The organism is Simplicispira sp. GW247-4R2A (assembly GCF_059424465.1).
Genome location: NZ_JBWKZM010000014.1, coordinates 56,706 through 106,556, shown reverse-complemented (window position 1 = coordinate 106,556; position 49,851 = coordinate 56,706). Strand labels below are relative to the sequence as shown.

Sequence of the window (49,851 nt, the reverse complement as noted above, 5' to 3'; positions counted from 1 at the left end):
AAAGTAGGTCATCGTCAGGCTCTTACAGCCCTGCCAAACCCCCTTGAATCCTCTAGGTTCAAGGGGGTTTCGCTTTTGCAGAAGCGGAAAGTACGTTCGCCCCTTGTGTGTAGGCGATACCTCGGCCCCAGCATTTATCCTTTGGCGGATATACGCTCGATGAGCTATTGACAAAATGACACCCACCAGGAATACCTAAATGAACCTACAGGATGTTCTCTATTCGCAGGGTTTCGGAACCCGCCGCGTTTGTGCTGGATTGATTCAGCAGGGGTATGTGGAACTGGTCGCCGGCCTTGAGTGCAACGCCTGGGTGGTATGTACCGATCCCTTGGTTGAGTGCAAGCTTGAAGAAGGCTTGCGCTTTCGCGTCCAAGGCGTCGAATGGCCATATTGTGAAAAGGCCTACATCGCTTTGCACAAACCCGACAGCACGGAGTGCTCGCAAAAACCGTCGCGCTACCCTTCCGTGTACACGCTGCTGCCGGCTTGTCTGCGTCAGCGACCGGCTCGCGGCGTGATCCAGGGTGTGCAGGCTGTTGGGCGACTGGACCAGGACACTACGGGATTGCTGCTATTGAGCGACGATGGGCAATTCATTCACCGCATGAGTTCCCCGAAGAAGCATGTCCCCAAGGTTTATCGGGTCACTGCCAAGCATGAAGTTACTGAGCAGCAAATTGAGCGTTTGCTTGAAGGTGTGGTGCTCGATGATGACCCCAAGCCCGTGCGCGCTGCTGCCTGCGTTCTGATCGATAGTTTCTGCATCGATCTGACCTTAACGGAAGGCAAGTACCACCAAGTCAAGCGCATGCTGGCAGCCGTTGGCAACCGCGTCGAAGGCCTGCATCGCCACTCGATTGGACGCTACATGCTTCCTCCAGATCTCGCCCCTGGCCAGTGGCGATGGCTGAGCGAGACAGATCTTGAGTCTTTGCAGTGCACTGCGTGATGGCCGGGCCCAGCTTTACGTCGTGCGGAATCGATAAACGCCGTCCGGCTCGCGAACACGATGGACGACGCCTTCGTGCCAGAGCAGGTGCAGGTGTGCCAAGGCTTCCCCCAGAGCGAAGGACAGCTGCTGCGTATCCAGCTCCCGCCGAAAGAGTTTCGGAAGTAGCTCGCCTGCGGATCGCGCCTTTTCTGTGCACGCGGTGCGTGCGACCGCCAGATGGTCTTGGTGGTGTGCGTGCAACTGCTGGAGCCGCTCGGCCAGTCCGACGAATGGCTTGCCGTGCGAAGGCAGCACCAGCGTTGAATCTGAAAGAGAGTCAAAGCGTTTGAGTGAGGTCAGGAAGAGCTTGAGCGGATCGGCTTCCGGCTCCCCCGCAAACACGCTGATGTTGGTGGAGATGCGCGGCAACACCATGTCGCCGCTGATCAGGATGCCGCGTGCTGCGCAGTGCAGTGCAATATGTTCCGGCGCGTGCCCATAGCCGACAATGCATTCGTAGTGGTGTTCACCGATGCGAATCCGATCGCCGTCCATCAGCCGGTGAAAATGCATGGGCAGTTTCGGGACCAGCGCCGGGTAGTAGCTGCCCCGATCTTTCAGGCGTGCATGGAACTCTGCGTCAGACAAACCGTGCGAACGGTAGAAATCGCTCAGAGACTCGGTGCTCGGGAACAAGGTTCCGGTGCTCGCTGCCAGCGCCGTGTAATAGTCGGTGGCGCTGATCCAGAGCGGTGTGTTCCAGCGCTCGCAGAGCCAGTGCGCCAAGCCCAGGTGATCGGGATGCATGTGCGTCGCGATCACGCGCACGATGGGCAGGCCTTCAAGCGCCGACTCAAAAACAGCTTCCCATTGGGCGCGTGCGGCAGGGATGTCGACACAGCAATCCACCACTGTCCAGCCTTCGATCGGCCCTTGTGGCCCATCGACTGTATCGCGCAGCAACCACAGGTTGATATGGTCCAGCGCAAACGGCAGGCCCATGCGAATCCATTTGATACCGGGCGCCACGTCGATCGCACAACCGGAAGCCGGCAGAGATTCACCGAGGGGGTAGCGCAAGCGCGATTCAGCGTGATTCATGGGGCCTCTTGCGGTAGCATTGACGTTAACGTAACGTAAATGACAGTAAACGGACGATTCTACGGGCCGGTGCACGCGCGTACTGACAAGCGCGCGACCCGGAACGATGCTTGCGAACCATGGCAACCACTTACACCATCAGCGACCTGGCACGCGAATTTGATCTGACGACGCGGGCCATGCGCTTCTACGAAGACATGGGCTTGCTGCAGCCCGAGCGCACCGGGCCTGCGGGCCGCAATCGCATCTACAGTGCCAGGGATCGAACCCGCCTCAAGCTGACCTTGCGCGCCAAGCGGCTTGGACTGTCGCTGACCGAAGCACGCGAGATCATTGACCTCTACGACAGTCCGCGGGACACCGGGGTGCAGCTCGAGAAATTCCTCGCTGTGCTCGCCCAGCATCGCCAGCAACTGGAAGCCCAAATGACCGATCTTCAGGCCAACCTCGACGAGGTCCGAGCGCACGAGAAGGAAGCGCGTAACCTGCTCAAGAAGGTGCAGGCAAAATCCGTGGATAATTGACGTTACGTAACGTCAATTAAAAAATTTGATGCCACACCCTGTTCTCCAGCCCAAGGATCCCTGTTTCTCCGAGCGGGTGCACCAGAGCTTTGCCCTTCAAGGCGCCATGCAGACCTTGGGAGCGCGCCTGCAGCAGGTCACGCCGGGTGCCGTCGATATCGTCTTCGATTGGGCCGCCGCCTTGACGCAGCAGCATGGTTTCGTGCACGCTGGCATGCTCTCGACGGCACTCGATTCGGCCTGCGGCTATGCGGCCTTCAGCCTGATGCCTCCAGATGCGTCGGTCCTGACCATTGAGTTCAAGACCAATCTGTTGGCCCCAGCGCGCGGTGACCGCTTTCGCGTCGAAGGGCGGGTCCTCAAGCCTGGGCGAACCATTACCGTGTGCGAGGGCCGCGCCTTCGCAATCTCTGGGGCAGAGGAAAAACTTGTCGCCACCATGGGCTGCACGCTGATGTGCGTGCAGGGGCGCGCAGGCGTCTCGGGCTGAATCTGCCACTTCCCCCCGCTTTCATTTCAGACATTCATTTCAGACAGGAGATAGCCATGAGTCTTCCCGCGAACCTGCCCGGCCTCAACTTTCAGCTCGGCGACGAAGTCGATTCGCTGCGCGATGCGGTCCGTGACTTTGCCCAGGCCGAGATTGCGCCGCGCGCCACCGAAATCGACCACAGCGACCAGTTCCCCATGGATCTGTGGCGCAAGATGGGCGATCTGGGTGTCCTCGGCATTACCGTGCCGGAAGAGCTTGGCGGCGCTGGCATCGGCTATCTGGCCCATATGGTGGCGATGGAAGAAATCTCGCGTGCCAGCGCTTCCGTGGGGCTGTCCTACGGCGCGCACAGCAACCTGTGCGTCAACCAGATCAACCGCAATGGCAGCGCCGCGCAAAAGGCCAAGTACCTGCCCAAGCTGATCAGTGGCGAGCATGTCGGTGCCCTGGCCATGAGCGAGCCCGGCGCAGGTTCCGACGTGATCAGCATGAAGCTCAAGGCCGAGGACAAGGGCGGCTACTACCTGCTCAACGGCAACAAGATGTGGATCACCAACGGCCCCGACGCCGACACGCTGGTGGTCTATGCCAAGACCGAACCCGAGCTTGGCGCACGTGGCGTCACCGCTTTCCTGATCGAGAAGGGCATGAAAGGCTTTTCGATTGCACAAAAGCTCGACAAGCTCGGCATGCGCGGCAGCCATACGGGGGAACTGGTGTTCCAGAACGTCGAAGTGCCGGCCGACCATGTGCTCGGCGGCGTCAACATGGGCGCCAAGGTGCTGATGAGCGGGCTCGACTACGAACGTGCGGTGCTCACCGGCGGGCCGCTGGGCATCATGCAGTCCGTCATGGACAACGTGATTCCCTACACCCACGACCGCAAGCAGTTTGGCCAGAGCATCGGTGAGTTCCAGCTTATCCAGGGCAAGGTGGCCGACATGTACACCGTGCTCCAGGCCGGTCGCTCGTTTGCCTACACCGTGGCGAAAAATCTGGACATGCTGGGCACCGAACACGTGCGCCAGGTGCGCAAGGACTGCGCCAGTGTCATTCTGTGGTGTGCCGAGAAAGCCACCTGGATGGCAGGCGAGGGGATTCAGATTTTTGGCGGCAACGGCTACATCAACGAGTACCCGCTGGGCCGCCTGTGGCGCGACGCCAAGCTGTATGAGATTGGCGCTGGCACCAGCGAAATCCGCCGTATGCTGATTGGCCGGGAGCTGTTCGCAGAGACCTGCTGATCCAACCTTCGTCCGCCAAGGCACCCTATGACCACCGACACGATTCAAGAACTCTTTGTTCACAACCGCGCCTGGGCGGCCCAAATGGAGCGTGAGCGCCCCGGATTTTTCACGCACCTCATGGCGCAGCAGAAGCCGCGCTACATGTGGATCGGTTGCTCCGACAGCCGCGTACCGGCCAACCAGATCACTGGCCTGGAACCAGGCGAAGTCTTTGTGCATCGCAACATTGCCAATGTGGTGGTGCCCACCGACCTCAACTGCCTCTCGACCATCCAGTTTGCTGTCGATCAGTTGCATGTCGAGCATCTGATGGTGGTCGGCCATTACGGCTGCGGTGGTGTGGGTGCCGCGCTCGAAGACCTCCGCATCGGGCTTTCTGACAACTGGATTCGCCACGTCAAGGATGTGCGCGACCGCCACCGCGATCTGCTGGCCGGCATGGCGCCGCAGTGGCGGCATGACGCGCTCTGCGAGCTCAACGTCATCGAGCAGGTGCTCAACGTGGCACAAACCACGGTGATCCAGGATGCCTGGGCCCGCGGCCAGCAGCTCACCCTCAACGGCTGGTGTTATGGACTCAAGGATGGCCTGATTCATGACCTGCACATCACGGTGAGCGGCAATTCCGGCCTCGACGAGCTTTACCGGGCTGCGGTGGCGGGTGTGATTGCCGACCGGCGCGAGGTGCCGGCGCCGGGTGCGATGGCGCCTGAGGCTTGACGCGTTTGGCAAGGCGCCCTGCGCCTCCGCGCAGAATTGCGCCCGATGCCACCTCTTGCTGCTTGTCCCATGTTCCCACAGCGCCTTGAATCCCCGATTGCCTACAACATCGCGAAGGCGATGCGCGATGGCTTTGACCGCCACTACCGGCTGTTTCGCACCGAGTCGGCCCGTGCCAAGCACCGTTTCGAGACGGCGGACTGGCACGACCAGCAACGCGCCCAGCGCGAGCGCATCGAGTTCTACGATTTGCGGGTGAAGGAATGCGTACGCCGCCTGGAGAAGGAATTTGCTGCTGGCAAACAGCCGATGGAGCTGTGGCATGAAGTCAAGCTGCACTACATCGGGCTCTTGGTGGAGCACCACCAGCCCGAGTTGGCCGAGACGTTCTTCAACTCGGTCACCACCAAGATCCTGCACCGCACGCACTTTCACAACAACTTCATCTTTGTGCGCCCGGCGATGAGCACGGAGTACCTCGAAAACGACGAATTCGAGGGCCGGCCCACCTATTACGCCTACTACCCAACGAAAGACAGCCTGCGCCAGACGCTGGTGACGATTCTCGAAAATTACGGTCTGCAGCGCGAGTTTGCCGACGTGACCACCGACGTGAGCCATGTGGTGCACGCCCTTGAATTGCGCCTGCACAAGGTCAAGCTGCGCGCCAACTTTCAGATTCAGGTGCTCTCCAGCCTGTTTTACCGCAACAAGGGCGCCTACCTGGTGGGCAAGATCATCAACGGCTACAACGAAGTGCCGTTTGCGCTGCCCATTCTGCACAACGAACAAGGCAAGCTCTATATCGACGCCGCGCTGTTTGGCGAAGACGACCTGCAAATGCTTTTTTCGTTCGCGCGGGCCTACTTCATGGTGGATATGGAGATCCCCAGCGCCTACGTGCAGTTTCTGCGCAGCCTCATGCCCAGAAAGCCCCGCGCCGAGCTCTACAACGCGCTTGGGCTGGCCAAGCAGGGCAAGACGCTGTTTTACCGCGACTTTCTTTATCACCTCAAGCATTCCACCGACAAGCTGCGCATTGCGCCCGGCATCAAGGGCATGGTGATGCTGGTGTTCGACCTGCCCTCGTTCCCCTTCGTTTTCAAGCTCATCAAGGACTACTACCCGCCGCAAAAAGACACCACGCGCGAGCAGATTCAAGGCAAGTACCTGCTGGTGAAACAGCACGACCGCGTGGGCCGCATGGCCGATACGCTCGAATACAGCCTGGTGGCGTTTCCGCGCGATCGCTTTGAGGACGAACTGATCGCCGAAATCCAAAAATTTGCCCCCAGCCAGTTGGAAATCAGCGACCGTGACGGCGACGGCAAGCAGGAAGTCATCATCAAGCACCTCTACATCGAGCGGCGCATGATTCCGCTCAACATGTACCTGCAGGAGGCGTTCGACACCGGCATGCAGGACGAGCGCGCCCAGCAGCAGATGGAGCGCAGCGTCATCGACTACGGCAACGCCATCAAAGACCTGGTGGCGGCCAACATCTTCCCCGGCGACATGCTGTGGAAGAACTTTGGCGTCACGCGCAACGGCAAGGTCGTGTTCTACGACTACGACGAAATCGAATACATCACCGACTGCAACTTCCGCCGCGTGCCCGAGCCGCGCAACGAAGAAGAAGAAATGAGCGGCGAGGTCTGGTACACGGTGCGTCCGCACGACGTTTTCCCCGAAACCTTCGGCCCCTTCCTGCTTGGCAACGACGCCGTGCGTGAAGTCTTCATGCGCCACCACGCCGACCTGCTCGGCGTCGAGTTCTGGCAGTCGCACAAGGAGCGCATTCTGGCCGGCCATGTCTACGACGTGTTCCCGTACGACACCAAACGGCGCTTTGGCCAGGCCTACGCCGATTGAATCTGCCCACCCCCGTTTCCATTCAAAGGAGGTTTCCCATGCGTTCATCCATCCAAGACCCCATCGTCATCGTCGGCGCCGCGCGCACCCCCATGGGCGCTTTCCAGGGCGATTTTTCCGGCCTCGCGGCGCACGACCTGGGCGGAGCTGCCATTGCGGCGGCTGTTGAGCGCGCCGGCATTGCGCCGTCTGCCGTGGGCGAAGTGCTGTTTGGCAACTGCCTGATGGCCGGCCAGGGCCAGGCGCCCGCGCGCCAGGCCGCATTCAAGGGCGGCTTGCCCAAGGAGGCCGGCGCCGTGACGCTCAGCAAGATGTGCGGCTCGGGCATGAAGGCGGCGATGTTTGCGCACGACATGCTGCTGGCCGGCACGCACGACGTCATGGTGGCGGGCGGCATGGAGAGCATGACCAACGCCCCCTACCTGCTGCAAAAGGCGCGCGGCGGCTACCGCCTGGGACACGACCGCATCTTTGACCACATGATGCTCGACGGCCTGGAAGACGCCTACGAGCCTGGCCGCTCCATGGGCACCTTTGGCGAAGACTGCGCCGCCAAGTACAGCTTCACGCGCCAGCAGCAGGATGCTTTTGCCACCACCAGCGTCGAGCGCGCCAAGGCCGCCACAGCCTCGGGCGCGTTTGCCGCCGAGATCACGCCCGTCACCGTGAAGGCCCGTGCGGGCGAAGTGGTGGTGTCGGTGGACGAAGGCCCTGGCAAGGTCAAACTCGACAAAATCCCCACGCTCAAGCCTGCTTTCAAGAAGGACGGCACCATCACCGCCGCCTCCAGCTCGTCGATCAACGACGGCGCCGCCGCCCTGGTGCTGATGCGCCAGTCCACCGCCGACCAACTCGGTTGCAAGCCGCTGGCGCGCATCGTCAGCCACGCCACGCACGCGCAGGAGCCCGAGTGGTTTGCCACGGCCCCGCTGGGCGCCACGCAAAAGGCGCTGGCCAAGGCGGGCTGGACGGCCGGCGACGTGGATCTGTGGGAAATCAACGAAGCCTTTGCCGTCGTGCCCATGGCGCTGATGAAAGAGCTGGATCTGCCGCACGACAAAGTCAACGTGAACGGCGGCGCCTGTGCGCTCGGCCACCCGATCGGCGCCAGCGGCGCGCGCATTCTGGTCACGCTGCTGTACGCGCTCAAGGCGCACGGCAAGACCAAGGGCCTGGCCACGCTGTGCATTGGCGGCGGCGAGGCGACGGCCATGGCGGTCGAGCTGGTCTGATACTCAAAAACTCCTGTTTTCGTAGCTCCTTGGGCAATAGGAATAAGCGCTGGAGGCCGATTTGACTAAAAAAATGTTGGGCACGGCATTGGTCATCGGCGCCTCGCGTGGCCTGGGGCTGGAGCTGGTGCGCCAACTGCTGGCCGCCAGTGGCCGCGTCATCGCCACGGTGCGCACCGCCGACGCCCGCGCCGCGCTCCAAGCCCTGGGCGCCGAGGTGCTGACGGTGGACGTGGCCGATCCGGCCAGCGCCAGTGGGCTGGCCTGGCAGCTCGACGGCGAGCGGCTCGATCTGGCGTTCTACGTCGCCGGCGTCATGCGCCGGCCGGGCGCCACCACGCCGCCCACGCAGCAGGATTTCGACGCCGTCATGCACACCAATGTGCTCGGCGCCATGCAGGCCATCCCGCAGGTGGCGCCGCTGGTAGAGGCCGCTGGCGGCGTGTTCGCCTTCATGTCGTCGGGCATGTCGCAAATCGGCAGCGTGCCCGCCAGCAACGCCTGGCTGTACCGCACCAGCAAGGCCGCGCTCAACATGGCGGTGGCGGCGGCCCAGCACGACTACCCGGCCGCCACCCTCGTCACCATCGACCCCGGCTGGGTGCAGACCGATATGGGCGGCGCGGGCGCGCCGCTCACGCCCGAGGAGAGCGTGCGCGGCATGCTCGCCACGCTGGCGAACCTGGCGCCTGCCGACCAGGGCCAGTTGCTGCACCACGACGGCCGCCGCGCCGCGCATTGGTAAAACACTCTCACCCCCAACACTTAGAGACAAGCCCATGCTGCTGACCCAAGACCAGGAAATGATCCGCGACGCGGTGCGCGACTTTGCCCAAAGCGAACTCTGGCCCCACGCCGCCCGCTGGGACCGCGAGCACCACTTCCCCAAAGACGCCCACCAGGGCCTGGCGGCGCTTGGCGCCTACGGCATTTGCGTGCCCGAGGCACTCGGCGGCGCGGGGCTCGACTACCTGTCGCTGGCGCTGGTGCTCGAAGAAATCGCCGCGGGCGATGGCGGCACCAGCACCGTCATCTCGGTCACCAACTGCCCGGTCAACGCCATCCTGCTGCGCTACGGCAACCCCCAGCAGCAGCGCGACTGGCTCACCCCGTTGGCGCGCGGCGAGATGCTGGGCGCCTTCTGCCTCACCGAGCCGCATGTCGGCTCCGACGCCTCGGGCCTGCGCACCACGGCGGTCAGGCAGGGGGATGAATACGTCATTAACGGCGTCAAGCAGTTCATCACCAGCGGCAAGAACGGCGACGTCGCCATCGTGGTGGCCGTTACCGACAAGGGTGCCGGCAAGAAGGGCATGAGCGCCTTCCTGGTGCCCACCAGCGCGCCCGGCTACGTGGTGGCGCGGCTCGAAGACAAGCTCGGCCAGCACAGCAGCGACACGGCGCAAATCAGTTTCGAGAACTGCCGCATTCCGGCCCAAAACCTCATCGGCCAGGAGGGCGAGGGCTACAAGATTGCGCTCGGCGGCCTGGAGGGCGGGCGCATCGGCATCGCCGCGCAAAGCCTGGGCATGGCGCGCAGTGCGTTTGAAGTTGCCTTGAAGTACGCCAAAGAGCGCGAGAGCTTCGGCACCGCCATCTTCAACCACCAGGCCGTGGGCTTTCGCCTGGCCGACTGCGCCACGCAGATCGAGGCCGCGCGCCAGCTCATCTGGCATGCCGCCAGCCTGCGCGACGCTGGCCGGCCGTGCCTGAAGGAAGCCGCCATGGCCAAGCTGTTCGCCAGCGAAATGGCCGAGCGCGTCTGCAGCGCCGCCATCCAGACGCTGGGTGGCTACGGCGTGCTGAACGACTTCCCGGTGGAGCGCATCTACCGCGACGTGCGCGTGTGCCAAATCTACGAAGGCACCAGCGACGTGCAGAAGATCATCATCCAGCGCGCACTGGCCTGAGATGCTCTTGTATTGATAGCTGGTAGCGCTTATCCATGAAGCGCTAGCGGCCAAAACACCTAAAAATCTGAAGAAACTTGCCAGCTTGGCCAGAGGCGGTGGCGCCACGTGCTGCTTGACACCTGGGTGACTCGCACGCGCCTTCGCGCGGGTTGCGCCCGTTGTGCAGGCGGCGGCCTTGTTCCACGATGGTGCTCCCATTTTTCACAGGAGCACCCATGCCCTTCGCGCACGCCAATGGCCAGAAGCTGTACTACGAAGACACCGGCGGCGACGGCCCGGTCATCGTCTTTTCGCACGGCCTGCTCATGGACAGCAGCATGTTTGCGCCGCAGGTGCAGGCCCTGCGCGGCCAGTGGCGCTGCATCAGCTGGGACGAGCGCGGCCACGGGCAGACGGCCGATCCGGCGCGCTGCGACCCGTTCACCTACTACGACTCGGCCGACGATCTGGCGGCGCTGCTGGCGCACCTGGGCGTGCAGCGCGCCGTGCTGGCCGGCATGTCGCAGGGCGGCTACCTCTCGCTGCGCTGCGCGCTGACGCACCCCGAGCTGGTGCGCGCGCTGGTGCTCATCGACACCCAGGCCTTGCAGGAAGACCCCCGGAAAATGGTGGGCCACGAAGCGCTGATGAAAGCCTGGCTGGAGGGCGGCCTGTCGGACGAAATCGCAGCGGTGGTGGCCCACACCATCCTGGGCGAGGACTGGGCGGATGCGCCGGTGTGGCAAGCCAAGTGGCGCCAGTTGACCGCGCCCAACCTGATCCAGTGCTTTACCACCCTGGGCAGCCGCGACGACATCAGCGAGCGGCTCGGTGCCATCACCGTGCCGGCATTGGTGGTGCACGGCTCGGTGGACCATGCGATCGATCTGGCGCGCGCGCAGGCCATGGCGGACGCCTTGCCCCATGCGCGCATGGTGGTGGTGCCCGGCGGCGGGCACGCCAGCAACCTCACGCACCCCGAGCCCGTGAATGCGGCGGTGGCGGCGTTTCTGGAAACGCTGTAGCAGCGCTGACCGGGCCCTGACCGGTGGGCGCTGTGCCGGCAGCGTGGCTACGTCGCGTCCAACGAGCGCTGCGTGGGCCGCAGCACCACGGTGATCTGCCCGTTGACTTCGATGGTGGCACGCGCCACCTCGTGGGCGTGCAGGCAGCCCCCGGCACGCAGGGCGGCGGCCAGGTCGGCGGGGGAAATGCGCTCGCGCTCCATCAGCGCTTCGTCCACTTTGCCATCCTGCACCAGCACGCGGGCGTGGCCGTCGATCAGGCGTTCGAGCCGGCGAAAGCGGAAGGTCAGGTGCGACAGCACCACATGGCAAAAGAGCAGCGTGCTGGCCGAAATCAACCCGCCGATGAGCGAGTTGTCGCCCGCATTCATCGAGTTCTGCACCGCGTTCGACAGGATCAGGAGCAGCACCAGGTCAAACGGGGCGTATTGCCCCGTTTGCCGCTTGCCGGTGGCGCGCAGGAAAATGAGCAGGAAGATGTACACCACGACGCCGCGCACGACAAACTCCCACCAGGGGACAGACAGATTCCACATGCGAGACTCCTACCATTGAAGGCGCCAAGTCTACGTGGGCGCCTGCCTTGCTCCACCTGCCCCTTTCCATGACCTTGCTTGCCCGTGACTCCGCTTCGCCTTGCCCCTGCGGCCGCCTTGACCCGCATGCCCGTGCGCGCCCCTTGGCCTTTGGCCAGTGCTGTGGGCGCTGGCTTGGTGGCGATGCGCCAGCGCCCGATGCCGAGAGCCTCATGCGCTCGCGCTACAGCGCCTTTGTGCGTGAAGATGCGGCGTGGCTGCGGGCCACCTGGCACGCCAGCACCCGGCCCGCAGAACTCGACTTCGAGCCCGGTGCGCGCTGGCTGGGACTGGAGGTGCGGCGCCACTGCCTGATCGATGCCGACCATGCCGAGGTGGAATTCGTCGCCCGCTACCGCGTTGCGGGCCAGGCGGTGCGCTTGCATGAAACCAGCCGCTTTGTGCGCGAAGGCGGGCACTGGTTTTACGTCGATGGGGCGCAGCATGAGCGGGCGAGAAAATGAATGAAAATGCTTTCTAGGGAGCCTCTGCACGAATCGTCGCGCCGTGTGCATCTGCGGCCTCGGGCGATCTGCAGCGTTGCAAATCCTCGCGATAGCTACGGCTATCGCTGCGGTTTGCGCCTTGCAGCTCATCCCGATCCGCAGCGCCCACTTGCCACGCAATTCGTGCAGAGGCTCCCTAGCGCTTTATTCATATGCTTTTATTGCTATTTATTCAGGAGCAATAATGCCATGTATGAGCGTCGCAGCAAGAATCGCCCCAACCGGTTGCGCTAGGCTTGCACCCCACGGGGCTGGCTTCCTGCCGCCCAGCCTTCTCATCTCTCTGGAGCGTCATGCCCGATACCGGATCGCCCCTCACGCCATCCCTAGCGCTGCCCGGTGCGCCGCCACAGGCGCTGGCCACCGTGCGCAACCGCACCTTTGACGAAATCGCCGTGGGCGACAGCGCCAGCATCGAGCGCACGCTCAGCAAAGAGGACATCGAACTGTTTGCGGTGCTCTCCGGCGACGCCAACCCGCAGCACCTGGATGCGGACTTTGCCGCCTCCACGCGCTTTCATGGGGTCATTGCGCAAGGCATGCTGAGCGGCGCGCTGGTATCGGCCGTTCTGGGCACGCGCCTGCCAGGGCCGGGCACCATTTATCTCGGGCAAACGCTCAAGTTCCTCGCGCCCGTGCGCATCGGCGACCGGCTGCGTGTCAGCGTGACCGTGAGCGCGCGCGACGAAGCCAAAAAGCACCTGACACTGGCCTGCACCTGTGTGAACCAGGACGGCACCACGGTGCTTGACGGCGAGGCCGAGGTGCTGGCCCCCACCGAGCGCATTGAACGCCTGCGCACCACGCTGCCCGAAGTGCACATCAGCGTGGGCAACGACGGCATGCGGCAGCTGCTTGAGCATGTGCGTCCACTGGGCAGACTCTGTGTCGCGGTCGTGCACCCGTGCGATGCGCTCAGCCTGGGCGGTGTGCTCGACGCCCGTGCCGCAGGGCTGATCGAGCCGGTGCTGGTGGGCCCGCGCGCGCGCATCGAGGCGGCGGCGCGGGAGAGTGGCCTGGACATTTCCGGCCTGGCCATCGAAGACACGCCGCACAGCCACGCTGCAGCCGCCCGCGCGGTCGAGTTGGTGCTGCAAGGCCGCGTGCAGGCGCTGATGAAAGGCAGCCTGCACACCGACGAGCTGATGGGCGCCGTGGTGGCAAGCCAAGGCGGGCTGCGCACCAAGCGGCGCGTCAGCCACTGCTATCTGATGCAGACGCCGGCCTACCCGCGGCCCTTCATCATCACCGACGCGGCCATCAACATTGCGCCCACGCTGGCCGACAAGGCCGACATCGTGCGCAACGCCATTGACCTGGCGCACGCCATCGGCGTGGCCCAGCCGCGCGTGGCGATTCTGGCCGCCGTGGAAACGGTGAACGCCGCCATGCCCGCCACGCTGGACGCCGCCGCCCTGTGCAAGATGGCCGACCGCGGCCAGATCACCGGCGCCCTGCTCGACGGGCCGCTGGCCTTCGACAACGCCGTCTCCATTGCCGCGGCGCGCACCAAAGGCATCGTCTCCGAAGTGGCGGGCCGCGCCGACATCCTGGTGGTGCCGGACCTGGAAAGCGGCAATATGCTGGCCAAGCAGCTCGAATTTCTGGGCGGCGCAGCCTCGGCCGGCATCGTGCTCGGCGCGCGTGTGCCCATCGTGCTCACCAGCCGCGCCGACGCGCGCGATACGCGGCTGGCTTCGTGCGCCGTGGCGGTGCTGCTGGCGCACCACTACCAGGAGGCGCCCCTGTGAGCGATCTGGTGCTGGTCCTGAACTGCGGCTCGTCGAGCATCAAGTTCGCCCTGTTTGACGCCAGCATTCGACCGCTGCCCCGCACGCCCTTGTGGAACGGCAAGGTGGACGGCATCACCGGTCCTACCCCCACCTTTGGCGAAACCGGTGCCACGCCCGGCCCGGTGGCGCTCGATGCCGCGCAGCCCTACCACGCCGCGCTGGAACACATCCACGCCAGGGTGCTGGCGCGCATGGCGCAGGGCGGGCACCGCATGGCCGCCGTGGCGCACCGTGTGGTGCATGGCGGCGCCAAGTACTTCGACCCGGTGCGCGTGGACGCACAGGTGCTGGCCGACCTGAAGCGCTATATCCCGCTCGCGCCGCTGCACCAGCCCTTTGCGCTCGAAGCCATCGCGGCACTGCTGGAGACGGTGCCCGACTTGCCGCAGGTGGCCTGCTTTGACACGGCGTTTCACCACACGCTGCCCGAGGTGGAAAAGATGCTGCCGCTGTCCTGGGACGCCTGGGAGCGCGGCCTGCGCCGCTACGGCTTTCACGGGTTGTCGTATGAATACCTGTCGATAGCGCTGCCCGAGCGCTGTGGCGATGCGGCACGTGGCCGCACCATCGTGGCGCACCTGGGCAGCGGCGCCAGCCTCTGCGCCATGCAGGGCCTCAAAAGCGTCGCCACCACCATGGGCTTCTCGGCCCTCGACGGCCTGATGATGGGCACGCGCTGCGGCGCACTCGACCCCGGCGCGGTGCTCTACCTGATGGAGATGGAAAAGCTCTCGCTGGAAGAAGTTGGCCATCTGCTGTACCACGGCTCCGGCTTGCTGGGACTTTCCGGTGTGTCGTCCGACCCGCGCGAGCTGCTGGCGCAAGAGGCCGGCAACGCGCGCATAGCCGCCGCGCTGGCGCTGTACGTGCGCCGCATCGTGCGCGAGATCGGCGCCCTGGTGGCCGTGCTGGGCGGCCTCGACATGCTGGTTTTCACCGCCGGCATCGGCGAGCACAATGCCGCCATCCGCGAGCGCGTGTGCGCGGGGCTGGCCTACCTGGGCCTGGCGCTCGACGCTGAGGCCAACGCCCGGAACGCCGATTGCATCTCCAGCGCCGCCAGCCGCATCCCCGTGCAGGTCGAGCGCACCAACGAAGAATGGGTGGCCGCCTGGCACGCCTGCCGGCTGGTGCCTGGGCTGGCGTAGCGACGCAGGCAGTGGGGTCGGACTATTGGGCGCCCCTGCCATCGCCAAGCCGCAGGAGTGTGGCGCGCCCTTTCAAAAATTTAGATGAAAATCGCCTCCAGCGCTTATCCCTATTGCGCAACCAGCTATGAATTTTGAAGCAATCCTGTTCGACTGCGACGGCGTTCTCGTCGACAGCGAGCCCCTCACCAACGGCGTGCTCTGCGCCATGCTGAACGAAGCCGGCTGGGCGATTTCGCCCGAAGCGTGCATGGACACCTTCATCGGCAAAACGGTGCGCAGCGAAGCCGCGCGCATCGAGGCGCACACCGGCCAGCCGCTGACCGACGCCTGGATGGCCGCGTTCTACGCGCGCCGCAATGCCGAGATCGAGCGCCACCTACAGCCCATTGCCGGCGCGGTGGAGGCGGTGCGCGCGCTGCACCGCCTGCTGGGCGGGCGCATCGCCTGCGCCTCGGGCGCCGACCGCTTCAAGGTGGAAATGCAGCTGCGCCAGGTGGGGCTGGCCGAGCTGTTCGGCGGCCATGTGTTCAGCGGCCACGAAATGCCCGCCACCAAGCCCGCGCCCGACGTGTACCTGGCCGCCGCTGCTGCCTTGGGCGTGCCACCGGCGCGCTGCCTGGTGGTGGAAGACACTGTCACCGGCGTCACCGCCGGCGTGGCGGCAGGCGCCACGGTGTGGGGCTACGCGCCCGGAGGCGCCGGCCACGGCAGCGCAGCGGCGCTGCGGGCGGCGGGGGCAAGCGCTATTTTTGCCGATATGGCGTTGCTGCCGCACCTGTGTGGGCCGGTGGGCTGACCCCGGCTGGGTGCCTGGCGCGCATTTTTGCGTCCAGGCTACTGCCCACGCCACTCGCCCGGCGCCATCCCCGTCCACCCCTTGAACGCGCGGATAAAACTCTTCTCGTTCTGAAACCCCGCAGCCAGCGCCACCTGCTTGATCGGGCGCTGGCTGCGCTGCAGCAGGTCGGTGGCGATCTCGCGGCGTACCGTGTCTTTGAGGGTTTGCAGTGACGTGCCCTCGTCCTTCAACTGCCGGTGCAGGGTGCGGGCGGACAGGTTCAGCCGGGCCGCCAGGTCGTCCGCGTTGTGGGCTGCTTGCGGGTCGCTGCGCAGCATCTGGCGCACGCGCGCCAGCAGCAGCCGGTCGCGGCGGTACTGCAGCACCGTCAAGGGCAGGGCGCGCTCCAGCATGGTCTGCAGCGCGGCCTCGTCGCGGCGCAGGGGCAGGGCGAGGTAGCGGGCGTCGAAGCTGATGTGGGTCGGGGCAGCAGAAAAGCGCGCCGGGGCGCTGAACAGCACGGCGTAGGCGTCGGCATGGGGCGGAGCGTCAAAGGCGAAGGCAGCGTCCAGCAGCGGAATGCGCGAATCCACCAGCCAGCAGGCCACGCCCAGGGCATTGCGCAGCAGCGAGACATGGCAGAACTCGCGCAGTGCGCCCAGGTCGCGTGCCTCGTGCAGGGTGAGGTGGGCCACGTCGCCTTGCACCGCCCACTCCAGCCGCACATCCTGCGTCAGCAGGCCATGGTGGCGGCACCAGCGCGCCATCGCCAGGCCCAGGTGCGGCGCGGTGATGGAGGCGCGTGCCAGCATGCCGTAGCTGCCCCAGGGCAGGGGGCGGCTGAACCAGCCCAGGGCCTCGTCGTCCAGTTCGCGCATGGCGGCCTCGGACAGACGCTCCATCTGCAGGGCGGTGATCCGGCCGTCCGGGCGCGCCAGCAGGGCCGGCGCAATCTGCGCCTGGGCCAGGGCCTGCGCCGGGTCGAGGCCGCGCAGCGCATAGGCGTGCGCGATGGCGCGGACGAAGGCCGCCGGGGTTTCTGCGCGCGCGCTGGCGGGTGCCGGGTTGGTGGCGGTGGAGGTTGGCGTGCTCATTGCCCAAGTGTGCCGCGTGCGTGGCACGATTTGCAACCATTGTGGCAAGCAAGGTGGCGCCGTCGCTTTTATCCTGTACGGTTCGTGGGCCGCGCAGCGCAGACCCGCAGCACAAGGAGACACCGCAGATGCAGCCCCAAAACGCTTCCCCGCTGATCCAAAGCCAAGCCACCGGCGCCACCGAGCCGCCGCTGATCGAGCAGACCATTGGCGCTTTCTTCAACACCATGGTGCAGCGCCAGCCGGGCAACGAGGCGTTGGTCAGCTGCCACCAGGGGCAGCGCTACACCTATGCCGAGCTGCAGCGCGAGGCGCGCCAGCTCGCCAGCGCGCTGCTGCGCCAGGGCCTGGTGCCGGGCGACCGGGTGGGCATCTGGTCGCACAACAACGCCGAATGGGTGCTGATGCAGCTCGCTACCGCCGAAGTCGGGCTGGTGCTGGTCAACATCAACCCGGCTTACCGCACGGCCGAGGTGGAATACGCGCTCAACAAGGTGGGCTGCCGCCTGCTGGTGACCATGGCGCGCTTCAAGACCAGCGACTACCTGGGCATGCTGCGCGAGCTGGCGCCCGAGTGGGCGCACGGCCAGCCGGGCGAGCTGGTGGCCCAGCGCCTGCCGCATCTCTCGACCGTGGTGTGGATCGACGCCCCCGGCAAGGAGCCTGCTTCGGGCGCCAATGAACCCGGCCTGCTGCGCTTTTCTGACTTTTTGGCGCGCGGCGATGCAGAGGACCCGCGCATTGCCCAGGTGGCGCGCAAGCTCAAGGCCACCGACCCGATCAACATCCAGTTCACCAGCGGCACCACAGGGTTCCCCAAGGGCGCGACGCTGACGCACCGCAACATTCTGAACAACGGCCTGTTCATCGGCGAATGCATGCGGCTGACCCCTGCCGACCGGCTGTGCATTCCCGTGCCGCTGTACCACTGCTTTGGCATGGTGCTGGGGAACCTCGCGTGCTTTACGCACGGCGCTGCCATCGTCTACCCGAACGACGGCTTCGAGCCGCTCTCAGTCCTGCAGGCGGTGCAGGACGAAAAATGCACCGGTCTGCACGGTGTGCCCACCATGTTCATTGCCGAGCTGGACCACCCGCGTTTTGCCGAGTTTGACCTCTCGACGCTGCGCACCGGCATCATGGCTGGCTCGCCCTGCCCGACCGAGGTGATGAAGCGCGTGGTGCGGGACATGCACCTGTCCGAAATCACCATTGCCTACGGCATGACCGAAACCAGTCCGGTGAGCTGCCAGAGCAGCACCGACACGCCGCTGGAGAAGCGCGTCTCCACCGTGGGCCGGGTGCAGCCGCACCTCGAAATCAAGATCATCGATGCCGAGACCGGCGCGGTGGTGCCCGTGGGCGAGCGCGGTGAGTTCTGCACGCGCGGCTATTCCGTCATGCATGGCTACTGGGGCGACGAGGAAAAAACGCGCGAAGCCATTGATGCCGACGGCTGGATGCACACCGGCGACCTCGCCACCATGGACGCCGAGGGCTACGTCAACATCGTCGGCCGCATCAAGGACATGGTGATCCGCGGTGGCGAGAACGTGTACCCGCGCGAGATCGAAGAGTTTCTGTACCGCATGCCCCAGATTCAGGACGTGCAGGTCATCGGCGTGCCCGACCTGCGCTATGGCGAAGAGCTGTGCGCCTGGATCATCGCCAAGCCCGGCACCGCGCCGACCGAGGACGACATCCGCGCCTTTTGCAAAGGCCAGATCGCGCACTACAAGGTGCCGCGCTACATCCGTTTCGTGAGCGAATTTCCCATGACGGTGACCGGCAAGATCCAGAAATTCCGCATGCGCGAAGCCACCATCGAGGCGCTGGGCCTGACCGAGCAAAAAACCGCCTGACCTGCAGCGCCGCCACCCCCTACACCGGATTCCCATGCCCAAACTCAACACCCAACTCAACGCCCGCTCGGCCGACTTCCAGACCAACGCCACTGCCATGCGTGCGCTGGTGGACGACCTGGCCGCGCAGATCGCCAAGGTTTTTGAAGGCGGCGGCGAGGCAGCCCGCGCCAAGCACCTGGCGCGCGGCAAACTGCTGCCGCGTGACCGTGTGCAGATGCTGCTGGACCCCGGTACGCCGTTTCTTGAGGTCGCACCACTCGCCGCGCTCAACATGTACGGCAACGCAGCCCCCGGCGCGGGCCTGATTGCCGGCATCGGGCGCGTCAGCGGGGTCGACTGCATGGTGGTCTGCAACGACGCCACGGTGAAGGGCGGCACCTACTACCCGCTGACCGTCAAGAAGCACCTGCGCGCGCAGGAGATCGCGCAGCAGAACCATCTGCCCTGTATTTACCTTGTGGATTCCGGCGGCGCCAACCTGCCCAACCAGGACGACGTCTTCCCCGACCGCGACCACTTCGGGCGCATCTTCTTCAACCAGGCGACCATGAGCGCGCAGGGCATCGCGCAGATCGCCGTGGTCATGGGGTCTTGCACGGCGGGCGGCGCCTACGTGCCGGCCATGAGCGATGAATCCATCATCGTCAAGAACCAGGGCACCATCTTCCTGGGCGGCCCGCCGCTGGTGAAGGCGGCCACGGGCGAGGTCGTCACGGCCGAAGACCTGGGCGGTGGCGACGTGCACACGCGCCTGTCGGGCGTGGCCGACCACCTGGCGCAGAACGACCTGCACGCGCTCAAGCTGGCGCGCATGGCGGTCAAGAATTTGAATAAAAACAAGGCTCAAGCGCTTGCTGACACTGCGCCAGTAGCTCCTCTTTTTGAAGCAAAAGAGCTCTACGGCGTGATTCCGGTGGACACCCGCAAGCCCTTTGATGTGCGCGAAATCATCGCCCGCATCGTCGACGGCAGCGAGTTCGATGAATTCAAGGCGCGCTACGGCACCACGGTGGTCACGGGTTTCGCGCGCATCGAGGGCATGCAGGTCGGCATCATCGCCAACAACGGCATTTTGTTTTCCGAGTCCGCCCTCAAGGCCACGCACTTCATCGAGCTGTGCTGCCAGCGCAAGGTGCCGCTGGTGTTTTTGCAGAACATCACCGGCTTCATGGTGGGCCGCAAGTACGAGAACGAAGGCATCGCCCGCAACGGCGCCAAGATGGTCACGGCCGTGGCGACGGCCAGCGTGCCCAAATTCACCATCATCATTGGCGGCAGCTTTGGCGCCGGCAACTACGGCATGTGCGGCCGCGCCTTCTCGCCGCGCTTTTTGTGGATGTGGCCCAACGCGCGCATCAGCGTCATGGGCGGCGACCAGGCCGCTGGCGTGCTGGCAACGGTCAAGCGCGACGGCATCGAGCTCAAGGGCGGCCAGTGGAGCATCGAGGAAGAAGAAGCCTTCAAAGCCCCCATCCGCCGCCAGTACGAAGACCAGGGCCACCCCTACTACGCCACGGCGCGCCTGTGGGACGACGGCGTGATCGACCCGGCCGACACGCGCCGCGTGCTGGCGCTGGGGCTGGCGGCTGCGCGCAACGCACCGATTGAAGACACGAAGTTCGGTTTGTTCCGCATGTGAGCCGACGCGTCGCCATGCATCCTCTCGCCCACTTTCAGACGCTCGCACGCTATAACGTGTGGGCCACGGCGCGTCTATTGGAGTCGGTGGCGGCTGTTTCGGATGGCGCCTACCGGCGCGACGTCGGGCTGTTCTTCAAAAGCATCCACGGCACGCTCAACCACCTGCTGGTGGGTGAGCATCTGCTGTGGTTCCGCCGCTTTGCCGAAGGTATCTCGCCCAAGGTGGCGCTGGACGCCGAGGTCGAGCCCGGTCGCGTGGCGCTGGCGGAGCGCCTGCAGGCGGGCGCCACCTGCTGGGCGCCGCTGATTGCCAGTTGGCCCGAGCAACGCTTTGCCGGCACGCTGGACTACACCACCATGCGTGGCACGCCCGCATCGTTGCCCTTTGCCGCCACGCTGGCGCACGTGTTCAACCACGGCACGCACCACCGCGGCCAGATCACCGCGGCGCTGACCGCGTTGGGCCAGCCTTGCCCGGAACTTGATCTGGTTTATTTCCTGCAAACCGAAGCCACCGCACCATGAGCCACCTGCAGACCACCTACGAGGGCGCTGTTGCCCGCATCACGCTCACCCAGCCCGAGGTGCGCAACGCCTTCAGCGACGAAGTGATTGCCGACATCACCGCTGCCTTCACCGAGGTGGGCCGCCGCGCCGAGGTGCGCGCCGTGGTGCTGGCCGCCGAGGGCCCGGCGTTTTGCGCCGGCGCCAATCTGAACTGGATGCGGCGCATGGCCGACTACACGCGCGAAGAAAACCTGGCCGACGCCGCCAAGCTGGCCGAAATGCTGCGTGTCATCTACGAGTGCCCCAAGCCGACCGTCGCCCGCGTGCAGGGCGATGTGTATGCCGGTGGCATGGGCCTGGTGGCGGCGTGCGACATGGCCGTCTGCGTGGACAGCGCAGGCTTTTGCCTGAGCGAAGTCAAGCTTGGCCTGATCCCCGCCACCATCAGCCCCTACGTGGTCCGCGCCATGGGCGCGCGCGCCGCGCACCGCTACTTTCTGACGGCAGAGCGCTTTGGCGCAGCGGAGGCGCTGCGCATCGGTTTTGTGCACGAGGTGGTGGCGGCCGATCAGCTCGATGCCAAGGTGGGCGAACTGCTCAAGGCGCTCACCAGCGCCAGCCCGAACGCCGTGTGCGCCTGCAAACGTCTGGTGATCGACGTCGCGCAGCAGCAGATCGACGCTCAGCTCATCGCCGTTACGGTCGAAGGTATTGCCGATATTCGCGCCAGCGCCGAGGGCAAAGAGGGCGTGCAGTCCTTCCTGCAAAAGCGCAAACCGTCATGGCTTGCTGGACCAGGCACATAAAGAGCTGACATGGACGTCCTCTGGCTGCACATCGTTCAGTGGCTGCACACCGTGGGCCTGCACGTGGACGCCGGCACCGCGCGTGTGGTGGCGGGCGGCATGGCGCAGGCCACGCAAAAACTCGATATGCCGAGTCTTCTGGCATTGGCGGCCGCGCTCGGCTGGGCCAGTGGTTTTCGCCTCTACGCCGTGGTTTTCATTGTCGGCCTGATGGGTGCGATTGGCGCCCTGGCTCTGCCGACGGGGCTGCACGTACTGGAGAACCCGTTGGTGCTGGCGGTAGCGGGCTGCCTGATGCTGGTCGAATTTTTTGCCGACAAGGTGCCATGGATTGATAGCACCTGGGATGCCATCCACACCGTCATCCGCGTGCCCGGCGGCGCGCTTTTGGCCGCTGGAGTGTTCGGCGCCGACAACACCACGATGGGTGTCATCGCCGGCCTGCTGGGAGGATCGCTCGCTGCCACGTCCATGGCCACCAAGATGACCACACGCGCCGCCGTCAATACGTCGCCGGAGCCTTTTTCTAATGGTCTTGTTTCGTTGTTTGAAGACGGGTTGGTCGTCGGCGTGGTCTGGCTCTCTACCCAGCACCCGGTGGCCTTCGGCTTCGCGTTGGTGGCCATGGTGGTGCTGTCGGTGCTGTTGCTGATGGTGCTGTTCAAGTTCCTGCGCGCCGTCTTACGGCGCCTTTCATCCTTTTTTGGCGGCTCGCAGCCGGTCGTGGAGAACCCGAATGTTTAAGAAAATTCTGATTGCCAATCGCGGTGACCAGCCGCAAAGCGGCGCAGCGGCGAAGCCAAATTGCGTGGCACGCGCAGCGTGCGCAGGCGATTGCACCGCGGAGAACGACCATGTTTAAAAAAATACTGATTGCAAATCGCGGTGAAATCGCCTGCCGGGTGGCGGCAACCGCCAAGCGCATGGGCGTGAAAACCGTCGCCGTCTATTCGGACGCCGATGCCAATGCCAAGCATGTGGCGGTCTGCGACGAAGCGGTGCACATCGGCGGCAGCGCGCCCAAGGACAGCTACCTGCGCTGGGAGCGCATCATCGAGGCAGCCGAGGCCACGGGCGCGCAGGCCATTCACCCCGGGTACGGTTTCCTCTCCGAGAACGAAGAGTTCGCCCAGGCCTGCACCAAGGCCGGCCTGGTCTTCATCGGCCCGCCGGCGTCCGCCATCAAGGCCATGGGCCTCAAGGCCGAATCCAAGCAGTTGATGGAAAAGGCCGGTGTGCCGCTGGTGCCCGGCTACCACGGCGCCGACCAAGACCCCGGCTTGCTGCAGCGCGAGGCCGACCGCATTGGCTACCCCGTGCTCATCAAGGCCAGTGCGGGCGGCGGCGGCAAAGGCATGCGCGCCGTGGACAAGTCCGAGGACTTTGCCGCCGCGCTGGCATCGTGCAAGCGCGAAGCCATCAACAGCTTTGGCGACGACGCGGTGCTGATCGAAAAATACGTGCAGCGCCCGCGCCACATCGAAATCCAGGTGTTTGGCGACACGCTGGGCAACTACGTGTACCTGTTCGAGCGCGATTGCTCGGTGCAGCGGCGCCACCAGAAGGTGCTGGAGGAAGCCCCCGCGCCCGGCATGACGCCCGAGCTCCGCGCACGCATGGGCGAGGCCGCGGTGGCGGCAGCGCGCGCAGTGAACTACGTGGGCGCGGGCACGGTGGAATTCATCGTCGAGCAGCCCGGCGGCTACGCGCACCCCGAGCAGATGAAGTTCTTCTTCATGGAGATGAACACGCGCCTGCAGGTGGAGCACCCGGTGACTGAAGCCATCACCGGCCAGGATCTGGTGGAGTGGCAACTGCGCGTGGCCTCGGGCGAGGCGCTGCCGTGCATGCAGGACGAGCTCAAGATCACCGGCCACGCCATCGAGGCGCGCATCTGCGCCGAGAACCCCGACAACAACTTCCTGCCCGCCACGGGCGCGCTCCATGTGTACGGCCTGCCCCAGTGCGTAACGTTTGAAAGAGGCGCGGTACGGGTTGATTCCGGCGTGCGGCAGGGCGATGCCATCAGCCCCTTCTACGACTCCATGGTGGCCAAGCTCATCGTGCATGGCGACACGCGCGCGCAGGCGCTGGCGCGGCTTGACGAAGCGCTGGCGCAGACCCACATCGTCGGCCTGGCCACCAACGTGCAGTTCCTGCGCCGGGTGGCCAGCACCGACTCGTTTGCCCAAGCCAACCTGGACACCGCCCTGATCCCGCGCGAGGAAGCCGTGCTGTTCAAGCAGGAGCGCGTGGGCCTGCCCCTGGCCGCCGCTGCCGCCGTGGCGCAAACCCTGCTGCGCGAACGCGCCAGCGAGGGCGCAGACCCGTTCAGCCGCCGCGACGGCTGGCGCTCGCATGGCCTGGTGGAGCGCCGCTTCGAGTTCGATTTTGGCGGCGCACATGCCAAGGCCAGCCTGGCCTATCTGCACGATGGCGCGCTGCGCCTGACCGTGGGCGAGGGCGCTGAGGCCGTCGCCGGCCTGCTGGTGTTCGCGCCCGCCGGGCGCGGTATCGACCTGCAGTACGCGGGCCAGCGCACCCTGGCCACCGTGTACGCACTGGGCGAAACGGACCACGTTTTCACCCCGCAAGGCGCGACGCAGATCGTGGCCATCGACCTGCTCGCCCATGCCGGCGAAGCCCAGGACGAAGGCGGGCGCTTGACGGCCCCCATGCCGGGCAAGGTGGTGTCGTTTGCCGTGCAGGCCGGCGACAAAGTGAGCAGGGGTCAGGCCCTGGCCGTGATGGAAGCCATGAAAATGGAGCACACCATTGCCGCGCCTGCCGACGGCGTGGTGGCCGAGCTGCTCTATGCGCCGGGCGACCAGGTGGCCGAGGGCGCCGAGCTGCTCAGGCTGACGGCTGCGTGACAGCCGGGGGAAGGGCGTTGCGGTACGGTCTGCCGCCATGAACATCACCTTCTGCTGCACCGGTACCAAGGCCGAGCCTTGGCTGGAAGGCCTGGGGGCGGCACTGCCGGGAGCCGCCATCGGCGTCTGGCAGCCCGGCGCACCGGCTGCCGACTACGCCGTGGTCTGGGCGCCGCCCCAGCGGTTTCTTGACGAGCAGACCGGGGTGAAGGCCTTGTTCAATATTGGCGCAGGCGTGGATGCGCTGCTCAAGCTGCGCTTGCCGCCGACGGCCTTGGTGGTGCGCCTGGACGATGCGGGCATGGCCGTGCAGATGGCCGAATACGTCTGCCATGCCGTCATCCGCCATTTCCGCGAATTCGACCAGTATGAGGAGGCGATGCGCGCAGGCCAATGGGCCTTCCGCAAGCCGCGACTGCGCCAGGAGTTTCCGGTGGGCGTGATGGGGCTGGGCGTGTTGGGCGAGCGCGTGGCCCGGGCGCTGGCGCAGTTCGATTTCCCGGTCCATGGCTGGAGCCGCTCGCCCAAGGCTATCGACGGTGTGTGCACCTTTAGTGGAGCCGAAGGCATGAGCGATTTCCTGGCCGCCAGCCGCGTGCTGGTGAACCTGCTGCCACTCACGCCCGAGACGGAAAACATCCTGAACCGTGCGACCCTGTCGCGTCTTCAGCCCGGTGGCTATGTCATCAACGTGGCGCGTGGCGCGCATCTGGTGGATGCCGATCTGATCGCCTTGCTGGACAGCGGCCACTTGGCAGGCGCTGCGCTCGACGTGTTCCGTACCGAGCCGCTCCCCGCAGGCCACCCATTCTGGAGCCACCCGCGGATCACGCTCACGCCCCACACATCGGCACGTACGCTGCGCGATGAGAGCATCGCTCAGATAGTGGGCAAGATCGTCGCGCTGGAGCGGGGCGAGGCGATTGCCGGTATCGTGGACCCTGTGCGGGGGTATTGAGCCGCCTGACCTTTTATGTTGAGAGTTTTGTGATGACTATTCCCTCCCTCGTCAAACTTATCGATGTTGGCCCGCGCGACGGCCTGCAGAACGAGAAATCGCCCGTCCCGGCCGAAGTCAAGATCGAGTTGGTGCATCGCCTGCAAGCGGCGGGCCTGCAAGAGGTCGAAGTCACCAGCTACGTCTCGCCCAAATGGGTGCCGCAGATGGCCGACAACCACGCGGTGATGAGCGGCATCAAGCGGAAGGCGGGCGTGCGCTACTCGGTGCTCACCCCCAATCTCAAAGGCTTTGAAGCAGCATTGCTGGACCAGCCCGACGAAATCGTCGTCTTCGGCTCGGCCAGCGAGGCCTTCAGCCAGAAAAACATCAACTGCAGCATCGCCGAAAGCATCGAGCGCTTCGCGCCGGTGGTTGAGGCTGCCCGCGCTGCAGGCATTGCGGTGCGCGGCGCCATGAGCTGCACCGTGGGCTGCCCCTACGAGGGCGAGATTGCGCCCGAGCGCGTGGCCTACCTGGCGGGGCTGCTCAAGGGCATTGGCGTGCAGCGCGTGGACGTGGCCGACACCATTGGCGTGGGCACGCCGCGCAAGGTGCAGCGCGCCATCGAGGCGACGCTCACGCACTACGCGATCGACGAGGTTTCGGGCCACTTTCACGACACCTACGGCCAGGCGCTGGCCAACACGCTGGCCGCGCTGGAGCTGGGGGTGTGGAACTTCCAGTCCTCCGTGGCGGGTCTGGGCGGTTGCCCCTACGCCAAGGGGGCGACGGGCAATGTGGCCACGGAAGATGTGGTCTACCTGCTGCATGGCATGGGCATTGAGACAGGTATCGATCTGGACAAATTGATCGATGCGGGCGTGTTCATCAGCGACTTTCTGGGCCGCAAGCCCAACTCCCGCGCGGCCACGGCGCTGATCAACAAGCGGGCCGGGTGAATCGCATGGGCGGAAACGAACCGAAGGCGCTGCCGGGTGGCGTGCAGCGCGTGGCCAGCGCCTTGCAGGCAGCCGGCCACCCGCATGTGCCGCGCATGCTGGACGACGCCTGCCGCACCGCGCAGCAAGCAGCGGAGGTGCTGGGCATTGCCGTAGGCCAGGTCGCCAAGAGCATCATTTTCCGGCGCGTGGCGGACGATGCGGCGGTGCTGGTCATCACCTCGGGCGACCGGCGCGTGGACGCGGCCAAGGTCGAAGCGCTGGTGGGGGCGCTGGGCCGGGCCGATGCCGCCTTCGTCAAGGCGCGCACTGGTTTTTCCATTGGCGGCGTGGCGCCCATTGCCCATGCGGAGCCGGGCGTCACCTTGATTGACCGCGAGCTGCTGCGTTTTGACACCCTGTGGGCGGCAGCGGGCCATCCGCATGCCGTGTTTGCGCTGTCGCCGCACGATCTTGAGCGCCTGACGGGCGCGCCACTGGCCGATGTCACCGAGGCCCCGGAGCGCGCATGAATGCTATCGAGACAATAGCTGCTCGCGCAAGCACATTAAGCGCTGCGGGCTATTTTGACCAGGATTCCGACGAAGTCGTGCCGTCGCCCTGCGTCTCGGTGTGCCGCATGTCGGCCGACGGCAGCCTGTGCGAGGGGTGTTTTCGCAGCATCGCCGAAATTCGCGCTTGGTCCATGGCCGACGACGCCACCCGCCGCGCCATCTGGGTGCGGCTGCTTGAGCGGGCTGGCGCCCCCGTGCCAGCCAGCCTCCAAAGTACGGAGCAGCCATGAAACGCATCACCTTCTACCTCGACTTCATTTCTCCCTACGCCTGGCTGGCCTTCGAGCGCCTGCCTGAAGCACTGGAAGGCCTGAGCTACAGCGTCGAGTACCGGCCGGTGCTGCTGGGCGCGCTGCTGCAACAGCAAGGCAACCCGGGGCCGGCAGGCATTCCCCCGAAGCGCGACTGGACCTACCGGCATGTGAGCTGGCTCGGCCACTCGCTGGGCATCCCGCTGCAGATGCCGGCGCGCCATCCCTTCAACCCCTTGCCTTTGCTGCGCCAGGCGCTGGCCTGCTCGGTGGATGGCAGCATCAACCGCTTTGTGGCGGGCACGGTGCTGCGCCACGTGTGGGTGGGTGGCCACGACGCACTCGACCCGGCCCGGCTCGATGCGCTGGCGCAGGCGCTGGGGCCACAGTTGAAGCCGGACATGGAGCCGCAAGGTGCAGCCGTGAAAGCGCTGCTGCGCGCCAATACCGATGCGGCGGCGGCCCAGGGTGTGTTTGGCGTTCCGGCGTTTGGCGTGGACGGCAAGCTCTTCTGGGGGCTCGATGCTCTGCCGATGCTGCGCGCCTGGTTGGAAGGCGATGCCTGGTTTGGCGCTGGCTGGGAGGCGCCGGCCCAGGTGGTGAGCGGTTTGCCCGGTTGATCCGGACATAAAAAAACCGGGCGCAAGGCCCGGTAAAAAAAGGCGCGGGTTTCTGGGCCGCGCCTGCGGGTGGTGTGCCCGCGGGATGTCTTGTGCAGCTCAGTGCCCTGAGGCGCCCGAAGCTCCCAGGCCGGTTTCTGAACGCACTTGCTGCGCCGGGAAGGCGGCGCGCTCGCGGGCGGCGTTGGCGCTCTTGTCGGTGATCGAGAACAGCCAGATGCCGATGAAGCCGATGGCCATCGAGAACAGGGCTGGCGAGGTGTAGGGGAACCAGGCAGAGCCAGCCGGGTGGCCCAGTGTGGCTTCCCAGACCGAAGGCGACACGATGGTCAGGCCCACCGACGAGATCAGCCCCAGGAAACCGCCTACCACCGCGCCGCGCGTGGTGCAGTTCTTCCACAGCACCGACAGGAACAGCACCGGGAAGTTGGCCGAGGCTGCCACTGCAAAGGCCAGCGACACCATGAAGGCAATGTTCTGCTTCTCGAAAACAATGCCCAGTACCACGGCCACGATGCCCAGGCACACGGTGGTGATGCGCGAAACACGCAGTTCAGAGGCGCTGTCGGCCTTGCCCTTCTTGACCAGCGTGGCATACAGGTCGTGCGACACGGCCGAGGCGCCCGAGAGCGTCAGGCCGGCCACCACGGCCAGGATGGTGGCAAATGCCACAGCCGAGATGAAGCCGTAGAACACGTTACCGCCCACCGTCTTGGCCACCAGCACCGCGGCCATGTTGGCCGTGCCGGCGCCGCCGTGGATGATGCCCTTGGCCACGTCTGCCATTTCAGGGTTGGTCAGCACCAGGGTGATGGCGCCAAAGCCGATGATGAAGATCAGCACGTAGAAGTAGCCAATCCAGGTGGTTGCCCACAGCACCGACTTGCGCGCCTGCTTGGCATCGGGCACGGTGAAGAAGCGCATCAGGATGTGCGGCAGGCCGGCCGTGCCGAACATCAGTGCCATACCGAACGAGATGGCAGAGATCGGGTCCTTGATGAAGCCGCCCGGGCCCATGATGGCCAGGCCTGCCTTCGCAGCCTCTTCAGGTGTTTTGCCGGTGTTGGCTGCGATGGCGGCGCGTACTTGCACGCCCTTGGCGAACAGCGCTTCGGGGCTGAAGCCGTATTGGGCCAGCACCATGTAGGCCATGAAGGTCACGCCCGCCAGCAGCAAACAGGCCTTGATGATCTGCACCCAGGTGGTGGCGGTCATGCCGCCAAACAGCACGTAGACCATCATCAGCACGCCGACGATGACCACGGCCATCCAGTACTCCAGGCCAAACAGCAGCTTGATGAGCTGGCCGGCGCCAACCATCTGCGCGATCAGGTAGAAGGCCACGACGATCAGTGTGCCCGAAGCCGCGAACGCGCGGATGGGGCCTTGCTGGAAGCGGTAGCCGGCCACGTCGGCAAAGGTGAACTTGCCCAGGTTGCGCAGGCGTTCGGCCATCAGGAAGGTGATGATGGGCCAGCCCACCAGGAAGCCGATCGAGTAGATCAGGCCGTCGTAGCCCGAGGCCATGACGGCGGCGGAAATACCCAGGAACGACGCGGCCGACATGTAGTCGCCGGCAATCGCCAGGCCGTTCTGGAAGCCCGTGATACCGCCGCCAGCGGTATAGAAGTCAGACGCCGATTTGGTCCTGGACGCGGCCCACTTGGTGATCCACAGCGTGAGCAGCACAAAGCCGGCGAACATCGAGATCGCCGTCCAGTTCGTCGCCTGCTTGGCGACGTCACCCAGGTCGGGGCCGGCGGCTTGCGCAGCGCCTGCGGCAGACAGGGCCAGCAGCGCCAGCAGCGCCGCGCGGGAAGTGAAGCGGGCGTTCATTTCGTGGCGTCCTTCAGGATGTCTTTGGTCAGTGCGTCGAATTCGCCATTGGCGCGGCGCACATAGATGCCTGTGATGGCAATGGTGAAGATGATCACTGCCAGCCCGATGGGAATGCCCAGCGAGGTCACGCCGGCGCCGATGGGCTGCGCGAGAAAGGATTTGTCAAAGGCAATCAACGCGATGTAGCCGTAGTAAACGACCAGCATCAGAATGGTGAGCGTGACGCCCAGCCGGTTGCGTTTGTGCTTGAGGAGCGCGTATTTGGGATTGCGCTGGATCTTGTCTATTACCGGGTCGGTCATTGGGTCTCCTTGAGTTGCTCCACGCCTGTGCCGAAATGTTCGGGAGGGTGGCGGATTCTCAGTAGGCCGCCTGACCAAGTTCTTACGGATTTTTGGCTCTGAAAAGCGGCGCAAAACAGCGGCACGAAAATCGTGCGCATTGCCGCCAGAGCATTCCGTCTGATGACATTCAAGCTCAGGGTTTCCCCTTGAGTTGTCAGCGGGGCATCAGCTTGGCGCAAGCTACCGTAAGGCTGGCATCAGCGCGGCGTCAGGTGGCGCCAAAAGCCGTGGAAAAAATATTTTTTGTAAAGATGGTCCGGATGCTCAGCGCCGAAAGTACCCATCAGGCCCGATGATCGACAGGTCGGTAAAGTCCAGGCCCGAGTGGTCGTCCGGGCTGTAGCTCAGTGTCAGGCCGCCGAGGTCGAACTTCTTGAACGATTCCAGCGCCTCGTGCAGGCGCGCACGCGTGGGGTTGGGGCCGGCGCGGCGCAGGCCTTCGACCAGTACCTTGGCATTGGTGAACCCCTCGACCATGGCCGGCGTCAGGGTGATCTTGGCCTCTTGCGCAAGTCCAGTGGCTTCACGCACCAGTGGGTAGGTGACGGCGCGCTCCGAAGGGAAAACCTGTGAAACGACCACCCCCCGCGACTGCTCGCCCAGGGCCTTGACGAAGCCGCCCGAGGCGTTGTTCGAGAGCGTGATGATTTGCGCGGTGACCCCCGCCGCGCGCAAGGCCTTGATGCCGTCCACCACGGCAGATCCGGTGCCGAAAATCAGCACGGCCTGCGGGTTCTGCTTGGCAACACGCGGTGCAAGTGCGCTGAAATCGGGCTTCGCGCGGTCGAATTTCTCAACGAACAGTGCCTTGAGCTTGTTTTCATCAAACCCTTCAAGCGCGCCTGCCAACGCATCGGCACCAAAGGTGTCGTCCACGTGCACCACGCCAATGCGCTGCACGCCCAGCGTGCTCAGGTAGGCGATGGCCTTTTTCACTTCACGCTGGTAGGGGGCGCGCACGTTGAAGATGTTCTTTTTCAACGGCTGGTGCAGCACCATGGCGCCGGTTGACGGCCCCACCAGTGGCACGCCGAATTCGTCCAGCAGCGGGATGATGCCGACCGTGTGCGGGGTGCCCCGGGTCATGAACAACGCCAGCACGCCTTTTTCCTCGATCAGGGTGTGGGCATTGGCCAGCGTGAGCTTGGGGTCGAATTTGTCGTCGAGCGTCAGGACTTGGATCTTTTGGCCGTTCACCCCGCCGCGAGCGTTCACAGCGTCGATGTAGAGCTGCGCACCGCGCATGGATTCCTTGACCGTGGCCGCGGCCGAGCCGGTGACGCCCACCGTCTGACCGACCAGCAATTGCGCATGCGCCAGGCTCTGCAGACACGTGGCGACCAGAAGGGCTGTTGCGAAACTTTTCAAGCGGATCATGGAAGGCTCCCGTGGTTGGGCTGGGCCGGCACACTCTGCGCGCCCAGCTAGGCTCGCGAATCAGGGACTGTACGCCGCGTCTGCTTGCTTGCAGGGCCTATGGCGTTGCGAGGCCATGGTTTTGTCGGGTCGGTGTGGTGGCCGGTCGGCTTCAGCGCCGGAACTTCCCGTCCGCCGCAATGATGGAAAGGTCGGCGAAGTCCAGCCCGGTGTGGTCGGTGGGCGAATAGCGCACTTCAAGGCCCCCGATGTCATAGCGCAGGCCGTCCAGCGCCTGCAAAAGCTTTTCGCGCGTCGGGTTGGGGCCGGCACGGCGCAGGGCTTCCACCAGCACCTTGGCACCCGCAAAGCCTTCGAGCATCGCGGGACTGATCTCAGGCAGGTGGGCCGCCTTGGCCAATTCCTGCGCCTCTTTCACCAGCGGGAAGGCGATGGAGTGTTCGTACGGGAACACCTGTGTCACCACCACGCCCCGGCCGTTGCTGCCCAAGTCTTCGATGAATCCGCTGGAGGCATTGTTGGACAGCGTCACCACCTGGGCCGAAGAGCCGGTTTTTCGCAAACCGACCACGCCGTCCGTCACCGCTTTCCCGGATGCGATCCAGAGCACGGATTGGGCATTTGACTTGACCAGTGCCGGCACGATCGAGGCGAAGTCGGGCTTGGCACGGTTGGCGGGAATGACGATGGCGGGCTGAAGCTTGGCGGCAGCGAATCCCTTTTCCGCTCCGGCGAGGGCATCCTTCCCGAAGGAGTCATCGGCATGCACGACGGCGATGCGCGTGACACCTATGGAGGCCAGATAGGTAATGGCCTTTTCCGCCTCGCGCTGGTAGGTGGCCCGCACGTTGAAAACCTGGGGAATCACCGGGTCGTGCAGCACCATGGCGCCGGTGGACGGCGCGATCAGTGGCACGTTGTACTTCTGTATTTCGGGCAGCATGGCCTGCGTGTGGGGGGTGCCCCGTGTGAGGAACAAGGCCACCACCTTGTCGTCTTCGATCAGTTTTTTGGCGTTGTCGCGTGCCAGGTCGGGAACGAACTTGTCGTCCAGCGAGATGAGCTTGACCTGCTGGCCATTGATGCCGCCTTTCTGGTTGACCATATCGATGTACAGCTTGGCGCCATCGGTGGTCTCCTTGACGCCAGCGGCGACCGGGCCTGAGAACCCCGCGGTCTGCCCGACAAGGATCTGCGCGGCAGCAGGAAAGCACGTTGCAAGCGCAAGTCCCAGGGCGATGGCAGGGCGCAGAAGTGGCAGATACAAGCTCATCGGTCGGTTCTCCATTGGCTTTTTTGCAGGGGACGAGTTTGCCATGCTGCCGCAGCGAAGCGAGAGGGAAATCCCAGGGCATCCGGCCGCAGGGCGGCGGGTGCTTGCGCGGGGCATGGCCGGCGGTTCACGCACACCTCCGCAGCGGCCAAGACCCTGCACCAACATCGGTCGAAGCCCATCCCTAGAATGTTTCGCCCACGCTCCACGCTTCCTTCCATGACCCACGACGACACCGGCAGCATTCGCATTTTTGGTGCCCGCCAGCACAATCTCAAAAACCTTGACGTGGTGCTGAAAACTGGCGAGCTCACCGTGGTCACTGGCCCCAGCGGCTCGGGCAAGTCCAGCCTGGTGTTCGACACGCTCTACGCCGAAGGACAACGGCGCTACGTGGAAACCTTCAGCGCCTACGCGCGCCAGTTTCTCGACCGGATGGACAAACCGGCGGTGGACAAGGTGGAGGGCGTGCCCCCCGCAATCGCCATCGACCAGACCAACCCGGTGCGCAGCTCGCGCTCGACCGTGGGCACGATGACCGAGTTGAACGACCACCTGAAACTGTTGTTCGCCCGCGCTGGCCAGTTGTTTGACCGCGAAACGGCGCAGCCCGTGCGGCACGATTCGGCTGAAACCATCTATGCCGAACTGCTGGCGCGCAGCGGTCCCGAGGACCGGTTGGTGGTGACCTTTCCCGTCGAGCTGCCCGCCAACACCAGCGCCGAGCAGGTGACCGAGTGGCTGTCGGCCAGTGGTTTCACCAAGATTCAGGCCGAGCGCGAAGTCGCGGGCGTCAAACTGCTGGATGTGGTGGCAGACCGCTTTCGCATGGCCAGCGTTGAGAAGGCGCGTGCCATTGAAGCCATCGAGGTGGCGCTCAAGCGCAGCGGCCGCATGGCGGTCTACCGGCTGGTGGAGAACGCCGAGGCCGAGATCTGGCAGTTCTCTACCGGGCTGCATTGCCCCGACAGCAACCTGCGCTACAGCGAACCGCTTCCGTCGATGTTCTCGTTCAATTCGCCCGCGGGCGCTTGCGAAACCTGCCGCGGCTTTGGCCGGGTGATCGGCGTGGACTATGGGCTGGTGATTCCCGACCCCAAGAAAACGCTGCGTGCCGGCGCCATCAAGACGCTGCAAACCCCCGCCTGGAAGGAGGCGCAGGACGACCTCATGCGCCACGCCGAGGCCGCCGGCATTCCGCGCGATACCGCCTGGAACCGCCTGACGCCCGAGCAGCAGCAGTGGGTGATTGGTGGCTCGCCCAACTGGAACGGCAAGTGGAACCAGCAGTGGTACGGCATTGCCCGCTTCTTCGAGTACCTGGAGAGCAAGGCCTACAAGATGCACATCCGTGTGCTGCTGTCCAAGTACCGCAGCTACACACCGTGCCCGACCTGCGCCGGCGCACGGCTCAAAACCGAGAGCCTGCTCTGGCGCATCGGCAGCAAGGCGGATGCCGACGCGGTGCTGCCGCCTGCGCCGTGCCGGGCCGCCCCAAGCGGCGACAGCCCCCTTGGGGGGCAGCAAGGACACGACAGTGCCGAGCGTGGGGGCTTTAGGTCCGAGCGTTTCATGCCGCAAGGCGTGGCCTGGAGCCGCGCGCAGCTCGAAGCGCTGCCGGGGCTGTGCCTGCACGATTTGATGCTGCTGCCGCTCAGCCGGGTGCGCAGCTTCTTTGAGCGGCTGTCGAAAGATACTACAGATTTGATAGCTTCTAGCGCAGGTGGAATAAGCGCTATAGGCCCATTTGGCTCAAATATTGAGGCGAATGAGCTGGTGGTACCCGCCGCCAGCGCCGCACGCGAAAGCGGCGACGCCCAGGCGCTCAAGCTCCTGCACGAGGAAATCGGCACGCGCCTCAAATACCTGGACGAAGTCGGCATCGGCTACCTCACGCTCGACCGGCAAAGCCGCACGCTTTCGGGCGGCGAGGTGCAGCGCATCAACCTGACCACGGCGCTGGGTACCTCGCTGGTCAACACGCTGTTCGTGCTCGACGAGCCCAGCATCGGCCTGCACCCGCGCGACATGCACCGCATCACCGAGGCCATGCTGCGCTTGCGCGATGCCGGCAATACGCTGGTGGTGGTGGAGCACGACCCGGCCGTCATGCTGGCAGCCGACCGCGTGCTCGACTTCGGCCCCGGCCCGGGCGAGCGCGGCGGGCGCATCGTCTTCGACGGCACGCCGGACGCCCTGCGCCGCGCCGACACGCTCACCGGCCAGTACCTGGGCGGGCGCAAGCACGTGGGCCTGCCGTTTGCCCGCAAGGTCACCGAGGCCACGCCGCGCCTCATCCTCGAAGGCGCGCGCGAGCACAACCTGAAGAACCTCACGGTGGATTTCCCGCTGCAACGGCTGGTCACCGTCACCGGCGTCAGCGGCTCGGGCAAATCCAGTCTCATTCAAGACGTGCTGGCGCCCGCGCTGCTGCGCCACTTCGGCAAGGCGACAGAAACGCCCGGCGCACACGACCGGCTGCTGGGCGCGGACCACCTCTCGGACGTGGTGTTCGTCGACCAATCGCCCATTGGCAAAACCGCGCGCTCCAACCCGGTGAGCTACGTCGGTGCCTGGGACGCCATCCGCGAACTCTTCGCCGCCGCCCCACTGGCGCGCGAACGCGGCTACACGGCCAGCAAATTCAGCTTCAACAGCGGCGACGGCCGCTGCCCGACCTGCGGCGGCTCGGGCTTCGAGCATGTGGAAATGCAGTTCCTCAGCGACGTCTACCTGCGCTGCCCGGACTGCGACGGCAAGCGCTACCGCCCGGAAATCCTCGAAGTCACCATCACCCGCAAGAAGCCGCAGCAATTGGGGTCAGACTCCAATTTTCCTGCGGATGCTGATCAAGTTAAAAAATTGGAGTCTGACCCCAATTATTCGGTTTCACTGTCGGTGGCGGACGTGCTGGCGCTGACGGTGAGCGAGGCGGTGGCACTCTTTGCCAATGACCGCGAAGTGCTGCGGGCGCTGGCGCCCATTGTCGAGGTGGGGCTGGAGTACGTGAAGCTGGGCCAGCCGGTGCCGACGCTCAGCGGGGGCGAGGCGCAGCGGCTCAAGCTGGCGGGCTTTCTCGCCGGTGCCGCGAAGAGCCAGTCGAGCAGCCGCCAGCCGCTGGCGCGCCGCGGCACGCTGTTTCTGTTTGACGAGCCGACCACCGGCCTGCACTTTGACGACATCGCCAAGCTGATGCGCGCGTTTGGGCGCCTGCTCGATGGCGGGCATTCGCTCATCGTCATCGAGCACAACCTGGATGTGATCCGCGCCAGCGATTGGCTCATCGACCTCGGGCCGGAAGGCGGCGACGGCGGTGGCGAACTGGTGGCAGAGGGCCCACCGGACGTGGTGCGCGAGCACCCGCGCTCGCACACGGGCGCGGCGCTGCGCGAGTACGTGGATGCGCTGGGGGCGGGTGCCGGCGTGTCGGATGCGATGTCCATGCTCCTGAATCCGAAGCGGCTGGCGCAGGCGCAACGTGCGCTGGCGGCCAAAAACAGCATAGAAATCGTCAACGCGCACGAGCACAACCTGCAAGGCCTGTCGGTGGAGATCCCGCGCGGGCGGTTCAACGTCATTACCGGCGTCAGCGGCTCGGGCAAGTCCACGCTGGCGTTCGACATTTTGTTCAACGAAGGCCAGCGCCGCTACCTCGAATCGCTCAACGCCTACGCCCGCAGCATCGTGCAACCGGCGGGCCGGCCCGAGGTCGATGCCGTCTACGGCATTCCGCCCACGGTGGCCATTGAGCAGCGGCTCTCGCGCGGCGGGCGCAAGAGCACGGTGGGCACCACCACCGAGGTCTGGCACTTCCTGCGCCTGCTGTACGTCAAGCTCGGCACGCAGCACTGCGTCCACGACGGCGCGGCGGTGCAGCCGCAAACGCCCGAGCGGATCGCCGCGCAGCTGATGCGCCAGTTCCGTGGCCAGCACATCGGCCTGCTGGCGCCGCTGGTGGTGGCGCGCAAGGGCGTCTATACCGAGCTGGCGGATTGGGCCCGGCCGCGTGGCTACACGCATCTGCGCGTCGATGGCAACTTCGTTCCCGTCACGCCGTTCGCGCGGCTGGACCGCTTCAAGGAGCACACCATCGAGCTGCCGGTGTGGAGCCTGGATGTCACGCCGAAGAACGAAGCGCTCTTGCGCGAGCAGCTCGCCCGCGCGCTGGACCTGGGCAAAGGTGTGGTGCATGTGCTGAGTGGTCTGGACGGCCTCGCGCAAACACTGGGCGATGGCCTGCCCACGGCGGGCATCGGCCAGTTGCAGGTGATTTCCACCAAACGCGCCTGCCCGGTCTGCGCCACTTCGTACCCCGAGCTTGACCCGCGCCTGTTCTCGTACAACAGCAAGCACGGCTGGTGCCCGGACTGCGTGGGCACGGGCGTCAAGCTCAGCAAGGAACAGCGCAAGGTCTTTGACGATTCCGTGCAGGCCGACGACCAGAAGGGCCGCGAGCAGACCTTTGCCGAGCCCGACATGGACGATGTGCAAGACCTGGCCTGCCCGACCTGCGCCGGCACGCGCCTGAACCCCACCGCGCGCGCCGTGCAGTTTGCCGGCGTGGCGATCACGGATCTGGCACAGCGCTCGGTGAAGGACATGCACGCCTGGGTGCAGGGGCTGGACGCGGTGGTGGATACCCTTGCCCAAACCCCTCCGGCCTTCGCGCTCAGCACGCGTGAAGCCGCCATTGCCCGCGACCTGCTGCCCGAGATTGCCGGGCGCTTGTCCTTTCTTGAGCAAGTGGGCCTGGGCTACCTCACGCTGGAGCGCGGTGCGCCCACGCTCAGCGGCGGCGAGGCGCAGCGCATTCGCCTGGCGGCGCAGCTCGGCAGCAACCTGCAGGGGGTGTGCTACGTGCTCGACGAGCCCACCATCGGCCTGCACGCGCGCGACAACCAGATGCTGCTGGGTGCGCTGCGCCAGCTCAGCAACCACGGCAATACGCTGGTGGTGGTGGAGCACGACGAAGAGACCATCCGCGCGGCCGACCACATCATCGACATCGGCCCCGGCGCGGGCAAGCGCGGCGGCACGCTGGTGGCAGAGGGTACGGTGCAGGACCTTACCGCTGCCGAAGGCTCGCAGACCGGCCGCTACCTGTTGCACGCCATGCGCCACCCGTTGCAGGCGCGCAGAGGGGTGGCGGAGCCGCGCCAGCCAGAGCAGGAGAATGTTCCTATTTCGATAGCTGTTAGCGCAAATGGGATAAGCGCTGGAGGCCAAAAATACTCTAAATATGAGGCGCCCCTCACGTGGCTGACGGTGCACGGCGCGCAGTTGCACAACCTGCAAAACGTCACCGCCCACGTGCCGCTGGGCCGCCTCGTCGCCATCACCGGCGTCAGCGGCTCGGGCAAATCAACGCTCGCGCGCGATGTGCTGCTGACCAACGTGCAGGCCTGGGTGCAGCAGCGCTCGACCAAGGCCGGGCGCGATGCCATGGATGCGGGCAAGGCGCCGGCGCTTGTGGGCTGCACCGGCCTCTCGGGCTTCGAGACCATTGACCGCGTGCTTGAAGTGGACCAGACGCCGATCGGCAAAACCCCGCGTTCCTGTCCCGCCACCTACATCGGCTTCTGGGACACGGTGCGCAAGCTGTACGCCGAAACACTCGAAGCCAAAGCACGGGGCTACGCGGCCGGGCGCTTCAGTTTCAACACCGGTGCGGGCCGCTGCGCGGTGTGCGAAGGGCAGGGCGTACGCACCATCGAGATGAGCTTTCTGCCCGACGTGAAAGTACCCTGCGAAGCCTGCCACGGCGCGCGCTTCAACCCCGAGACGCTGGCCGTCACCTGGCGCGGCAAGAGCGTGGGCGAGGTGCTGCGCATGGAGGTCGACGAGGCGGTGGACTTTTTCGCCGCCATGCCCTCCATCAGCCACCCGCTGCAATTGCTCAAGGACGTGGGCCTGGGCTACCTGACGCTGGGCCAACCCAGCCCCACGCTCAGCGGCGGCGAGGCGCAGCGCATCAAGCTCGTCACCGAGCTGACCAAGGTGCGCGACGAAATCGGCCGGCGCGGTCAAAAGGCACCGCACACGCTGTATGTGCTCGACGAGCCCACGGTCGGCCTGCACATGGCCGATGTCGATCGCCTGATTCGCGTGCTCCACCGCCTGGTGGGCGCGGGCCACAGCGTGGTCGTCATCGAGCACGACCTGGACGTGATCGCCGAAGCCGACTGGGTGCTGGACCTGGGCCCCGAGGGTGGCAGCGGCGGCGGCCACATCGTGGCGGCCGGCACGCCGGAGGACGTGGTGCGCGCCGGAACGCCGACCGGGGTGGCGCTGGCGCCGGTGCTGGCGCGCTGAGACTTTGAACAGGGCAACGCTGAACAAGCCCCTCGCGCACGGCCCATCCCGATCCAGGGCGCGCGGCATCGCGCAGACGTATTCAGCGCCGCCTTGAATCATGAGCGCGTTCTAGGCTGTTCCTTCATCCGGGTGGCTCCAGGATGTCTGCAAGGCTGCGCGAAGCGCCCGGAGATTGGTGTTTTCCCTTGACTTGGCCGCCGATTCAGCCGATGGGCGCCATTCATCAGTTTTCTGTAAGGATGCACCACAAGAGTGCATTGCGCGCCGGTCTGACCGGACCTGCCGAGTGCGCTTGGGCAGCGGGCTACCCGCTGTGTTTCTGAACTTACAAAGAGGGGGACTACATGAAGGAAGACAGAAGCAGTCAGGCCTACTGGAAGGCCACGCTAAGCCTGTTGTTCAAGATATTGATTCTCTGGTTTCTTGTGTCGTTCGGTGCCGGCATTTTGTTCGCAGACATGCTGAACAGCATCCATCTGGGGGGCTATCCGCTCGGGTTCTGGTTTGCCCAGCAGGGCTCCATCTACATCTTCATCGCGCTGATTTTCTATTACGCCAAGAAGATGGGTGACATTGACCGCCGCTTCAACGTGCAAGAAGAGTGAGGGCCGAGCGATCATGGATCTCCAAACCACCATCTACATCTTCGTCGGTCTGAGCTTCGCGCTTTACATCGGCATCGCCATCTGGGCGCGCGCCGGCTCGACGAGTGAGTTCTACGCCGCGGGCGGCAGCGTTCACCCCATTACCAACGGCATGGCCACGGCCGCCGACTGGATGAGCGCCGCGTCGTTCATTTCCATGGCCGGCCTGATCTCCAACATGGGCTACGGCGGCGCGCTGTTTCTCATGGGCTGGACGGGCGGCTACGTGCTGCTGGCCATGCTGCTGGCGCCCTACCTGCGCAAGTTCGGCAAGTTCACGGTGCCGCAGTTTATTGGTGACCGCTTTTATTCCAAGGGCGCCAGCACCATTGCCGTGGTCTGCCTGCTGATCGCCTCGCTCACCTACATCATTGGACAGATGACGGGCGTCGGTATCGCGTTCGCACGTTTCCTTGGCGTTTCCAGCGACACCGGCATCTACGTGGGCATGGCCATTGTGTTCGCCTACGCGGTGTTTGGCGGCATGAAGGGCATTACCTACACCCAGGTGGCACAGTACATCGTGCTGATTCTGGCGTTCACGGTGCCGGCGATCTTTATCTCGCTGGCGCTTACCGGGAACGTCCTGCCGCAGATTGGCCTGGGGGGCGATTACCGCGGCACGGATATGACGCTGCTGGCCAAGCTCGACAGCGTGGTGACCGACCTGGGCTTTGGCAAGTACACCACCTCGGTGCCGGGCAGCACGCTGAATATGTTCATGTACACGCTGTCGCTCATGATTGGCACGGCTGGCCTGCCGCACGTCATCATGCGGTTCTTCACCGTGCCTTCGGTGAAGGACGCACGCCTGTCGGCCGGCTGGGCGCTGGTCTTCATCGCCATTCTGTACACCATGGCGCCGGCGGTGGGTGCCATGGCCAAGCTGAACCTGCACGCCACGGTGAACACCGCCGTGAAAGCAGGCGGCGATTTGTTCGCTCCTGAAGCCAGCATCAAGGCCGACTCGCAGCCTGACTGGATGAACCGCTGGGAAAAGACCGGCTTGCTCAAGTGGACGGACAAGAACGGCGATGGCCGCATCCAGTACTACAACGACAAGACCAAAGACAAGGGCGTGCTCGACAAGGCGGCTGCTGCTGGCTGGAAGGGCAACGAGCTGATGGTCAACCCCGACATCATCGTGCTGGCCAACCCCGAAATCGCACTGCTGCCCAACTGGGTAATCGGCTTGGTGGCTGCGGGCGGTCTGGCTGCGGCGCTGTCGACGGCGGCTGGTTTGCTGATGGCAATTTCTTCGGCGGTGTCGCACGACCTGGTGAAGAGCGTCTTCAATCCGGACATCAGCGAGCAGAAAGAGTTGCTGGCGGGCAAGATTTCGATGGCGGTGGCCATCGTTGTTGCCGGCTACCTCGGTCTGAACCCGCCAGGTTTCGCGGCCGGGACGGTGGCGCTGGCTTTTGGTATCGCGGCCAGTTCGCTGTTCCCTGCGATCATGATGGGAATTTTCAGTAAGAAGATGAACAAGGAAGGCGCCATGGCCGGCATGTTGGCGGGCTTGTTCTTCACCCTGTTCTATGTGTTTGCCCACAAGGGTATCTTCTTCATCAAGGGCACCGAGTACCTGGACCTGATCGGCGGCGCCAACAGCTTCTTCGGCATCACGCCGGAAGCCATCGGTGCCGTTGGCGCTGCGGTGAACTTCCTGGTGGCTTTCCTGGTGGACAAGGTGACGGCGCCTCCGCCAGCGCATATCCAGGCCATGGTCGAAGCGGTGCGCATTCCGCGCGGCTCCAAACTGGTCGGCGGGGCACACTAAAAGCGGTGGCCACCCTGTGATTGCCATGCCGTCGAGGTGGCGCGGCGGCAGCCACAATCCAAGGCCCCGCCAGCGGTGCTGGCAGGGCCTTTTTCATGGATATTCAGGACGGCAGCGCTCGCGCCGCAGCCCTCCGCTCTGGGAGTCCCGCATGGTTTTTGATGTCAGTGTCGCCTTGACCTGGATTCTCTATATCGCCTTGTTCCCGATTGCCTTCTTCTGGTTTCGGCGCGCCTGGCGGATTGCCTTTCGCCGGGATTTTTCGGAGGTGGCGCTCAAGGGGGGTGAGTCACCCCCCAATGCTGAAAAGTATGCCCCCTATGCCATGGCCATCAATCTGGTTGCAGGCAGCGTGGCGGTGGTGGTGATCGCGGGCGTGGCTCTGGGGCAACTCGACTACAACACGTGGACGGCCATGGCGGGCAGCACCATCTGGTGCAAGTTTTTTCTCGATTTCGCCATCTCGCGCCATGCGCACATGCAGCGCGGCCCAAAGCCGCAGCGCCGCGCGGGGAAGTAAGTCACCGGTAAGTGGCCGGGCCACAATGGTGGGCGCCGTGCGCCTGCCGTGCGCTGCCGCCCTTGAACGGAGATTGCCGTGAGCCACACGCTGCGTTCCCAGCGCCTTGGTGCCTTGTTTGCCGCAGGTTGGCTGTTGCTGAACTTTCCGCTGCTGGGTTTGTGGGACAGCGACCTGAGCGTGTTGGGCCTACCGCTGTTTCCGCTGGCGCTGTTCGTGATCTGGGGCGCCATGATTGCCACCGTCGCCTGGTGGATGGAGTCGCGCCCAGGCCTTGAAACGCCTGCGGCGTCCGAGCCCGAGCTGCCGCAGGTGCAGGTGCGGGATTGACCGCCATGCTGCCAGCGCCGCTTGTCATTGGCACCTCGCTGGCCTACCTGCTGCTGCTCGTCGGCGTCGCCTACTGGGCCGACCGCCGGGCCGCCGCACGCCGCTCGGTCATTGCCCGGCCCTCTGTGTACGCGCTGTCGATGGCGGTGTACTGCACCGCCTGGACGTATTTCGGCAGTGTCGAGCGCGCCGCAACGGGTGGCATGTGGTTCCTGCCCATCTACCTGGGGCCTACGCTGGCCATGGTGCTGGGCTGGACGGTGCTGCGCAAGATGATTCGCATTGCCAAAACGCACCGGATCACCTCGATTGCCGATTTCATTGCCAGCCGCTATGGAAAGAGCCAGTTGCTGGCAACGCTGGTGACGTTGGTGGCCGTGGTGGGCATCGTTCCCTACATTGCGCTGCAGCTCAAAGCCGTGTCCTCGGGCTATGCGCTGCTCACGTCCGGCAGCGCGGTGGCTCCAGCGCACCTGCACTGGAGCCAGGACAGTGCCTTTTATGTCGCCCTCTCTCTGGCAGGCTTCGCCATCGTGTTTGGTGCGCGCCACCTCGATACCACCGAGCGCCACGAGGGCATGGTGGCGGCCATTGCCTTTGAGTCGCTGATCAAGCTGGCGGGCTTTCTGTGCGTGGGGGTGTTTGTCGTCTATGGTCTGTTTGGTGGCCTGGGCGACATCTTTGCCCAGGCGCGGGCGCGGCCTGATCTGGCGGCGCTGTTGCATGCCGAGCAGGGCGGGGCGTATTCCTGGGCGCGCTGGATGGGGCTGATGGTGCTGGCCCTGTGCGCCGCGCTGGTGCTGCCACGGCAATTCCAGGTCATGGTGGTGGAGAACGTGCACGAAGACCATGTGCGCCGCGCGAGCTGGCTGTTTCCACTCTACCTCTTGCTGATCAACCTCTTCGTGCTGCCCATTGCCCTGGGCGGATTGCTGTATTTCAGCAGTGGCGTGCACAACCCCGAGCACTTTGTGCTCTCGCTGCCCATGGCCGCGGGGCAGAACGCGCTGGCGCTGTTTGTCTTCGTCGGCGGGCTGTCGGCCGCCACCGGCATGGTCATCGTCGAAACCGTGGCCGTCTCCACCATGGTCAGCAACGAGCTGGCGCTGCCGCTGCTGCTGCGGCTTCGCCTGCTGGACGCCGCCCACCAGCCGAGCGATTTCACGCGCCCGCTGCTCATGATCCGACGCGCCGCCATCGTGGGCGTGCTGCTGCTGGGCTACGTGTACTTCCAACTGGCGGGGGACGCGTATGCGCTGGCAAGCATTGGCCTCATCAGCTTTGCTGCCGTGGCCCAGTTTGCCCCGGTACTGCTGGGCGGCATGTACTGGCGCGGCGGCACGCGCGCGGGCGCCCTGGCCGGGTTGATCGTGGGTTTTGGCGTGTGGGTCTACACACTCATGCTGCCGTCGATTGCCAAGTCGGGCTGGCTGGACGCGGGTTTCCTCACGGCCGGGCCGTGGGGCATCGCCTGGCTGCGGCCCGAATCGCTGTGGGGCCTGCAGGGCCTCGACAGCCTGACGCACTCGCTGTTCTGGAGCTTGCTGACCAACTGCGCGGCCTATGTGGTGGTGTCGCTCTGGCGCGCGCCGTCCGGCCGCGAAGCCAGCCAGGCGCTGCTGTTTGTCGATGTCTTCCGGCGCGGCACGGCGCAAACACCGGTGTTCTGGCGCGGGCGCGCCGACGCCGCCGAACTCAAGCGTCTTTGCGAGCGTTTTCTCGGCGCGGAAAAAACCCGTGAGCTGTGGCGTGGCTATGCCAAGCAGGCCGGCTTGCCCGCGGACCAGGCCCTGGTCCCGGACGCACGCCTGGTGCAGTTTGTCGAAGCGCAGCTGGCAGGGGCCGTGGGCAGCGCCTCGGCACGGGTGCTGGTGGCTTCGGTCTCTGACGAGGAGACGCTCTCGCAAGGCGACGTGCTGGCCATGCTGGAAGAGGCGTCGCAACTGCGCAGCTACTCGCGTGCGCTGGAAACCAAGTCGCGCTCGCTGGAGAAGGCCACCAGTGAGCTGCGCAGTGCGAACGAGCAGCTCAAGAGCCTGGACCGCTTGAAGGACGATTTCATGTCCTCGGTGACACACGAGCTGCGCACGCCGCTGACGTCGATACGCGCGCTGGCAGAGATTCTGCAGGGCGATGCCGAGGTGCCGCCGCAGCAGCGCCAGCGCTTTGTCGACATCATCGTGCAGGAGACCGAGCGCCTCACCCGGCTGGTCAACCAGGTGCTCGACATGGCCAAAATCGAGTCCGGGCACATCGACTGGCGCTTGGCCGACATCGACGTGCGCGCCCTGCTCGAAAAATCCGTGGCCACCACGGCGGCGCTGCTGAGTGATCGGGGCGCAGAGATGCAGCTCGACCTTCCTGACGCCTTGCCGCCCCTGCGCGCCGACCCGGACCGCTTGCTCCAGGTGCTGCTGAACCTCATCTCCAACGCCGCCAAGTTCGTACCGCCGCAGGGTGGGCGCGTGCAACTGCGCGCGCGCGGCGATGGGCAAGGTCTGACCGTGTGCGTGCAGGACAATGGCCCCGGTGTACCGGCGGGCCACGAACGCCTCATCTTTGACCGGTTTCATCAAGCGGGTGGGCCCACGCCGGGCGGGCAGGGCACCGGTCTGGGTCTGCCGATCAGCCAGCACATCGTGGCGCACTTTGGCGGCCGCCTGTGGCTGGAGCCGCCTGCCCCTGGTGCGCCGTCCGGCGCCTGCTTCTGCTTCTGGCTGCCCTGGCACCCCGCGTTTTCTGGAGACACTGCCCCATGACCCAAAAGAAGATTCTGATTGCCGACGACGAACCCAACATCGTGGTGTCGCTTGAATACCTGCTGCAGCGCGAGGGCTACGCCGTGAGCATCGCGCGCGACGGTCAGCAGGCCCTGGACGCCATCGCCCGCGAGGCGCCGGACCTGGTGCTTCTCGATGTGATGATGCCCATCAAATCGGGCTTCGAGGTATGTGCCAGCGTGCGGAGTGATGCGGCATTGGCGCATACGCGCATCCTCATGCTCAGTGCCAAGGGGCGCGACACCGACCTGGTCAAAGGCATGGCCCTGGGCGCGGACGACTACATGACCAAGCCCTTTGCCACGCGCGAACTGGTGGCGCGCGTGGCTGAGCTGCTCGCCAAGGAACGGCCATGAGCCAAGGTGTGCCGACCCGTCGGCCTGCGGAACGCTTGACGGAGATCGCACCGTGAAACGCAGCGACCCGCGGCTGATCGCCGCCATTGCGCTGGCCGGCCTGGTGATGGCGCTGTGGCTGGTGCTGATGTCGGCCATCGTCTGGTCCACGCTCGGCGCGTCCGAGCGCGAGGCCGTGGGCCAGGTGCTGGCGGGCCGGATCGCGCTGGTGTTTGTCGGCTGGGTGCTGGGGCTGATTGCCGTGGCGGCAGTGTTGCGCGTGCTGCACCAGCGCTATGTCGGCGCGCCGCACCGGTTGCTGGAGGAAGCCCGCGTCGTGCTGGCGGCGCGCCGGCCGCAGCAGCTCAAACCGCGCGGCACGCGCGAGATGCAGGCGCTGGCGGTGGCGGTGAACGAGCTGGCCGCGCAGCGCGACCGCCTGCGCGCCGACATGGACGCGCAGGTCACGCAGGCCAGCGAGCGCGTGCAGCAGGAGAAAGACCGCCTGGCCGCGCTGATGGCCGAACTCCACCAGAGCGTGGTGGTGTGCAACCACGCCGGGCGCATCCTGCTCTACAACCAGCGCGCACGCCAGGCCTTTCGCGCACTCTCGCAGGGGCCGCAACTGGCCGGTGGTGCCGAGTTGCTCGGCATTGGCCGCTCGATTTACGCGGCGCTGGAGCGCCAGGTGCTGGCCCATGCTTTCGAGCGCATCCAGCAGGCCGTGGCCAAGGGCGATGCCCGGCCGACAGCGCAGTTCGTCACCGCGGTGGCGGGCGGGCAGTTGCTGCGCGTACAGGTGGCGGCGGTGCGCGCCAGCCAGGGCGTGTTGGGCCGAAGCACCGAGGTCACCGGCTTTGTGCTCATGCTCGACAACGTGACCGAGAGCGTGGCAGAGGAATCCGCGCGCGACCAGTTGCTGCATGGCCTGACAGAAGGCAGCCGTGCGTCGCTGGCCAACATTCAGGCGGCGGTGGACATGCTGGGCTACCCCGACATCGAGCCTGCCATGCGCGAGCGCTTTCTGGGCGTGGTGCGCGAAGAGGTGGCGTCCATGGGCAAGCGGGTCACCGACCTTGCGCAGCGCAGCGCCCAGCGCCTCAAGACCCGCTGGCCGCTCGAAGACATGCTGGGCGCCGACTTTGCCGCCGCCGCGCAGCGCCAGCTCGGCGCGCGCTGCGGCTGCCCGGTGACACTGGACGCGATCGACCCGGTGCTCTGGCTCAAGGTGGACAGCTACACGCTGCTGCAGGCGCTCACCTACCTGGGCACGCGCCTGGTGGACGAGTTCGAGGTGCGCTTTCTGCAACTGCGCCTGGCGCGCGCGGGCGCGCACGCCCAGCTTGACCTGGTCTGGGGCGGCCAGGCCATGAGCAACGAAACCGTGATGAGCTGGGAGATGGACGCCATGCGCTTTGGCACCGAGCGCACGCCGCTCTCGGTGCGCGACGTGGTCGAGCGCCATGGCGGCGAGATGTGGTTCGAGCGCGAGCGGGTGCGCCACCAGGCGCTGTTTCGCTTTCTGCTGCCGCTCGCCAGCAGCCAGCCAGCGCCAGGCAGTCTGGCGGCGGCCGACCTGCCCAGTCGCCCGGAGTTCTACGATTTCGACCTGTTCCAGAGCATGGAAGAGGGCCGCGAACTCGAAGACCGGCCGCTCGCCGAACTGGCCTACACCGTGTTCGACACCGAAACCACGGGCCTGAACCCCTCGGGGGGCGACGCCATCATCCAGATCGGCGCGGCGCGCATCGTCAACGGCAAGCTGCTGCGCCAGGAGACCTTCGACCAATTGGTGAACCCGGGCCGCAGTATTTCGGCCGAATCGATTCCGATCCACGGCATCAGCCAGCACATGGTGGAGGGCCAGCCGGGCATTGGTGAGGTGCTGCCGGTGTTCCACGCCTTCGCGCACGACACCGTGCTGGTGGCGCACAACGCTGCCTTCGATATGAAGTTCCTGCAGTTGCAGGAGGAGGCCACGGGCACCGTCTTCCGCCAGCCGGTGCTCGACACCTTGTTGCTCTCGGCCGTGGTGCACCCCCACCAGGAGTCGCACCGCCTCGAAGCCATTGCGGAGCGCTTCAACGTTGCGGTGCTGGGCCGGCACACGGCGCTGGGCGACGCGTTGGTGACGGCAGAGATCTGGCTGCGCCTGATCCCGCTGCTGGCCGAGCAGGGCATCCACACCTTGCGCCAGGCGCGCGAAGCGGCGCAGAAGACGTATTACGCGCGGTTGAAGTATTGAGGTTGCTACTAGATTTATAGCTGGTAGTGCTTATGCATCAAGCGCTGGAGGCCAAAAATGGCCTGAATGTGTGCTGTGTCGAGGTCCCCGCGTGCGCTGCGCCCGGCATTCCGGGATGGAGGTCGGGGCACGGGTTTCGCGGCGCGTGAGGGGCTTGTTCGGCATGGCCTAAGATCGTAAACACGTTCTAAAACCGCCCCGCCTGGTAGCGTTGGGCCAGCACGTCCTGCACCGTTTGCACCACCTGGAAGGCCTGCTTGAGGTGGCTGCGCTCGAAGTTCGAGAGTTCCTCCAGCGCCAGGAAGTTGTCGGGCGCCTGGCCCTGGGCCAGTTGCCGCGCCTGGTGTGCGATGCGCAGCCTGGAGATGAATTCCAGCGCCTCGCGCAGGTCGCGGGCGCTTTGCGCGCTGACTTCACCGGAGGGGGCGGCCACTTCCAGCCGGTCGTGCGTGTTCACTTGCGGCATCCCACCGGCCAGGGCGTACAGGCGCGCCAGATCGACGATGGGCACGATGCCGGTGTGCTTGAGGTCAATGGTGCCCGGGTGCTCGCCGCCGCGGATGCGCGCAATGGTGCCAAACAAGCCCAGCGGCGGGCGGTGCTTGAGCGCGTTGCCCACCATGTGCGCCAGGAACAGGCTGTTGCCGCGCGTGTTCGCCAGCAGCTCGTGGCGCAGGCTGTCGAGCAGCTCGGCGCGGCCGTGGATGGCGCGCAGGTCAAAAAACACGCAGGTCAGCATCAGCGCCATCGGCTCGGGTGTGTCCACCCATTGGCGAAAGTACTCGGCCCAGCGCTTGCGGGGCTGGCGCCATTGGTCGGTCATGGCCATCATCTCGCCGGGGCAGTGGATGTAGCCACACTCGGCCAGGCCGTCGCAGACGAAGCGCGAAAACTCGCGGAACCAGGCGCCGTGCAGCACTTCGTCGTAGTCGTCGCCAAGCACCAGGCAGTTGTCCTGGTCCGACAGCGCCGTTTGCTCGCTGCGCGCCTGCGAGCCGGCCGCCACCCACACATAGTCCACCGGTGCCGGGCCCATGCGTTCCTTGGCAAGCTGGATCAGGCGCACGGTGATGGCGTCGGTGATGGCGGTGACGATATGCCCTGTGCTGTAGGCGCTGGTGCCCGCATCGACCAGATGGCGCTGCAAGGCCTTGAGGCGCGTGGTCGCTTTGGCCAGGCCCGCCACCGAGGTCTGCTTGTAAATCTCGCCGGCCAGGACGACGGCCGAGGTGCTTTGCTGCTCGGCCAAGTCGGTTGCCGTGACCATGCCGACGATGCGCGCCCCCTCCAGCACCGGCAGGTGGTGGATATTGGCGCGCGCCATCGTCAGCAGCGCTTCGAACGCCGGGCTTTGCGCCTGCAGCGTATGGGGGTCGAGCGTGGCGATCTCGCGCACCGGCCGCGCGCTGTCCCTACCGGTGGCCAGCACACGGTTGCGCAGGTCCCGGTCGGTCACCAGGCCCAGCAGCGCAGCGCTGTTGCCACCGCCGTCCTCGATCAGCAGCACGCAAGAGACGCGCTGCGCGTGCATGTGCTCGGCCACGGTGCGGATCGGTGTGTCCATGGGCAGGCACACCGGCGCACGTTGCACCAGGGCACGGACCGGCATGGCCAGCCGGTTGAGGCGCGCGCCGTCCTCGCCGGGCGCCCCCTGCTGCTGTGCAAGGTCGGCCGCGGTGGGCAGCGAGGGGAAGTAATACTCCAGCGCGCCATGTGCCTGGCACAACTGCAACAGCACCTGCGGCGCCAGCCAGGCCACTGTGCCATCGGTCGCGGCCGTCGCCTGCCAGGTGGCCAGGTGGCGTGCGGGCGTGGCGCCAAAACCGAACAGCTCGCCGCGCTGCAGGCGTACGCCGTGGTCCAGGTCGGGATCGTGCAGGTCGATGGCGCCCGCGAGCACCATGCCCAGCCGGGTATGCAAGCCGCCCTGGGGCAGCAGCATGGCGCCCTCGGTGCTTGTCTGCTGCTCCCACTGCGTGGCGAGCACTGCCTGCTCGCCAGCGGTGAGCGTGCCCCACACACGGTGGTCGGCCAGCAGAGCGGCCAGGTCGTCGGGAGAGGGCGGAGCAGTAGGCATGGCGCGGACCCGGTGGGCGAAAGGGCCATTGTTGCAGGT

Annotated in this window: 41 protein-coding genes; 33 read left to right on the top strand and 8 right to left on the bottom strand. The window is 65.5% G+C overall.

Features of this window, described 5'->3' with window-relative positions; translation table 11 throughout:
- Window positions 1–199 precede the first annotated feature (199 nt).
- Window positions 200–952, top strand: a complete 753-nt coding sequence (locus AC07ZH_RS11270; protein WP_119110301.1) for a 16S rRNA pseudouridine(516) synthase — start codon at window positions 200–202, stop codon at window positions 950–952.
- Window positions 953–967: 15 nt separating this feature from the next.
- On the opposite strand, the gene AC07ZH_RS11265 is transcribed toward AC07ZH_RS11270, so the two are convergent.
- Window positions 968–2,035 (bottom strand): MBL fold metallo-hydrolase, encoded by a 1,068-nt coding sequence (locus AC07ZH_RS11265; protein ID WP_495199805.1) that lies wholly within the window; start codon window positions 2,033–2,035, stop codon window positions 968–970.
- Window positions 2,036–2,154: 119 nt separating this feature from the next.
- Between AC07ZH_RS11265 and AC07ZH_RS11260 the strand changes: the two genes are divergently transcribed.
- From AC07ZH_RS11260 to AC07ZH_RS11220, 9 genes are all read left to right on the top strand, one after another.
- The gene (locus AC07ZH_RS11260; protein ID WP_119110303.1) at window positions 2,155–2,559 is read left to right on the top strand and encodes a MerR family transcriptional regulator; all 405 of its coding nucleotides are present in this window, start codon (window positions 2,155–2,157) and stop codon (window positions 2,557–2,559) included.
- 28 nt (window positions 2,560–2,587) lie between these two features.
- The gene (locus AC07ZH_RS11255) at window positions 2,588–3,049 is read left to right on the top strand and encodes a PaaI family thioesterase (protein WP_495199804.1); all 462 of its coding nucleotides are present in this window, start codon (window positions 2,588–2,590) and stop codon (window positions 3,047–3,049) included.
- Window positions 3,050–3,105: 56 nt separating this feature from the next.
- Window positions 3,106–4,296, top strand: a complete 1,191-nt coding sequence (locus AC07ZH_RS11250) for an isovaleryl-CoA dehydrogenase (RefSeq protein WP_495199803.1) — start codon at window positions 3,106–3,108, stop codon at window positions 4,294–4,296.
- A gap of 27 nt (window positions 4,297–4,323) precedes the next feature.
- Entirely contained in the window at window positions 4,324–5,019 is a 696-nt protein-coding gene (gene can, locus AC07ZH_RS11245) for a carbonate dehydratase (RefSeq protein ID WP_119110306.1), read from the top strand.
- A gap of 69 nt (window positions 5,020–5,088) precedes the next feature.
- On the top strand, window positions 5,089–6,891 hold the full coding sequence (gene aceK, locus AC07ZH_RS11240) for a bifunctional isocitrate dehydrogenase kinase/phosphatase (RefSeq protein WP_495199802.1): 1,803 nt from the start codon (window positions 5,089–5,091) through the stop codon (window positions 6,889–6,891).
- 38 nt (window positions 6,892–6,929) lie between these two features.
- The gene (locus AC07ZH_RS11235; protein WP_495199801.1) at window positions 6,930–8,123 is read left to right on the top strand and encodes an acetyl-CoA C-acyltransferase; all 1,194 of its coding nucleotides are present in this window, start codon (window positions 6,930–6,932) and stop codon (window positions 8,121–8,123) included.
- 76 nt (window positions 8,124–8,199) lie between these two features.
- The gene (locus tag AC07ZH_RS11230) at window positions 8,200–8,868 is read left to right on the top strand and encodes an SDR family oxidoreductase (RefSeq protein ID WP_495199806.1); all 669 of its coding nucleotides are present in this window, start codon (window positions 8,200–8,202) and stop codon (window positions 8,866–8,868) included.
- A 34-nt stretch (window positions 8,869–8,902) separates the two neighbouring features.
- A complete protein-coding gene (locus AC07ZH_RS11225; protein WP_495199800.1) occupies window positions 8,903–10,033 on the top strand; it encodes an acyl-CoA dehydrogenase family protein in 1,131 nt (376 codons plus the stop codon).
- A gap of 218 nt (window positions 10,034–10,251) precedes the next feature.
- Window positions 10,252–11,040 (top strand): alpha/beta fold hydrolase, encoded by a 789-nt coding sequence (locus AC07ZH_RS11220; protein ID WP_495199799.1) that lies wholly within the window; start codon window positions 10,252–10,254, stop codon window positions 11,038–11,040.
- A 47-nt stretch (window positions 11,041–11,087) separates the two neighbouring features.
- On the opposite strand, the gene AC07ZH_RS11215 is transcribed toward AC07ZH_RS11220, so the two are convergent.
- Complete coding sequence (locus tag AC07ZH_RS11215) at window positions 11,088–11,576, bottom strand: DUF421 domain-containing protein (RefSeq protein WP_119110312.1); 489 nt, start codon at window positions 11,574–11,576, stop codon at window positions 11,088–11,090.
- A 68-nt stretch (window positions 11,577–11,644) separates the two neighbouring features.
- Between AC07ZH_RS11215 and AC07ZH_RS11210 the strand changes: the two genes are divergently transcribed.
- The 4 genes from AC07ZH_RS11210 (at window position 11,645) to AC07ZH_RS11195 (ending at window position 15,861) form a co-directional block, all read left to right on the top strand.
- Entirely contained in the window at window positions 11,645–12,079 is a 435-nt protein-coding gene (locus AC07ZH_RS11210) for a YchJ family protein (protein WP_495199798.1), read from the top strand.
- Between the two features lie 335 nt (window positions 12,080–12,414).
- Window positions 12,415–13,872 carry a bifunctional enoyl-CoA hydratase/phosphate acetyltransferase gene (locus AC07ZH_RS11205; protein WP_495199797.1) on the top strand — a complete coding sequence of 486 codons (1,458 nt, stop codon included), beginning with the start codon at window positions 12,415–12,417 and terminating at the stop codon, window positions 13,870–13,872.
- Window positions 13,869–15,062 (top strand): acetate/propionate family kinase, encoded by a 1,194-nt coding sequence (locus tag AC07ZH_RS11200; RefSeq protein WP_495199796.1) that lies wholly within the window; start codon window positions 13,869–13,871, stop codon window positions 15,060–15,062. The genes AC07ZH_RS11205 and AC07ZH_RS11200 overlap by 4 nt, the downstream gene beginning before the upstream one ends.
- 127 nt (window positions 15,063–15,189) lie before the next feature.
- On the top strand, window positions 15,190–15,861 hold the full coding sequence (locus AC07ZH_RS11195) for an HAD family hydrolase (protein ID WP_495199795.1): 672 nt from the start codon (window positions 15,190–15,192) through the stop codon (window positions 15,859–15,861).
- A 38-nt stretch (window positions 15,862–15,899) separates the two neighbouring features.
- On the opposite strand, the gene AC07ZH_RS11190 is transcribed toward AC07ZH_RS11195, so the two are convergent.
- Entirely contained in the window at window positions 15,900–16,937 is a 1,038-nt protein-coding gene (locus tag AC07ZH_RS11190) for an AraC family transcriptional regulator (protein ID WP_495199794.1), read from the bottom strand.
- A 128-nt stretch (window positions 16,938–17,065) separates the two neighbouring features.
- Between AC07ZH_RS11190 and AC07ZH_RS11185 the strand changes: the two genes are divergently transcribed.
- The 11 genes from AC07ZH_RS11185 (at window position 17,066) to AC07ZH_RS11135 (ending at window position 27,953) form a co-directional block, all read left to right on the top strand.
- On the top strand, window positions 17,066–18,799 hold the full coding sequence (locus tag AC07ZH_RS11185) for an AMP-binding protein (protein WP_495199793.1): 1,734 nt from the start codon (window positions 17,066–17,068) through the stop codon (window positions 18,797–18,799).
- Window positions 18,800–18,833: 34 nt separating this feature from the next.
- A complete protein-coding gene (locus AC07ZH_RS11180) occupies window positions 18,834–20,441 on the top strand; it encodes a carboxyl transferase domain-containing protein (protein WP_495199792.1) in 1,608 nt (535 codons plus the stop codon).
- A 14-nt stretch (window positions 20,442–20,455) separates the two neighbouring features.
- Window positions 20,456–20,968, top strand: coding sequence for a DinB family protein (locus AC07ZH_RS11175; RefSeq protein ID WP_495199791.1), 513 nt, complete (start codon window positions 20,456–20,458; stop codon window positions 20,966–20,968).
- A complete protein-coding gene (locus AC07ZH_RS11170; RefSeq protein WP_495199790.1) occupies window positions 20,965–21,756 on the top strand; it encodes an enoyl-CoA hydratase/isomerase family protein in 792 nt (263 codons plus the stop codon). Before AC07ZH_RS11175 ends, AC07ZH_RS11170 begins: the two co-directional genes overlap by 4 nt.
- Before the next feature lie 9 nt (window positions 21,757–21,765).
- Entirely contained in the window at window positions 21,766–22,500 is a 735-nt protein-coding gene (locus AC07ZH_RS11165; RefSeq protein ID WP_495199789.1) for a DUF4126 domain-containing protein, read from the top strand.
- Window positions 22,501–22,610: 110 nt separating this feature from the next.
- Window positions 22,611–24,629: an acetyl/propionyl/methylcrotonyl-CoA carboxylase subunit alpha gene (locus AC07ZH_RS11160; RefSeq protein ID WP_495199788.1), complete on the top strand. Its 2,019-nt coding sequence runs from the start codon at window positions 22,611–22,613 to the stop codon at window positions 24,627–24,629.
- A 37-nt stretch (window positions 24,630–24,666) separates the two neighbouring features.
- Window positions 24,667–25,587, top strand: a complete 921-nt coding sequence (locus AC07ZH_RS11155; RefSeq protein ID WP_495199787.1) for a 2-hydroxyacid dehydrogenase — start codon at window positions 24,667–24,669, stop codon at window positions 25,585–25,587.
- Window positions 25,588–25,619: 32 nt separating this feature from the next.
- Window positions 25,620–26,528 carry a hydroxymethylglutaryl-CoA lyase gene (locus AC07ZH_RS11150; RefSeq protein WP_495199786.1) on the top strand — a complete coding sequence of 303 codons (909 nt, stop codon included), beginning with the start codon at window positions 25,620–25,622 and terminating at the stop codon, window positions 26,526–26,528.
- Between the two features lie 5 nt (window positions 26,529–26,533).
- Window positions 26,534–27,040 carry a YbaK/EbsC family protein gene (locus tag AC07ZH_RS11145; protein WP_495199785.1) on the top strand — a complete coding sequence of 169 codons (507 nt, stop codon included), beginning with the start codon at window positions 26,534–26,536 and terminating at the stop codon, window positions 27,038–27,040.
- On the top strand, window positions 27,037–27,312 hold the full coding sequence (locus tag AC07ZH_RS11140; protein WP_495199784.1) for a DUF1289 domain-containing protein: 276 nt from the start codon (window positions 27,037–27,039) through the stop codon (window positions 27,310–27,312). The genes AC07ZH_RS11145 and AC07ZH_RS11140 overlap by 4 nt, the downstream gene beginning before the upstream one ends.
- On the top strand, window positions 27,309–27,953 hold the full coding sequence (locus tag AC07ZH_RS11135; protein ID WP_495199783.1) for a 2-hydroxychromene-2-carboxylate isomerase: 645 nt from the start codon (window positions 27,309–27,311) through the stop codon (window positions 27,951–27,953). Before AC07ZH_RS11140 ends, AC07ZH_RS11135 begins: the two co-directional genes overlap by 4 nt.
- A 99-nt stretch (window positions 27,954–28,052) precedes the next feature.
- On the opposite strand, the gene AC07ZH_RS11130 is transcribed toward AC07ZH_RS11135, so the two are convergent.
- The 4 genes from AC07ZH_RS11130 to AC07ZH_RS11115 form a co-directional block, all read right to left on the bottom strand.
- Window positions 28,053–29,789: a cation acetate symporter gene (locus tag AC07ZH_RS11130; protein WP_495199782.1), complete on the bottom strand. Its 1,737-nt coding sequence runs from the start codon at window positions 29,787–29,789 to the stop codon at window positions 28,053–28,055.
- On the bottom strand, window positions 29,786–30,094 hold the full coding sequence (locus AC07ZH_RS11125) for a DUF485 domain-containing protein (protein ID WP_119110328.1): 309 nt from the start codon (window positions 30,092–30,094) through the stop codon (window positions 29,786–29,788). The genes AC07ZH_RS11130 and AC07ZH_RS11125 overlap by 4 nt, the downstream gene beginning before the upstream one ends.
- A gap of 306 nt (window positions 30,095–30,400) precedes the next feature.
- Entirely contained in the window at window positions 30,401–31,513 is a 1,113-nt protein-coding gene (locus AC07ZH_RS11120) for an ABC transporter substrate-binding protein (protein WP_495199781.1), read from the bottom strand.
- Between the two features lie 151 nt (window positions 31,514–31,664).
- On the bottom strand, window positions 31,665–32,786 hold the full coding sequence (locus AC07ZH_RS11115; RefSeq protein ID WP_495199780.1) for an ABC transporter substrate-binding protein: 1,122 nt from the start codon (window positions 32,784–32,786) through the stop codon (window positions 31,665–31,667).
- Between the two features lie 219 nt (window positions 32,787–33,005).
- Here AC07ZH_RS11115 and AC07ZH_RS11110 point away from each other — a divergent pair, with 219 nt between their 5' ends.
- The 8 genes from AC07ZH_RS11110 (at window position 33,006) to AC07ZH_RS11075 (ending at window position 47,735) form a co-directional block, all read left to right on the top strand.
- Window positions 33,006–39,098, top strand: coding sequence for an excinuclease ABC subunit UvrA (locus AC07ZH_RS11110; RefSeq protein ID WP_495199779.1), 6,093 nt, complete (start codon window positions 33,006–33,008; stop codon window positions 39,096–39,098).
- Between the two features lie 347 nt (window positions 39,099–39,445).
- Window positions 39,446–39,706, top strand: coding sequence for a DUF4212 domain-containing protein (locus tag AC07ZH_RS11105; RefSeq protein WP_119110332.1), 261 nt, complete (start codon window positions 39,446–39,448; stop codon window positions 39,704–39,706).
- Window positions 39,707–39,719: 13 nt separating this feature from the next.
- Window positions 39,720–41,525 (top strand): sodium:solute symporter family protein, encoded by a 1,806-nt coding sequence (locus tag AC07ZH_RS11100; RefSeq protein ID WP_495199778.1) that lies wholly within the window; start codon window positions 39,720–39,722, stop codon window positions 41,523–41,525.
- Between the two features lie 151 nt (window positions 41,526–41,676).
- Window positions 41,677–42,045 carry a hypothetical protein gene (locus AC07ZH_RS11095; RefSeq protein WP_495199777.1) on the top strand — a complete coding sequence of 123 codons (369 nt, stop codon included), beginning with the start codon at window positions 41,677–41,679 and terminating at the stop codon, window positions 42,043–42,045.
- Between the two features lie 78 nt (window positions 42,046–42,123).
- Window positions 42,124–42,375: a hypothetical protein gene (locus AC07ZH_RS11090; protein ID WP_495199776.1), complete on the top strand. Its 252-nt coding sequence runs from the start codon at window positions 42,124–42,126 to the stop codon at window positions 42,373–42,375.
- Between the two features lie 5 nt (window positions 42,376–42,380).
- Window positions 42,381–45,134: an ATP-binding protein gene (locus AC07ZH_RS11085; RefSeq protein WP_495199775.1), complete on the top strand. Its 2,754-nt coding sequence runs from the start codon at window positions 42,381–42,383 to the stop codon at window positions 45,132–45,134.
- Window positions 45,131–45,511, top strand: coding sequence for a response regulator transcription factor (locus AC07ZH_RS11080; RefSeq protein WP_119110336.1), 381 nt, complete (start codon window positions 45,131–45,133; stop codon window positions 45,509–45,511). The genes AC07ZH_RS11085 and AC07ZH_RS11080 overlap by 4 nt, the downstream gene beginning before the upstream one ends.
- Window positions 45,512–45,563: 52 nt before the next feature.
- On the top strand, window positions 45,564–47,735 hold the full coding sequence (locus AC07ZH_RS11075) for a 3'-5' exonuclease (protein ID WP_495199774.1): 2,172 nt from the start codon (window positions 45,564–45,566) through the stop codon (window positions 47,733–47,735).
- Between the two features lie 187 nt (window positions 47,736–47,922).
- On the opposite strand, the gene AC07ZH_RS11070 is transcribed toward AC07ZH_RS11075, so the two are convergent.
- The gene (locus AC07ZH_RS11070; RefSeq protein ID WP_495199773.1) at window positions 47,923–49,812 is read right to left on the bottom strand and encodes a putative nucleotidyltransferase substrate binding domain-containing protein; all 1,890 of its coding nucleotides are present in this window, start codon (window positions 49,810–49,812) and stop codon (window positions 47,923–47,925) included.
- Between the last annotated feature and the right edge of the window lie 39 nt (window positions 49,813–49,851).

Coding starts and splice junctions, on each gene's coding strand:
- AC07ZH_RS11210 (WP_495199798.1), top strand. CDS start 11,645: ATGACCTTGCTTGCCCGTGACTCCGCTTCGCCTTGCCCCTGCGGCCGC.
- AC07ZH_RS11170 (WP_495199790.1), top strand. CDS start 20,965: ATGAGCCACCTGCAGACCACCTACGAGGGCGCTGTTGCCCGCATCACG.
- AC07ZH_RS11225 (WP_495199800.1), top strand. CDS start 8,903: ATGCTGCTGACCCAAGACCAGGAAATGATCCGCGACGCGGTGCGCGAC.
- AC07ZH_RS11140 (WP_495199784.1), top strand. CDS start 27,037: ATGAATGCTATCGAGACAATAGCTGCTCGCGCAAGCACATTAAGCGCT.
- AC07ZH_RS11260 (WP_119110303.1), top strand. CDS start 2,155: ATGGCAACCACTTACACCATCAGCGACCTGGCACGCGAATTTGATCTG.
- AC07ZH_RS11150 (WP_495199786.1), top strand. CDS start 25,620: ATGACTATTCCCTCCCTCGTCAAACTTATCGATGTTGGCCCGCGCGAC.
- AC07ZH_RS11160 (WP_495199788.1), top strand. CDS start 22,611: ATGTTTAAAAAAATACTGATTGCAAATCGCGGTGAAATCGCCTGCCGG.
- AC07ZH_RS11190 (WP_495199794.1), bottom strand. CDS start 16,937: ATGAGCACGCCAACCTCCACCGCCACCAACCCGGCACCCGCCAGCGCG.
- AC07ZH_RS11125 (WP_119110328.1), bottom strand. CDS start 30,094: ATGACCGACCCGGTAATAGACAAGATCCAGCGCAATCCCAAATACGCG.
- AC07ZH_RS11130 (WP_495199782.1), bottom strand. CDS start 29,789: ATGAACGCCCGCTTCACTTCCCGCGCGGCGCTGCTGGCGCTGCTGGCC.
- AC07ZH_RS11265 (WP_495199805.1), bottom strand. CDS start 2,035: ATGAATCACGCTGAATCGCGCTTGCGCTACCCCCTCGGTGAATCTCTG.
- AC07ZH_RS11180 (WP_495199792.1), top strand. CDS start 18,834: ATGCCCAAACTCAACACCCAACTCAACGCCCGCTCGGCCGACTTCCAG.
- AC07ZH_RS11085 (WP_495199775.1), top strand. CDS start 42,381: ATGCTGCCAGCGCCGCTTGTCATTGGCACCTCGCTGGCCTACCTGCTG.
- AC07ZH_RS11095 (WP_495199777.1), top strand. CDS start 41,677: ATGGTTTTTGATGTCAGTGTCGCCTTGACCTGGATTCTCTATATCGCC.
- AC07ZH_RS11100 (WP_495199778.1), top strand. CDS start 39,720: ATGGATCTCCAAACCACCATCTACATCTTCGTCGGTCTGAGCTTCGCG.
- AC07ZH_RS11220 (WP_495199799.1), top strand. CDS start 10,252: ATGCCCTTCGCGCACGCCAATGGCCAGAAGCTGTACTACGAAGACACC.
- AC07ZH_RS11165 (WP_495199789.1), top strand. CDS start 21,766: ATGGACGTCCTCTGGCTGCACATCGTTCAGTGGCTGCACACCGTGGGC.
- aceK (WP_495199802.1), top strand. CDS start 5,089: ATGTTCCCACAGCGCCTTGAATCCCCGATTGCCTACAACATCGCGAAG.
- AC07ZH_RS11120 (WP_495199781.1), bottom strand. CDS start 31,513: ATGATCCGCTTGAAAAGTTTCGCAACAGCCCTTCTGGTCGCCACGTGT.
- AC07ZH_RS11110 (WP_495199779.1), top strand. CDS start 33,006: ATGACCCACGACGACACCGGCAGCATTCGCATTTTTGGTGCCCGCCAG.
- AC07ZH_RS11235 (WP_495199801.1), top strand. CDS start 6,930: ATGCGTTCATCCATCCAAGACCCCATCGTCATCGTCGGCGCCGCGCGC.
- AC07ZH_RS11175 (WP_495199791.1), top strand. CDS start 20,456: ATGCATCCTCTCGCCCACTTTCAGACGCTCGCACGCTATAACGTGTGG.
- AC07ZH_RS11255 (WP_495199804.1), top strand. CDS start 2,588: ATGCCACACCCTGTTCTCCAGCCCAAGGATCCCTGTTTCTCCGAGCGG.
- AC07ZH_RS11115 (WP_495199780.1), bottom strand. CDS start 32,786: ATGAGCTTGTATCTGCCACTTCTGCGCCCTGCCATCGCCCTGGGACTT.
- AC07ZH_RS11145 (WP_495199785.1), top strand. CDS start 26,534: ATGGGCGGAAACGAACCGAAGGCGCTGCCGGGTGGCGTGCAGCGCGTG.
- AC07ZH_RS11155 (WP_495199787.1), top strand. CDS start 24,667: ATGAACATCACCTTCTGCTGCACCGGTACCAAGGCCGAGCCTTGGCTG.
- AC07ZH_RS11070 (WP_495199773.1), bottom strand. CDS start 49,812: ATGCCTACTGCTCCGCCCTCTCCCGACGACCTGGCCGCTCTGCTGGCC.
- AC07ZH_RS11215 (WP_119110312.1), bottom strand. CDS start 11,576: ATGTGGAATCTGTCTGTCCCCTGGTGGGAGTTTGTCGTGCGCGGCGTC.
- can (WP_119110306.1), top strand. CDS start 4,324: ATGACCACCGACACGATTCAAGAACTCTTTGTTCACAACCGCGCCTGG.
- AC07ZH_RS11195 (WP_495199795.1), top strand. CDS start 15,190: ATGAATTTTGAAGCAATCCTGTTCGACTGCGACGGCGTTCTCGTCGAC.
- AC07ZH_RS11205 (WP_495199797.1), top strand. CDS start 12,415: ATGCCCGATACCGGATCGCCCCTCACGCCATCCCTAGCGCTGCCCGGT.
- AC07ZH_RS11270 (WP_119110301.1), top strand. CDS start 200: ATGAACCTACAGGATGTTCTCTATTCGCAGGGTTTCGGAACCCGCCGC.
- AC07ZH_RS11080 (WP_119110336.1), top strand. CDS start 45,131: ATGACCCAAAAGAAGATTCTGATTGCCGACGACGAACCCAACATCGTG.
- AC07ZH_RS11185 (WP_495199793.1), top strand. CDS start 17,066: ATGCAGCCCCAAAACGCTTCCCCGCTGATCCAAAGCCAAGCCACCGGC.
- AC07ZH_RS11135 (WP_495199783.1), top strand. CDS start 27,309: ATGAAACGCATCACCTTCTACCTCGACTTCATTTCTCCCTACGCCTGG.
- AC07ZH_RS11250 (WP_495199803.1), top strand. CDS start 3,106: ATGAGTCTTCCCGCGAACCTGCCCGGCCTCAACTTTCAGCTCGGCGAC.
- AC07ZH_RS11105 (WP_119110332.1), top strand. CDS start 39,446: ATGAAGGAAGACAGAAGCAGTCAGGCCTACTGGAAGGCCACGCTAAGC.